The organism is Bradyrhizobium liaoningense, from assembly GCF_018130785.1.
Classification (GTDB): domain Bacteria; phylum Pseudomonadota; class Alphaproteobacteria; order Rhizobiales; family Xanthobacteraceae; genus Bradyrhizobium; species Bradyrhizobium liaoningense_A.
The window spans coordinates 1-55,561 of record NZ_JAFCJT010000007.1 but is presented as its reverse complement, the minus strand read 5'-3'; the positions used below and the strand labels follow the sequence as shown (position 1 = coordinate 55,561).

The following is a 55,561-nucleotide window of genomic DNA, read 5'->3' as shown; positions in this document are numbered from 1 at the left end:
GTTGACGTGGTTGGTGATCGGCCCGGTATCGATCGTCTTGATCACGTTGAACGGAGGCCTTGCGTTGAACACCTGTGTCCGGCCGACGTCCTTCAGTGTGAACCACACCTGGTTTCCATCCGGCGTCGCCGCGATGTTCGGGCAGAATGGGCTCTCCTGCTTCACCGTGGCGATGATCTTGTGCTCGGCCACCGCGACGACGTCGGTCTCGGGATTGAACGACGAGCAGATGTAGCCGTATTTGCCGTCGGGTGAGAAGATCTGCATGCCCGGCCCGTTCGGGGTCGTGATCCGGGTCTTCTCCTTGAAGCTGATCGGATCGATGACGGAGATGTAGTTCTCGCCGCGAACGGTGACCCACACTTCCTTGCCGTCCGGCGTGAAGAACGCCTCGTGCGGCGATCGTCCGACATAAGTGATATGCTTGACCGCATTGGTCGCGGTGTCGATGAAGCTCACCGAATTCGAGCCGATCGACACCACGGCGAGCGTCTTGTGATCGGGCGAGAAGCCCATACCATGAACGAGCACCTGGCCCTTGTAAAGCGGGCTGAAATTGCCGGGTTGCGGGTCGCCCAGCCGGATCACACCAAGCAGCTTGTTGTCGGCGGGATCGGTGACCGAGACCGTGTTCGAGAACTGCTCTGCTGCGTAAACACGGTCGTGGTGGCTCACCGGAATATCGGGGGCGGACAGCGCGCCCGGCGCCTGCCCCGCCCACGCAACCGAACCCGTCGCAAGCATCGTGGCCGCCAGGAAAATCGTCTTCATCATAGTGCTTCGTGACGTGGTCATCTGCGACTCCTACTTCTTCATTCCCGTGGACATATCCATCTGCATGCCCGGATGATGATGAACGGTTGTGTTGGGAGCTGAGGGCGGTTGGGTCGGGGCGGGCGCGGTGTCTGTCGCCGGTTCGCCGATCGCGAGCTTCATGGCCGCGATCTCCTGCATCTGGTCGACGATGATTTCCTGGGCGATGCGCCGCAACTGCTCGTTCTTGCCGTAACGCAACTCGATCACCGCCATGTCGATCGCGCCCTGATGATGCGGGTTCATCATCGCGACGAAGTCGCGATCGATGTCGCCGGTCGGCTTGGCCGCCATGTCGTTCATCATCTTGGTCATCGCCGCCTCGTTTTCTTCCAGGAACGCACGCTCCTCCGTGCTCACCGGGGCCGGCGCGGCGGCCGGATGGGATTCATGCGCGAACACGAGCGGCGGGAGTGCGAACGCAACCAGAATGCGCGCGGCAAGGAACGCCGTGCCGAGGCCGGGCCTGGGCCATCGGCATCGGCTTGCGAGCACCGCTACGGCGCGGCGAAACTGTGAGGGGGGCATCCTGAACTCCCATGCAGGTGGTTGCACGGGGGTATGACGCATGGCCGCACGTTCTATTCCGGGCGGTCAATCACATAAACGTCAGCAGGCAAAACGAGGCGGTCTATCCCCGCCCGTCCACGGTCGGCCGCCAGACCAGCAGCCTGCGCTCGACGAGCGTCACCCCGAAGTCGATCAGGATGACGAAGGCCGACAACACGAACATGCCGGCGAACACGCCGGCGACGTCGAAGATGCCTTCGGCCTGCTGGATCAGATAGCCGAGCCCCGCCGCCGATCCCAGATATTCGCCGACGACCGCGCCGACCACGGCGAAGCCGACCGAGGTGTGCAGCGAGGAGAACATCCACGACAGCGCCGACGGCCAATAGACGTGCTGCATCAGCTGCCGCTCGCTCATGCCGAGCATGCGGCCATTGTCGAGCACGGTGCGGCTGACCTCCTTGACGCCCTGATAGACGTTGAAGAACACGATGAAGAACACCAGTGTCACGCCAAGCGCGACCTTGGACCAGATGCCGAGCCCCAGCCACAGCGCGAAGATCGGCGCAAGCACGACACGGGGCAGCGCGTTGACCATTTTGACGTAAGGATCAAACACTGCCGCCACCAGCGGCTGCCGCGCGAACCAGAACCCGACCAGGACGCCGCCGAGCGATCCGATCACGAAGGCCAGCAGCGACTCCACGAGGGTGATCCAGAGATGCTTCCATATCACGCCGGATGAGAACCACTTCACGATCTGGCTGAACACGTCGACCGGATTGGAGAAGAAGAACGGCGGCAACAGGATTTTTCCGAACACCGGCACGGTCGACAGCACCTGCCACAGCACGATGCAGACAACGGCGACCAGCACTTGGAGTGAGAGTAGCGTCAGGCGCGACATCAGATCGCCTCCGCCGCTTGCGTGGATTGCACGTAGCCCTTCATCACCTCGTCCTTGAGCACGCTCCAGATCTCGCGGTGGAGCGCATGGAACTCCTTGTCCAGCCGGACCTCGAAAATGTCGCGCGGGCGCGGCAAGCTCACGCGCCAGTCGCCGATGATGCGCGAGGACGGCCCCGCCGACATGATCACGACGCGGTCGGCGAGCGCGATCGCCTCTTCGAGGTCGTGCGTGACGAACAGCACGGCCTTGCGGTCGGCATTCCAGAGGTCGAGCAGCAGATTGCCCATGACCTGGCGGGTCTGCGCATCGAGCGGCCCGAACGGCTCGTCCATCAGGAGAATCTTTGGGTCACGGATCAGCACCTGCGCCAGCGCCACGCGCTTGCGCTGGCCGCCGGAGAGCATGTGCGGATAGCGGTTGGCGAAAGCCCCGAGGCCGACGGAAGTCAGCCATTTTTGCGCGCGTTGCAGCGCCTCGGCGCGGGGCGTGCCCGCGATCTCGAGCCCGATCGCGACATTGTCGAGCGCGGTCTTCCAGGGGAACAGCGCATCGGCCTGGAACAGGTAGCCGGCGTCCCGGTTCAGCCCCGTGAGCGGCCGGTCGAATATCTTGATGCTGCCGGCGGCGGGCTTGAGCAGGCCGGCGGCGACGTTGAGCAGCGTCGATTTCCCGCAGCCGGTTGGCCCGACGATGGCGACGAACTCGCCCTGCGCGACCGCCAGATGCGCCTTCTCCACCGCCGTATAGACCCGGTCGTCCCCGAGCCGGAACGCGACCTTGGCATCTTCCAGCGCCACTGCCGTGGGCGTTATCATATGTTCCCTCCGAACCTCGGTCCGATGCCTTAGCCGCTCGCGCGGCCAAGTTCAATCAATCGGCCAAGCGTGCTACGCATGGGGTCCGTCGCCTCCTTCACCCTCCCCTGGAGGAGGAGGGTCGGTGCGCATGAAGCGAAGCGGAATGCGGACCGGGGTGGGGTGACGGTCCCTCCACGCCGAACACCGCCCCTGTTGAGAGATCACCCCACCCCGCCCGCGCTTCGCGCGAGCGACCCTCCCCCTCCAGGGGAGGATAAGGAAGAGTGAGCCGCGTCGAATGCCTTCCAAACCTGCCATCAGCTATTCCCACGTCAGCAAGAACTTCGGCTCACTCAAGGCCGTCGACGATGTGTCGCTCGATATCGCCGAGGGCGAATTTCTGGCCATCGTCGGCGGCTCCGGCTCCGGCAAGACCACGCTGCTGCGGCTCGCCAACCGGCTGATCGAGGCCGATGGCGGCACCATCACGGTCGAGGGCGAGGATGTGCAGACCGTCGATCCGGTCGCGCTGCGGCGCCGGATCGGTTACGTCTTCCAGAGCGGCGGGCTGTTCCCGCATCTGAGCGTCGCCGACAATATCGGGATCACGCCGAAACTACTGGGCGTGCCGGCGACGGATGTCACCGCGCGCGTCGACGAGTTGCTCGAGCTCGTGCAGCTCGACCGAACCGCGCATCGCGACCGGCTGCCGGAGGCGCTCTCGGGCGGCCAGCGCCAGCGCGTCGGGGTGGCGCGAGCGCTCGCGGCACGGCCTCGCATCGTGCTGATGGACGAGCCGTTCGGCGCGCTCGATCCCCTCACCCGCGATGCGCTCGGCGAGGATTTTCGCGAACTGCATCGCAAGCTCGGCCTGACCACGGTCATGATCACCCATGACATGACGGAGGCGATCCTGCTCGCCGACCGCATCGCGGTGATGCGCAGCGGACAGCTGCTGGCGCAAGGCACGCCCGCGGAACTCTCCACGAGCAGCGACAGCTATGTGCTGGAGCTGTTGCGCACGCCACGGCGCCAGGTCGAGCGGCTGAACACGCTGCTGCCGCAGAGCGGTGCGGCATGAGCTTCCCCAATGATCCGCGCTGGGGCGAGGCGCTGGCGCATCTGCCCGACTATCTCGGCAACCATGTGCGGGTCAGCCTCGCCGCGCTCGCGCTTGGCCTCGCCGTCAGCCTGCCGCTGGCGATCCTGACCCGCAACCGCCCGGCGCCGCGGGCCGTCCTGCTCGCGCTTGCCAGCATTGTGCAGACGGTACCGGGCCTCGCGCTGCTCGCGCTGTTCTATCCGCTGCTGCTCGCCGCCGCCTCGGTCACGCTCGCCTGGTTCGGCGTGTCCTTCTCCGCGTTCGGTTTCCTGCCGGCGATGCTGGCGCTCGCGCTCTATTCGATGCTGCCGGTGCTGCGCAACGGCATTACCGGCCTCAACGGCATCGATCCCGCGCTGATCGAGGCCGCGAAGGGCGTCGGCATGACGCCGCGTCAGTCGCTGACGATGATCGAGCTGCCGCTGGCACTCCCCGTGATGATGGCGGGCATCCGCACCGCCGCGGTGTGGGTGATCGGCACCGCGACGCTGTCGACGCCGATCGGCCAGACCAGCCTCGGCAACTACATCTTCGCCGGCCTTCAGACCCAGAACTGGGTGTTCGTGCTGTTCGGCTGCTTTGCCTCGGCCCTGCTCGCGCTCGCCGTCGATCAGCTGCTCGGCCTGATCGAGAGCGGCTTGCGCCACCGCAGCCGCCTGCGCACCGCGCTCGGAGGCATCGGGATCGCGGCGCTGGTCGCAGCAACGCTGGTACCGACGATGGGACGCTCGTCGCAGAGCTATGTCGTAGGCGCCAAGACATTCGCCGAGCAATATGTGCTGTCGGCCCTGCTGAGGGACCGCCTCCAGGCCACCGGCCTCTCCGCGACCGCCCGGTCGGGTCTCGGCTCCAGCGTCATCTTCGAGGCGCTGAAGGCGGGCGACATCGATCTCTATGTCGACTATTCCGGTACGCTCTGGGCCAACCAGCTGCATCGAACCGACATCAAGCCGCGTGCCGAGCTGCTCGCCGATCTGAAGACCGCGCTCGCCAAGGACAACATCACCCTGCTCGGCGATCTCGGCTTCGAGAACGCCTACGCGCTGGTGATGCCGAAGAAGCGCGCCGAGGCGCTTGGCATCCGCAGCATCGCCGATCTCGCCGCGCATGCATCGACGCTGTCGATTGCCGGCGACTACGAATTCTTCTCGCGCCCGGAATGGGCGGCGCTGCAAAAAGCCTACGGCCTTCAGTTCCGCGCCCAGCGCCAGATGCAGCCGGACTTCATGTATGCCGCGGTCGCCAGCGGCGAGGTCGACGTCATCGCCGGCTACACCAGTGACGGCCTGATCGCGAAATACGACCTCACAGCGCTCGACGATCCCAAACACGCGATTCCGCCCTATGACGCGATCCTGCTGCTGGCGCCGAAGCGCGCCGGGGACGGGACACTGCAGTCGGCCCTCAAGCCGCTGCTCGGCAAGATCGACATCGCCACGATGCGCGAGGCAAACCTGCGCGCCAGCGGTAATGACGCGAATTCATCGCCCGATGCGGTGGCGAAGTGGCTGTGGGCGAAGGTGGGCCGGCGCTAGGGTTCCTTCCCTGCGCCGCGGCCCTGCTACGCCTTCTCGGTCGCCCCTCCGGCATCGACCCAGTCCTTGAAGCCGCCGACGTTGTAGACCTGGCCGTAGCCCATGTCCTGCAGCAGCTTGCCGGCGAGGGCGGAGCGACCGCCGGAGGCGCAATAGAGGATCACGGTCTTGTCCTTGGCGAGGGACTTGTCGTGATAGGGCGAGTCCGGGTCGGCCCGAAACTCCAGCATGCCGCGGGAGATATTCAGCGCGCCCGGGATCTTGCCGCTCTTCTCGATCTCAGGCGCATCGCGCACGTCGAGCACGAGCGCGCCCTTCCCGATCATCTCCTTCGCCTGAGCCGGCGTGATCTTCGGCACGGCCGCGTTGGCGGCCTCGAGCATCTGTTTCACGGAAATTGCCAATGACTCCTCCTTTGGATTCGCGGTTGATCGAACGCCCCATTAGTCGGCATCGTGCTTCATCGCGTCCCTCGTTCGGAGGAGGACGCCGGGCCAAAATATCGCCGGATGCGGTGGCGAATGAATGGCCGCGATGGCTACAGCCCGCGGATCATGCCCGCATTGATCAGCAGCCGGTTGAGCCGCCGCGCTTCGGCGCCGTCCTTGCAGCCGTAGAAGATGCCCTTGCAGCGGAGCATGATCTGCTTCTGCTCGGCGAAGGACGGATCGAGCGGAATGCCGGCGGCTTCCTGAATCACCAGCGGGAGATAGGGGCCGTCGACCGTTTCCATCACGGCCTCGCTCTTCACCGGCTCGAAATTGACGGCGTCGATCGCGTAATAGGTCGCGTAGAGACGCGGATCGTAAGCATCGAGCTTCTTGCCGAGAGCGCCCTCGTCGAGCCCGGGCTCGAGGAGGTTCGGTGCAAACTCCGGCTGATGATCGCCGTAGCGCACGATCAGGAAGGGCTCGCCGGGAAAATTCTTCTTCAGGCCCGCGACAAACGCTCTGTACTGCTCGGCGCTCAACGCCTGCCGGCGCAGATATTCGTCGATGGACGCCGCATTACCCGGAGCGCGCCAGTTCGGCAGCAGATCGGGGCGGAAGCGCGTCTCCCAGGGGAAATGATTGGCGCCGAGATAGATGAAGGTGAACAGCGGCTTGTTCGGCGGCTGCTGGCCCATCAGCTGGAGCGCCTTGTCGTAGAAAAAAGAGTCCGGCTCGACGTCCTTGGCGCCGAGATCCTTGGAGTCGAGGAAGCGCTCCACGCCGGTCGTCATCTGGAAGCTGCGCGCGCCCATGAAGCCGCCATAGGCGGGATAGAGCGACATCGTGTCATAGCCGCAGCGGCGCAGCGCCAGCGGCAGGCCGCGCTCGACGCGGCCCGTCGCGATGCGCGTCACAAAATAGGCGAAGCGGCCGAACGAGCGCGAGGAGAGGCCGGCGAGCACGTTGTATTCGGTGAACCAGCTCGGCCCGCCATTGCTCTCGGCCAGGAACGTGCGCTGCTTGCCGTCCCAGGATTTGAAATGACTGCCGTAGCCCTGCGGCACCTTGATGCCCTGCGCGGCGCGAATGTCGAAGCTCGATTCATCATGGACCATGATGATGTTCGGCCGGCGCCCCGCGGGGTGGCAGGCATCCACCAGTGGCATGTTGAGCCGTTCGTTGGTCGAGGCCGCCGACTCCATGAAGCCGTATTGCGCGAAGTCGGAAACCGCGCTGACGCCGGAGCGGAAGAATTTCGAGAGATAGCCGTCGTCGTAATAGCCGCGCCAGGCCTCGTCCGGATGATAGAGCGAATAGCCGACCAGTGCGGCGACACAGGTGAGCATGGAGGCAAGTGCCGGCAGCCGACGGATGCGGAACGGATCGAGCCACCACAGCGCATACATCAGCGGCAGCGTGACGAGGCCGGCCAGGATCATCGACCAGCGCAGGTTCGGGAAAATCGTGAACAGGAAGGCGACGGTGTCGCGGTCGATCATCATCAGGTCGATGAAGTTGACCGTCATCTGCACGACGTCGTGCTTGAGCCGCGACAGCAGCACCAGCACCACGACCATGGTCAGCGAGAGCGCGCCCGACAGCGCCGGCCGGCGCAGCAGCGTGATCCAGAAGAAGTTGAGGATGCCCCAGGCGAGCGCGAAGGAGAGACGCGAACCGAAATCGGTCTCGGTCTCGTACATCAGCGCGAGTGCTGCCAGATGCGGCGCCGCGACCGCGAGCAGCCGCCAGATACCGAGCGCGGCGACGCTGGCCAGCACGGCGGTCGTGGCAGAAGGACCTGGATTCGGCGCGGACGCCATCGACGACACGCAACTTCTGGTCCGGCGCGGGGATGCCAGCCTCTGGCCCGCCAGCGGCGTCCGGCGCAGCCGGACGCCTGCACCATGTCACAAAACTGTAATTGAACGGTCACGGACAAGCAACGCAGGCCGCGCTCCGACCTTCGCTTAATGTTAGTAGGCGGCGAACAGCCGCACGGCAGGCGACGCTAGCGTTTGGCAATCCCTGCGATGAACAGATCGATCACCCCCTCTGCCATCCGCTCGATGTCGCCCTCCTCCACCCTCCAGCGCGGAAAGTGGCCGTCGAGGTTCATCCGGGCAAACCCGTAGACCAAAGCACGGCCGGCGATCTGGATGCGCTTGAGGTCGGCCGACCGCAGCAGGCCCTGCTCCGCAGCCTGAGCCAGCATCCGCTCGGTCAGCGCGACCAGCTCGGCATTGTCCCGCGTCAGTTCCGCCGAGCTGCCATGGGCGAAGTAGCGCCCCGTGGAGATGATCTCGAAATGTGCGGGGTTGCGCATCGCCCAGCGCAGATAGGCGAGCCCGAAGGCGCGGAAGCGGCCGAGCGGGTCGGCGGCCGGCACCTGGTCCAGCGCTACCTCGATCTCGGTACGAAAGCGCCGCTGCGCCTCCTCGGCCACCGCCGCCATCAGCGCGTCGCGGCTGGGGAAGTGCCGGAACGGCGCCCCCGGCGAAACCGCGGCCCGGCGTGCGGCCTCGCGCACCGAGACGTCGGCACCCTCTGCCGCCAGTTGCAGCGCAGCATCGATCAACACGCGGCGGAGGTCGCCGTGATGATAGGGCCGGGCCTCGGGGGTCTGGCGGCGCGTACGCGGCTTGGACGTCTGACCGAAGGGCATGAGACTTCCTAGCATCACTCGAACGTGAATGTAAGCAGCGATTACACCATTGTGGTGATGCCGCCCATAAATGAAATCGTCGATTACATAACGGAGGAAGTCATCGTGAGGGAACGTCAAGACTGGTTCGAGGGCTGGCGACTGCTCGCCATCCTCTCCCTGAGCCTGATCGCGCTCAGCCTGTGGATCACGTCGATGCGGCAGTTCGAGGTCGAGGGCGTGCGGATGGTGATCCGTTTCACGGCACGAAGCTCGTTGCTGCTGTTCTGCCTTGCCTTCAGTGCCGCGGCGCTGGCACGGCTGAGGCCTAACGCCTGGACCCGCTGGCAGCGCCGCAACCGGCGCTATCTCGGCCTGAGCTTTGCGACCTCCCACGCCGTCCATGCGGTTGCGATCGTCGCGTTCGCCAAGATGGATCCTGCCAACTTCGCGGAGGCCACCTCGGCCGCCTCCTACATCTTCGGCGGCATCGGCTACGCCTTCATCATTGCCCTGAGCGCGACCTCGTTCGAGCGCACCGCCGCGCTGCTCGGGCCGCGAGCCTGGCGCGTGCTGCACCTCACGGGCGGCTACTATCTCTGGTTCCAGTTCATGGTGTCGTTCGGCAAGCGCGTGCCGGCGATGCCGCTCTATGCCGCGTTCCTCATCCCACTGCTCGCCGTGATGGCGCTGCGATTGATCGCGATCCCCGCCCATCCCCGCCGGCGGGCAGCCGAAGCGGGCTGAGCGGCGGGCTCAGCCCTGCGGCAGCAGCCCAAGGCGCTTGGCGATGATGCGATCGACCACACGCTTGGGCAAGGTGGCCGTCATCAGGTGCCGCATCCGGTCCGGCGTGATCTGATAGCGAACCTTGGGCCGCACAGCCGCGAGCGCCTCGAAGACGACCTCGGCGATCCGCTCGGCCGGCAGCCCGGTCTCGCCGAGCTTCATCATGAACGCCATGACCTTGTTGAGCGCCGGCAGATAGGGCGAGTTCTGGTAGACCGAGAGATCGATCTGCTCGGCCTTGCTCCAGATCGGCGTCTTCACCGCACCGGGCGCGACGATGATGACGTCGATGCCGAACAGCATCAGCTCGCGGCGCAGGCTCTCCGACAGACCTTCGATGGCGTGCTTGGAGGTGCAGTAAGGCGCCGACAGTGGATTGCCGTTCTTGCCGGCGACGGAGCTGATCATCACGATCCGCCCCTTCGGTCCTTTCAGTGACGGGTCCGCACCGAGCAGTGGCCCGAAGGCTTGCGTCGCGATGACAGGGCCGATGACGTTGATATCCATCTGGCGGCGGAAATCGTCGGCCGACAATTCGAGCACGGGACCGGCAACCGCGATCCCGGCGTTGTTGACGAGACCAGCCAGCGTCTCGTCGCCCTGCGCCTCGCGGACCTGGCGGGCGGCGGCCAGTACGGCGGCCTCATCGGTGACGTCGAACAGGAGCGGGATGAAATTGGCGCCGAACTCGCCCTTGAGCCGGTCGGCGTCGGCCTGCTTGCGGACGCTTCCGAAGACGCGGTAGCCGCGCCCGATCAGAAATTTCGCAATGGCCCAGCCGATGCCGGTGGACGCGCCGGTGACGACGACAGATCGCATAGACCCCTCCCCCCTCAAGTTCCCGCGATCATGGAGAGAAGGATGTGTTAACGCAATGCCGCCCAACGTTCAAAGGGACGTCGCGGGTGTCGATTCTTAAGATGAAGCGGCGCGCGAACTTCGCGACATGAGATTGATTGCGCCCTGAAGATGCAGATGAAGATCCGAATCCTCGATCTTGAAGACGCTGGGCTTTTGGCGATCGCGAGTTTCTGGAAAAGTTCTGAAACGACGCGAGCCCAAGAATGTGGTTTAAGCGTCAGTTCTTCGTGCTCAGAGGGCACGTCAGCTCGCGAAGAATTTGAATGAAGCAGCAATGCTTCGCGCGAGATGAAAGGAGCGAGACCGCCGTTCGCGATCTCGCTCCGATGTAGTCGAGAAGCTTTAAGATTTGGTTTGGCGAGCGAAGCTTGTGCTTCGCGCGTCATTCCGGGGCACGACGAAGTCGCGAACCCGGAATGACGGCGCAGCCGTCAGTTCTTGCTCTTGTCGACCAGCGCGCCCTTCTTGATCCAGGGCATCATGTCGCGCAGCTTCGCGCCGACTTCCTCGATCGGATGCGCGGCGAGCTTGGCACGGGTCGCCTTGAACGAGGTCTGGTTGACCTTGTTCTCGAGCATCCAGTCGCGGGCGAACTTGCCGCCCTGGATGTCGGCGAGAACGCGCTTCATCTCAGCCTTGGTCTCGGCGGTGACGATGCGCGGGCCGGTGACGTATTCGCCGTACTCGGCCGTGTTGGAGATCGAGTAGTTCATGTTGGCGATGCCGCCTTCATAGATCAGGTCGACGATCAGCTTCACCTCGTGCAGGCACTCGAAATAGGCCATCTCCGGGGCGTAGCCGGCTTCGACCAGGGTCTCGTAGCCGCCCTTGATCAGCTCGACCAGGCCGCCGCAGAGCACGACCTGCTCGCCGAACAGGTCGGTCTCGCACTCTTCCTTGAAGGTGGTCTCGATGATGCCGGCGCGGCCGCCGCCGACAGCCGAAGCGTAGGACAGGCCGAGGTCATGGGCATTGCCCGAGACGTCCTTGGCGATCGCGATCAGGCAGGGCACGCCGCCGCCGCGCTGATATTCCGAGCGCACGGTGTGGCCGGGGCCCTTCGGTGCGATCATGAGCACGTCGAGGTCGGCGCGCGGGTCGAGCAAGTTGAAGTGGACGTTGAGGCCGTGCGCGAACACGAGGGCGGCGCCCTTCTTCATGTTGTCGTGCAGGTGCTCGCGGTAGATGTCGCCCTGGAGCTCGTCCGGGGTCAGCATCATGACGAGGTCGGCCCATTTGGCGGCCTCAGCGACTTCCATCACCTTGAAACCGGCGGCTTCCGCCTTCTTGACCGAGCCCGAGTCCTTGCGCAGCGCAATGGCGACTTCCTTGACGCCGGAGTCCTTGAGGTTGAGCGCATGGGCGTGGCCCTGGCTGCCATAGCCGACGATGGCGACCTTCTTGCCCTTGATCAGGTTCAGGTCGGCGTCGCGATCGTAATAAACACGCATAGTCGTTTCCTCGTTCAGGGCCAGAAGCGGCCGATAGTCAGTGTCCGAAGGGTGAAATTTGCGGATTTCGGGGGCTGTCTAGAGCATTTTCAGCCCGTAGGGAAACCCGTTTCTGCATGGAAATCCGCGACATCATGCATCCATGAAAACGGGGTAGAGAGAGGCGAGCAGCAGGAGCGCCATCACGATATTGAAGGCGCGGACGAGCCGCTCCGAGGTCAGTACCGGTCGTAGTGCAGTGCCGAACAGGGCCCAGACCACCGTCGAGACTGTGCCGACGAGCAGGCTGATCAGGGTCTGGATCGCGATGTTCAGGGGGAATTGGGCGATCGCCGTATAGGCGGTGATGGTGCCGATCACGATCACCCAGCCCTTGGCGTTGATCCACTGGAACATCGCCGCGCCCCAGAAGGTCATCGGGCCACGGCCGTCCTCCTCGCCCGGCTTGGCCGGCCCCGAGAAGGCGATCACCGCGGCGAGGTAAATCAAGTAGGCGGCGCCGGCATATTTCAGGATGGTCTGGAGGATCGGATAGGCCAGAAACACCGTGCCGAGCCCTAGGCCGACGGCGCCGACCATGAAGGCGAAGCCGATCGTGATGCCGGCGATATGCGGGATGGTGCGGCGGAAGCCGTAAGTCAGTCCCGACGACAGCAGCATGATGTTGTTCGGCCCCGGCGTGAAGAACATCACGAGGGCGAAGATGATGAAGGCATAGAGCAGCGACTGGGACATGCTCACCTCACACGGTCTTCGGCAGCGGCTGCGGGCGTCTCGCCAGCACCATCACCGCGATGCCGCCGATGACCGTCAGCATCCCGGCCAGCCGCAACGGGCCGAACTTCTCGCCAAACACGATGCTGGAAGCGGCCGAGCCGACGAACGGCACCAGCAGCGCGAACGGCACCACTTGAGCGGCTGGATAATCACGTAGCAGCCGGCCCCACAGCCAATAGGCGATGCTGGTCGAGATGGCGCCGATCGCCAGCAGGCAGCCGAGGCCAGTCGGCGACATATGGATCAGCGACTGGAAGGTCGGCGCCGGCCCGTTGACGACCAGCGCCAGCGCGAACAGCGGCACGGCGGCGGTGAGGCAGAGCCAGGCGAACAGGTCGAACATCGGCGCGCCACGGGCGCCGCGCAGCAGGAGATTGCCGACGGCAAAACAAATCGGGGCGATCATAAGCACCGCGAAGGCACCAACGCTGAAATCGTAACCGACGGTACCGCAGATCAAGAGCAGACCGACTGCGGCGACGACGATGCCAAGCGTCTGCACCGGCGTCGGCCGCTCGCCGAATGCGATCGCGGCAAAGCCGATGGTGAACAGCGCCTGGCTCTGCACGACGACGCTGGTGAGCCCCACCGGCACACCGTGCGCGATGCCATAGGCCTGGCTCAGGAACTGGCCGAGGAACAGCGTGAAGCTGATGGCGATCAGCAGCGACCAGGCGATCTTCGGCTTGGGAATGAACAGGCACGGCACCGCGGCAATGGTGAAGCGCATCGCCGTCATCAGCTCCGGCGAAAATTCGTCGAGTGCGATCCGGCTCGCCACGAAGGCAAGCCCCCAGATGACCGCCACCAGAATGGCGATGAGGATATCGGCCGGCTTCATTGTTGTTCTCGGTTCTGCTTGGTCGTGCAGCCCTGTTTGTTGTTCTGTTCTAGCCTTGCTCGCCGGCTTTCGCTTTCCGCAGTAGATAAGTGCCGTGCATGGGCGCGTGGTAGTCGACCGAGACCAGCGTGAAGCCGACATCGGTCAGCATCCGTTCCATCACCCAGCCGAAGGTGGAATATTCGTCGCGCATGTGCGTGACGACGCTTTCGCGCGAAAAATCGTGGTTCTTGATATGGAAGTCGGCCCATTGCTCGACGTCGCGCTCGATGGCGTCGGGCATCGAGGCGTAGACGATGTCGCGCAAATAGAAGCTCGCGCCCGGCTTCAGTGCACGGTAGATCCGCGACATCGCCACCGCCTTCCAGAAATCCGGCAGATGGTGCAGCGTGAACTCGCTGACGATCAGATCATAGGATTCCGGGCGGTAGGCGAAGCTGAGCAAGCCGGCCGACTGCGTGCGCACCGGCGCCTTGCGGTCGCGGGCGTAGATCTCGGCGAGCGCCAGCATCGCCGGCGAGATGTCGATGGCGTCCACCTCGGCACCCAGCAGCGCCGCTTCGGTGGCGAGCACGCCGTTGCCGCAGCCGATATCCGCGATGCGCCAGCCGCGCTGCACTCCGAGCATTTTCAGCGCGGCGCGCGCCCGCAGATCGGCATCGTCATGGGCGTCGTAGATCGAAGCCACTGCGGGCTCGATCCCCATCCGGTTGCGCTCGTTATAGTACCAGTCGCGCGCCAGCATAATTCACATCCCTTCAGGCCCGCGGCCGATCGCGGCAACGCCGGTACGCGACACCTCGACAAGGCCGAGCGGGCGCATCAGGTCGATAAACTGGTTGATCTTGTCCGTATTGCCCGTGATCTCGAACACAAAGCTCTCGGTGGTGGCGTCGATCACGCGGGCACGGAACGCATCCGCCAGCCGGAGCGCCTCGACGCGATGCTCGCCTTGCCCGCGCACCTTCACCATCGCAAGCTCGCGCTCGATCGAGCGCTTGGTCAGGGTCATGTCGACGACGCGATAGACCGGGATCATACGGTCGAGCTGGTGCTTGATCTGCTCGATCACCATCGGCGTGCCCGTGGTGACGATGGTGATGCGCGACAGATGCTTCTGGCTCTCGGTCTCCGAGACGGTGAGACTCTCGATGTTGTAGCCGCGCCCGGAGAACAGCCCGATGACGCGCGCGAGCACGCCCGGCTCGTTCTGCACGAGCACCGAGAGCGTATGCGTCTCGTTGGGATCGTGGCGGTCCTCGATGAAGTAGGCGGATGCGGGTTGGTTCATTGTCGTCCCCTCTATTCTTTCTTGTCATGCCCCGCGAAGGCGGGGCATCCAGTAATCGCCAGCGTCGAGATTTCCATATCTGCCGCGGCGTACTGGATCGTCCGGACAAGCCGGACGATGACAGCGGTGTATTTGGCGATCGCTCGCGTCATCACGCGACCACCCATTGCTTGAACAGATCGAAATCGATGTTGCCGCCGGACAGCACGAGACCGACGCGCTTGCCTGACAGCTTGGTCTTGTCCTGAAGCGCCGCGGCGAGCGCGGCGGCGCCGGCGCCTTCAGCGAGATTGTGCGTGTCGGTCCAGTAGGCGCGGATCGCGGCGGCGACCTCGTCGTCGGAAACCTGCACGATGCGCGCGGCACCCTTGCGGATCAGCGCGAACGCGTCTGCATCGGGAATGCGCGTCGCCATGCCGTCGGCCAGCGTGTTGCTGGTCTTCGTCGTCACGACCTTGCCGGCCGCGAACGACAGCGCGTAGGACGGCGCTTCGGTCGACTGCACGCCGACGATCTCGGTCTTCAGACCAAGCAGGTCGCGCGCCATGATGCAGCCGGAGATTCCAGAACCCTGCCCGATCGGCACATAGAGAACATCGAGATCCGGCGCCGCCCGGAACAGTTCGAGCGCATAGGTGGCGACGCCGAGCACGAGATCCGGATGAAACGACGGCACCATGTGCAGGCCGGTAAATTGGGCGCGCCGCTGCGCCTCTTCGGCAGCCGCCTGAAAGTCCTCGCCATGCTCGACCAGCTCGGCGCCAAACGCCTTCATCGCCCGGTTCTTCTCGACCGAATTGCCGCGGGGCACGTAGATCACCGCCGGCACGCCGTGGCGGCTCGCGGCAAAGGCCAGGCTCTGGCCGTGATTGCCGCGCGTCGCCGAGATGATGCCGGGAATGTTCGGCCGCTCGCGCTTCAGCCGTTCCAGATAGACGAGACCGCCGCGCACCTTGAAGGCGCCGATCGGCGTATGGTTCTCGTGCTTGACGATGACCTGCGTCCCAAGGCGCTCAGCGAGCAGCGGCCAGCCGCGTGCCGGCGTCGCCGGCACCGCCAGCCCCACGATCGCATGTGCGCGCTTGAGCTCCGTCAGGTCGAACATGGCCTCACACCAGCGCCTTGCCGCCGGCGAAAGCCTTTGCCGTCGCCTCGTCGTTCGCCTGCTCCGGCAACAGCATCTCGTTGTGCGCCTTGCCGGAGGGGATCATCGGGAAGCAGTTTTCGAGCGCCGCGACGCGGCAGTCGAACAGCACTGGGCGCTTGACCGAGATCATCTCCTGGATGGCGCCGTCGAGATCACCTGGCTTGTGCACCTGGATGCCGACGCCGCCATAGGCTTCCGCGAGCTTGACGAAATCCGGCAGCGCCTCCGAGTAGGAATGCGACAACCGGTTGCCGTGGAGCAGCTGCTGCCATTGCCGCACCATGCCCATGTACTGGTTGTTCAGGATGAAGATCTTGATCGGCAGCTCGTACTGCACCGCCGTCGACATCTCCTGCATCGTCATCTGCACCGAAGCATCGCCCGCGATGTCGATGACGAGGCTGTCCGGGTGGGCGACCTGCACGCCAACTGCGGCCGGCAGGCCGTAGCCCATGGTGCCGAGACCGCCCGACGTCATCCAGCGATGCGGCTCCTCGAAGCCGAAGAACTGCGCCGCCCACATCTGGTGCTGGCCGACTTCCGTCGTGATGTAGGTGTCCTTGCCGCGTGTCGCCTCGAACAGGCTCTGGATCGCGTGCTGCGGCAGGATCACGTCGTTGCTCTTCTTGTAATAGAGCGAGTTACGGGCGCGCCACTGCGCGATCTGCTGCCACCACGCCTTGATGTCGGGCTTCTTCGCTTCCGCCTTGAACACCTGGAGGATGTCGCCGAGGATGTTGCCGCAGTCGCCGATGATCGGCACGTCGACACGGATGTTCTTGTTGATCGAGGACGGATCGATGTCGATGTGGATCTTCTTCGAGCCCGGCGAGAACGCATCGACGCGACCGGTGATGCGATCGTCGAAGCGCGCGCCGACGCACAGCATGACGTCGCAATCATGCATGGTCATGTTGGCCTCGTAGGTGCCGTGCATGCCGAGCATGCCGAGCCAGTTCTTGCCCGACGCCGGGTACGCCCCCAGGCCCATCAGGGTGGAGGTGATCGGGAAACCGGTGACCTCGACCAGCTCGCGCAGGAGCTTGGTCGCCTCGGGACCGGAATTGATCACGCCGCCTCCGCTGTAGATCACCGGGCGCTTGGCGTTGGCGAGCAACGACACGGCCTTGCGGATCTGCGTCGCATCGCCCTTCACGCGCGGCGCGTAGGAGCGGTGCACGTCCGACTTGCGCGGCGGATGATAGGTGCCGGTCGCGAACTGCACGTCCTTGGGCACATCGACGAGCACCGGGCCGGGACGGCCGGAGGTCGCGACATAGAAGGCCTCGTGCAGCACCTTGGCGAGATCGTTGACGTCGCGCACCAGCCAGTTGTGCTTGGTGCAGGGCCGCGTGATGCCGACCGTGTCGCACTCCTGGAACGCGTCGTTGCCGATCAGATGCGTCGGCACCTGGCCAGAGATGCAGACCAGCGGGATCGAGTCCATCAGCGCGTCGGTCAGCGGCGTCACCATGTTGGTGGCGCCGGGTCCGGAGGTCACCAGCGCAACGCCCGGCTTGCCGGTCGAGCGCGCATAGCCCTCGGCGGCGTGGCCCGCGCCCTGTTCGTGGCGGACCAGGATGTGCTGGACCTCGCTCTGCTGGAAGATCTCGTCATAGATCGGAAGCACGGCGCCGCCGGGATAGCCGAAAATGTCGGTCACGCCATGATCGATGAGCGCCCGGACGATCATCGCGGCGCCGGTCATCTGGTTCGGATCGTGGCTCTTGTCGCTCATTGTCTTGCTCCGGATGCGCTGTTGTCAGCGGCTTCGTTCGTGTCGGGTTCGGGAAATAAAAAAGGCCCCGAAGAGGGACCCTGCACACCGCCTGTCATGTGGATGGCAGCTAGCCACCCCCGGCGGTGTGCCTGGGTACGACGGCGATAAGGAGTTTGGTAATAATGTTACGCATGGCAGGTGCCCGGCTTCCCAAAGGTTGCGCGAAACATAACGGTCAAAGCCCGGATGTCAAGGCAATGCGACCGTTCCCGCGCGATTTTGGCAGTGTAGCGGTGTTCCCGGGGTTCGGCGAGAGGTAAATTCGGGAACCCGGGTACAAAAGCACGTCAATCGGGGTCCCGAGCCGCATTCACGATGGCGGCGAGCCACCCCCTCGCTTCCTCCGGCTTGACCCATTCGAACTCGGGCAATTGGTGCCGGAACCAGGTGAACTGCCGCTTGGCGTAGTGGCGGGTGTCGGCGCGGCCGATCATGGCCGCCTCCTCCAGGCCGAGCTCACCGTGCAGATGACGGATCAGGGCCGGCACACCATGGGCTTTCATCGCCGGCAGCAGCGGATCGAGATGTCTGGCGGCGAGCCGCTCAACCTCTCTCAACGCGCCGGCGCCGAGCATGGCATCGAAACGGGCATCGATGCGGGCATAGAGCTCGTCGCGCGCGGGGGCGAGAAACACCGCGTGAAAACTGTCCTTGGGCAGCAGCGGCGGCTGGCCTTCGTGGTGCCAGTCGAGCAGCGAACGGCCCGTCGCTTCGACCACTTCGAGCGCGCGCGCGATCCGGGTGCGGTCGCGCAGGTTCAATCGTTCGGCAGCGCGCGGATCGCGGCGTGCAAGTTCCTCATGCAGCGCCTCGACGCCGTTCCGCTCCAGCCGCGCGCGCACGTCCTCACGTACTTCGGCGGGAATCGACGGGACAACGGAGAGGCCCGCCGTCAGCGCCTTGAAATAAAGCCCTGTGCCGCCGATGAAGATCGGCAGGCGGCCTTGGGCATTCGCCTCTTCCAGCGCCCTCGCCGCGTCAGCCACCCAGGCGCCGGCCGAGAAATTCACGGCCGCATCGACGTGGCCGTAGAGGCGGTGCGGCGCCCGTCCCTCCTCGCCATGTGTGGGGCGCGCGGTGATGATGCGGAGGTCACGATAGACCTGCATGGAATCGGCGTTGATGACGATTCCGCCCGTACTCAGGGCAAGCTCGAGCGCCAGCGCCGACTTGCCGCTGGCGGTCGGGCCTGCGATAAGCACGGCCTTGCCAACATGCCTTCTGCTGACTTGTCCCTCGTTCACGAAAACCTCAAATGTCCCTCGTCGCCACGCTGATCTGCAATCCCGACAATCCCGCGCTCGACAGCACCATCGTCGACGGTGCCCGCGCCGTGCTGCCCCAGGCAGCGCCGGCGCACTGGCTGTTCGACGGGGTTGCGGTCGACATCCCCTTCGGCGCGCAGGATAACCTCGAAGGCGACCGTCACGCCATCGAACAGCGGTTGCGCGAGCTTCGCGGCGACCTGCCCATCGACATCGTGGTGCAGCCAGTCGGCTTCCGGCGCAAGAAGCTTTTTCTCGCCGACATGGATTCCACCATGATCGGCCAGGAATGCATCGACGAGCTCGCCGATCTCGTCGGGATGAAGGCCCACGTGGCCGCCATCACCGAACGCGCGATGCGCGGCGAGATCGAGTTCGAGCCGGCGCTGCGCGAGCGCGTGGCGCTTCTGAAGGACCTACCTGCCAGCGTGGTCGACGAGGTGCTGGCCAAGCGCATCACGTTGACCCCGGGCGGCCGCAAACTGGTCGCGACCATGCGCGCCCACGGCGCCTATACCTGTCTCGTCTCCGGCGGCTTCACGCTGTTCACGAGCGCGGTCGCCGCCAAGATCGGCTTCCAGGAGAACCGCGCCAACGAGCTCGTCGTGCGCGACGGCAAGTTCACCGGCGAGGTGAAGGAGCCGATTTTGGGCCGCGCGGCAAAGCTCGCGACGCTGGTCGATCTGATGGAGTCGTTCGATCTCGACGACATCGACTCCGTCGTGGTCGGTGATGGCGCCAACGATCTCGCGATGATCCAGGCGGCTGGACTGGGGGTGGCCTATCACGCGAAGCCCGCAGTCGCGGCTGCAGCCGCCGCGCGGATCGACCATGGCGATCTCACCGCGCTGCTCTATGCGCAGGGGTACAGGCGGGACGAGTTCGTGGAGGGGTAGCCTCCTCCCCGCAGTCATCACCCGCGTAGGCGGGTGATCCAGTATCCGAGCGGCGGCAGTGTTTGAACCGAGAAGCCGCGGCGTACTGGATGCCCCGCTTTCGCGGGGCATGACAGTGAGTGCGGGGCTAAGATCGCCCCTTACTGCACGCTCAGTGCCACAAACCGCAGCTCGCCGTCGGCGTTGGAAACGAGCAGCAGCACGGACTTCTTGCCGTCCTTCTTGAGCTGGTCGACCCGCTTCTGGATGTCGGCGCCGCTGGAGACGGCCTCCTGCGCAACCTCGACGATGACGTCGCCGGCGGAGAGGCGCTTTTCGGCAGCGTCCGAATTGGCATCGACATTGGTGACGACCACGCCCTTGACGCTGTCCTTGATCTTGTAGCGCGTGCGCAAATCCTTGCTGAGCGCCGCAAGGTCGAGACCGAGCGCCTTCTGCGTCACCGTTTTCTCGGGCGCCGGCTCGTCGGTCTTCACCGCGGCCTGCACCTTGTCGGGATCCTGGAGACGGCCGAGCGTGACCTTCTTGGTCTCCTCCTGGCCCTTGCGGATGATGACGACATCGACTTCCTTGCCGACCGCCGTGTCGGCGACGACGCGGGAGAGATCCTTGGGGTCCTTGACGTCCTTGCCGTCGAACTTGACGACGACGTCGCCGGGCTCGATGCCCGCCGGCTTGGCCGGGCCCTTGTCGTCGACACCGGCGACCAGCGCGCCGCGCGCGGGCTTGATGTTGAGGCTCTCGGCGATCTCGTCGGTGACGCTCTGGATGCGCACGCCCAGCCAGCCGCGGCGCAGTTCGCCGAACTGGCGGAGCTGGTCGACCACGGCGACAACCGTCTTCGACGGCACGGCAAAGCCGATACCGATCGAGCCGCCGGAGGGGGAGATGATCAGCGTGTTGACGCCGATGACGTCGCCATCGAGGTTGAACAGCGGGCCGCCGGAATTGCCGCGGTTGATGGAGGCGTCGGTCTGGATATAGCTGTCATACGGCCCCGATGAGATGTCGCGGTTCTTGGCCGAGACGATACCCGCCGTCACTGTACCGCCGAGGCTGAAAGGATTGCCGATCGCGACCACCCAGTCGCCGAGGCGCAGCTTGTCGGAGTCGCCGAACTTTACGGCGACCAGCGGCTTCGGCGGCTTGAACTTCAGCACGGCGAGGTCGGTCTTCTTGTCGACGCCGACCAGCTCGGCCTTGATCTTGGTGCCGTCGTTGAGGATGACGTTGATCTCGTCGGCGTCTGCGATGACGTGGTTGTTGGTGACGACGACGCCCGCGGTGTCGATGATGAAGCCGGAGCCGAGCGAGTTGGTCTTGCGGGGCGGATTGTCACCGCGCTCGCCGCCCTTGCCGCCGCCGCCGGGGCCGCGGCGGTTCTTGAAGAAGTCGTCGAAGAACTCCTCGAAGGGCGAGCCGGGCGGCAATTGCGGCATGGTGTTACTGCCGCCGCCCTTGGCTTCGACGGTCTGCGAGGTCGAGATGTTGACGACCGCGTCGATCACCTTCTCGGCGACGTCGGCGATGCCGTCCGGTCCGCGTGCAAGGGCCGGCGTGCAGAACGCGCTGAATGCACTGACGGCGAGCGCGGCCAGCCCTAAGCGCAAGCGGGTCGGGGCAATGGTGGCAGCGGTCATTGGTATCTCCAGAGAAAAGGATCAGGCGCCAGGGATTCGCCTCCAAGGCTTCAGCTCCAAGACTGCGCTCGAACGTGGGGATGACGCAAGCGCGGAGCTTAACGGGCCTCAAAACCCGGATAATAAGGCGAAAAACAGTCTCTCGCCTTCACTTTGGCGTTGGCGTGACGCCTAAATCGGACGGCGCATAACCCAGATCAAGACCAGGCCGGCCACGGCCGAACCGATCCCGACGGCCCGCAGGATATTGTCCGGCGTGGCGATGGCGCTCTTCATGGCCTTGCGCATCCAGTTGGGACTTGCCGCGAACATCAAGCCTTCCAGCACGAACAGGATGCCTAAGCCGATGAGGAAGTCGGCGAACGCAATGGACCTCATCGGATTGGAACCTCCCGTGGTCGTGTTCTTGTCTGGACGAAGGGCGGCCAGACCGGCCGCCCTTGTCTAGCTTACGGCTTCGCCGGCGTCTCTGTCGCCGTCTTGCCGGACGGGCTACCAAAATACCGGAAGAAATCCGACTCCGGCCGCAGCAGGAAGCGGGTGTCGCTCGCCTTCAGACCGTTCTCATAGGCCGTCATCGACCGGTAGAAGGCGAAGAAGTCGGCATCCTTGCTGTAGGCTTCCGCAAACAGGCGGTTGCGCTCGGCATCGCCCGCGCCGCGGGTCTGCTCGGCCTGCGAATTGGCTTCCGCGACGATCACGGTCGCCTCGCGGTCGGCCTTGGAGCGGATCTCCTGTGCCTTCTGACCGCCCTGCGCGCGGAACTCGGCGGCTTCGCGCTCGCGCTCGGTCTTCATGCGCAGATAGACAGCCTGGCTGTTCTGCTCCGGCAGGTCGGCGCGCCGGATCCTGACGTCGACGACCTGGATACCGTAGCCGTCGGCTTCGCGATCGAGTTGGTCGCGGATGCGCAACATCAGCTTCTCGCGGTCGTCGCGCACCACGTTGATGAAGGTGACCTCGCCGAGCACGCGGCGCAGCGCCGCATTCAGGAGCGTGGTGAGCTGGATGTTGGCGGCCTGGATCGAGCCGACACTCTGATAGAAGCGCAGCGCGTCCTTGATGCGGTAGCGCGCGAAGGCGTCGACCACTAGCCGCTTCTGGTCGGATGCGATCGCTTCCTGCGACGGGTTCTCCAGATCGAGGATCCGCTTGTCGATGTTGATCACCGAATTCCACGGCGCCTTGAAATGCAGGCCGGGCGCGGTGACGACGTCGACGGGCCTGCCGAACTGCAGCACGATGGTTTGCTCGGTCTGCTGCACCGTGAACAGCGACATGTAGCCGACGATCACGACGAGCAGGAGGGCGAGCAGCGCGACGATACCTGTGACCGGAGACCTCATCGGGTGCCTCCGCTCGACTGCTGACCGCTGGTAGGCGGCCGCTTTGTCGTCAATTCGTTCAGCGGCAGATAGGGCACGACGCCCTGGCCCGAGGGACCGCCGTCATAGACGAGCTTGTCCGCCCCACCGAGCACCCGCTCCATCGTCTCCAGATAGATTCGTTCACGCGTCACGTCGGGCGCCTTCTTGTATTCCTCGTACACCTTCAGGAAGCGCGCGCTCTGGCCCTTGGCCTCGGCGATCGCCTGCTCCCTGTAGCCTTCGGCGGCCTGCAGGATCTGCGCCGAACGTCCGCGCGCCTGCGGCACCACCTGATTGGCGTAGGTCTGCGCTTCGTTCTGCAACTGCTCCAGATTGGCGCGCGCCGCCTGGACGTCGCGGAAGGCGTCGATCACCTGCGCCGGCGGATCGACCTTCTGCATCTGCACCTGGGTGACCTGAATGCCCGCCCCGTAGCTGTCCAGCGTCCTCTGGATGAGTTCCTGCACGCTCTGTTCGGTGACGTTGCGGGCGCCTGTCAGGATCGGCTGAATCTGCGAGCGGCCGATCACTTCGCGCATCGCGCTCTCGGCGACCGCCTTCACGGTGCCTTCGGGATTCTGGATGTTGAAGAGGAAGTCACCGACGCCGTCCGGCTTGATACGCCAGAGCACGGTGAAGTCGACGTCGACGATGTTCTCGTCGCCGGTCAGCATCAGACTCTCTTCCGGCACGTCACGAATGGAGCGGCCGCGCCGCGCCGGATCGTCGATCAGCGTCATCCCGATCGAGATCGTGTTGACGCGCAACGCCTTCGGCAGCAGCACGGTTTCGATCGGATAGGGCAGATGATAGTTCAGGCCCGGTTGCACCGTGCGGACATGCTTGCCGAAGCGCAGCACGACGCCGAGCTCTTCGGACTGCACCCGGAAGAAGCCCGACAGCAGCCAGAACGCGACGATGAGCAGGACGATCAGCGTGATGCCGATGCCGGAGAAATAGCCGCCCGGCATGATCTGCTGGAGGCGGTCCTGGCCGCGCCGCAGAAGGTCTTCCAGATCCGGCGGCCTTGGCCCGACCGGTTGCGGGCCGTTGCCCCATGGTCCCTTCGGACCCGAGCCCCATGGGCCACCGCCCTGATTCTTCCACGGCATTCGACGCTCTCCTCGGCAGGGTGAAATAGCCCCCGCCCGCTTTGTCCGGTCCGGCTTTATAGGGGACAGGCAAGTCCCTTACAACGCGGCCCGGGCCGTCTTTCGAGCTATGCTCGGGCACGAAAAAGTCAATGTAAACATTGGTGAATGCGGTTAATGGCCCGCCCGCCGACGATATGTCACATAGGAGTAGTCGGCGCTGTCGTTGGGTCCGGCAGGATGACGGATGCGCTCAACCTCATCCCACTTCGCCTTGTCGATGTCGAAATGCGTGTCGCCTTCGGGGCGCGCATGCACTTCGGTGATTTCGAGGCGATCGGCGCGATCGAGCCATTGCCGATAGATCTCGGCGCCGCCGATCACCGCGATCTCGGCGACCGAACGCCGCAGGGCATCGCCGCGCGCGACCGCGCCTGCATCGGCAGCCGATGTCGTGACGATGGCACCATTGGCACGATAATCCGCATCGCGCGTGATGACGATATTGGTACGGCCCGGAAGCGGCCGGCGCAGAGTTTCGAAGGTCTTGCGCCCCATGATCACGGGCTTTCCGATCGTCAGCGCCTTGAAGCGCGCCATGTCGGACTTCATTCGCCACGGCATTGCGTTGCCCGCGCCGATGACGCCGTTCTCCGCGATCGCAACGACGAAAACGATCTCCATCAGGCAGAGCTCCCGGCTAGCCGCGTCAGCGCAGGGCCGGTGACACGGCACAGCGTCCAGTCGTCCATCATGACGGCGCCGAGCGATTTGTAGAACGCGATCGACGGCGCGTTCCAGTCCAGCACCGCCCATTGCAGGCGCGACCAGCCGTTGTCGACGCACTCCCTGGCGAGATAGACCAGCAGCGCCTTGCCGAGGCCCCTGCCTCGATGCGACGGCCGCACGTAGAGGTCTTCGAGGTAGATGCCGTGGCGGCCGCTGAAGGTGGAGAAATTGGTGAACCAGACCGCGAAGCCGACCGCCTCGTCGTCCCACTCGGCAATCGCGCAGTAGAGCCGCGGGTTGTCGCCGAACAGCGCCTCCGAAATCATCGCCTCGGTCGCCTCGACCTCGTGCGAAAGCTTTTCGTACTCGGCGAGTTCACGAATGAAGGAAAGAACGAGCCCAGCCTCGTCCGGGCGCGCACGGTGGATGTTGAGCGACATCCGCGTCAGACCGCGACTTCCGCCTTGATGTGCGGATGCGGATCGTAGCCGACGAGCTCGAAATCCTCATAGCGGAAGGAGAAGATGTCCTTCACGTCGGGATTGATCCGCATCACCGGCAGTGCACGCGGCGCGCGCGTGAGCTGAAGCCGCGCCTGCTCCAGATGGTTGGAGTAGAGGTGAGTGTCGCCGAGGGAATGCACGAAATCGCCCGGCTTCAATCCCGTGACCTGCGCCACCATCATGGTGAGCAGCGCATAGGATGCGATGTTGAAGGGCACGCCGAGGAACACGTCGGCCGAGCGCTGATAGAGCTGGCACGACAATTTGCCGTTCGCGACATAGAACTGGAACAGCAGGTGGCAGGGCGGCAGCGCCATCTTCTCGACGTCGGCAGGATTCCAGGCGGTGACGATCAGCCGGCGCGAATCCGGGGTGCGCTTGATCATGTCGACGACATTGGCGATCTGGTCGATGCTGCGCCCGTCAGCCGTTGGCCAGGAGCGCCATTGATGGCCGTAGACCGGCCCGAGATCGCCATTGGCGTCAGCCCATTCGTCCCAGATGGTGACGCCGTTGTCGCGCAGATATTTGATGTTGGTGTCGCCCTTCAGGAACCACAGCAGCTCATGCACGATCGCCTTCAGCGGCAGCCGCTTGGTGGTCAGCATCGGGAAGCCGGCGGACAGGTTGAAGCGCATCTGATGGCCGAACACCGACAGCGTGCCGGTGCCGGTCCGGTCGGTCTTCTCGGCGCCGTCTGAAAGAATCCGCTCGAGCAGGTCCTGATACTGGTGCATGTGCCAATGAGCCTTTGGGGAGGCGGCGAACTTAACGGCCACCCCCGCGCCGCGACAGCGGCGATTCGCTGCCTCCACCGATTATACCCGGAAAACTGAGTGGTCCCGGCACAAACGACAAGGGGCGGAACTTACGTCCCGCCCCTCGCCTATCGACTTGAAAGTGCTGGTTAAGTTGCCGGCTTGAGCACCGGACTCCACTTCGCGATCTCGTTCTTGACGAGGGTCGCCAGCGCCTCCGGCGTTCGGTCCTTGGGACCCGGAATGACGCTGCCGAGCTCGAGCAAGCGCTTCTTCACGGTCTCGTCGTCGAGCGCCTTGATGGCGGCGGCATTCAGGCTCGCAATGATTGCGGGCGAAGTTCCCTTCGGCGCGAACATCGCGTTCCAGGCCTGGGCCTGGAACGCAGGCAGGCCGGCCTCCGCCGTCGTCGGCACGTTCGGCAGCGACGGATTGCGCTCGGCCGTCGCGATCGCATAGGCCTTGATGGTGCCGGCATTGATCTGCGGCACGGCATTGACGATCTGGTCGCACATGTAATCGACCTGTCCGGCCACCAGCGCGTTCATCGCGGGGCCCGTGCCGTTGAAGGGCACACCGACCGGCTTGACGTCGAGGATCGAGTGCAAGAGCTCGCAGGACACGTGCGAGACCGAGCCGACGCCGGCATGCGCGGCGTTGACCTTCTCGGCGTTCGCTTTCACGTAGGTGACAAACTCCTTGAGGTCTTTCGGCGGAAAGTCCTTGCGCGCCAGGATCAGAATCGGCGTGCCCGCGAGCAGCGCCACCGGCTCAAAATCCTTTTCCGGATGGTAGGCGAGCTTCGGATAGAGCGGCACGGAGGCGGCATGCGTGCCCATATGCCCGGTGATCAGCGTATAGCCGTCATTGGCTGCGCGGGCGGCGCGCGTGGTCGCGGTGGTGCCGCCGGCACCGACCACGTTCTCGATGATGATGCTCTGGCCCAGCGTCTGCGCCATGTGCGCGGTGACGATGCGCGAAATCACGTCAGTCGGGCCGCCGGCCGCGAACGGCACGATCATGGTGATGCTGCGCGTCGGATAGGTCTGCGCCTCTGCTGGTGCGGCAAAGGCGCACAACGATGCGAACGCCGCGGCACATGCGCCCGCAAGCGCGCGAATGGAAGTCATCTCGATCCCCTCGGACGTAAAGCAAAAATGCCGGCCACAGGGCCGGCATTTTCATTTCACGAAGCGGTCACACAAGTCGATTCGACTTCCGAATGCGGCGCGCCGACGCAGGCGCGGCGCGGTCAGTTCTCGGATTCGGTGAACACCTCGTCGCGCTTGGCGCGCAGGACGGGCAGGACCGTGAGGATCAGCAGAAACGCCGCGATCGCCAGCAGCACCGCCGACAACGGACGCGTCAGGAACACGCTCCAGTCGCCACGCGAGATCAGAAGCGCACGACGCAGGTTCTCTTCCATCAGCGGTCCGAGCACCATGCCGAGCAGCAGCGGCGCCGGCTCGAAATCGTGCTTGATCAGCCAGTAGCCGACCAGGCCGAAGACGCCCGCGAGGATGACGTCGACCGGTGCGTTGTTCACCGAGTAGATGCCGATCGCGCAGAAGATCACGATCGAGGGGAACATCAGCCGGTAAGGCACGCGCAGCAGCCGCACCCAGATTCCGACGAGCGGCAGGTTGATGATGATCAGCATCAGATTGCCGATCCACATCGAGGCGATCATGCCCCAGACCAGATCCGGCTGCTTCTGCATCACCTGCGGGCCCGGCACGATACCGTGGATGGTCATCGCGCCCACCATCAGCGCCATCACCGCGTTCGGCGGGATGCCGAGCGTCAGCAGCGGAATGAACGAGGTCTGCGCCGCGGCGTTGTTGGCGCTTTCCGGCCCCGCCACGCCCTCGATCGCGCCGCGGCCGAACCGCGACGGATTCTTGGCGAGCTTCTTTTCGAGCGTATAGGCGGCAAATGACGCGATCACCGCGCCGCCGCCGGGCAGGATGCCGAGGATCGAGCCGAGCACGGTGCCGCGGCCGATTGCCGGCGCAGAATCCATCAGATCCTTCCTGGTCGGCATCAAGCCGGTGATCTTCTGCTGCACGAGGTCGCGGTTCATCTCGGCGCCGGCGTCGAGGTTGCGGATGATCTCGGCGAAGCCGAACACACCCATCGCCACCGTCGCAAAGCCGAGACCGTCGGCAAGCTCCGGAATGTTGAAGGCCATGCGCGAGGCGCCGGTCTCGATGTCCGAGCCGACCATCGACAGCAGCAGGCCGAATACGATCATCGCGATCGCCTTCAGCACCGAGCCCTTGGCCAGCACGACCGCAAAGATCAGGCCTAGCACCATCAGGGAGAAATACTCGGCCGGACCGAACGCCAGCGCGAGTTTCGTGAGCGGCGCGCCGAGGACGGCGATCAAGATGGTCGCAACGCAGCCGGCGAAGAACGAGCCGATCGCGGCGATCGCCAGCGCCGGGCCGGCGCGGCCCTGCTTGGCCATCTGGTGGCCGTCGATGGCGGTGACGACCGATGTCGCCTCACCGGGTATGTTGACCAGGATCGACGTGGTCGAGCCGCCATACTGGGCGCCGTAATAGATGCCGGCGAGCATGATCAGCGCGCCGACCGGCGGCAGGCCGAAAGTGATCGGCAGCAGCATCGCGACCGTTGCGATGGTGCCGATGCCCGGCAACACGCCGACCAGCGTGCCCACGAGGGCGCCGATCAGGCACATCAGGAGGTTGATTGGAGAGAACGCGACGGCAAAACCGTGAGCGAGGTTGGCAAAGAGCTCCATTACACCCTCACTGAACCAGGAAACGCGGGAACATCGGCATCGGCAACCCGAGCACGTACGGGAACAGGATTGCGCAGCCGAGCGTCAGGCAGGCGCCGACGATGGCGGCCTCCAGCCAGCGCGTCTCGTGCGAGCCCAGCGCCGCAATCATGAAGCTCACGAAGGCCGTGACCACGAGGCCGAGCGGACGGATCGCCAGCGCGAAGAACAGGATCGCGACCATCACGAACAGCGGCCCGCGCCAGGAATAATGGGCCATCGCCGGCCCATCGGCCAAGAGGCCCGTCAAGGCGATGCCAGCCGACAAGGCCACCAGCAGTCCACCGAACATCCGCGGTGCCGTGCCGGCGCCGAAGGAGAAGCCGCGCATGCCCTGCAGATCGCTCGACGCCCACAGCGCGAACAGGGCGAGCGCCATCAGGATGACGCCGCCGACATAGTCCTGCGCCGACCGGATCGTCATGAACACCGTGAGGATCGCCACTGCGAACAGCGGATAGGAATAGATCAGCGCCAGCAGCACCTCGGATGACGCCTTCTTGGTGCCGCCACCGAACGATCCGAATATGGCACTGGGCGCGCCGACGAGCAGCGCCGTCACATGGCTGGTTACGACCGTCGCTGGGCCGCGCCCCGCACCCCAGCCGAAGATCGTCCCGATTGACCAGATGAATTCGAAAATCTGCGGCGCTATCGCCAGCAGGCAGAAGCCGAGCGCCACCGACGTATTTCGGGTGGCAGTCGCTGAGTGGCCCATCGTGTCGGCCATGCTTGTCTCCTCCGCGACTTCTAAGTCACGAGCACTGTTGTTCTAATCGGCTGGAATAGATCCCCCGCCCGGATCACTGCCTAGCGATTTTCATCACACAATGCCAGCAAAACCCAACAGGCCCCCGGCGAGCAAAAGCCAGAGTGGATTGATGCGCGAGATGGATGCGACCACCGCAACCACCGCGGTCAGAAGCAGCGCAGCAACGGTGCGGTCCGTCGACTGGGCCAGGATCAGGGCGCTGGCTGCCATCAATCCGATCGACAGCGGAACCAGTGCAGCCTGAATCAGGCCGGGCCATCGCGATTGGCTGGGCCGGTTCAGGAGCCGGCTGACATAATAGGCAAGCAGCGCCGTCGGCAGGCACATCGCCAGCGTCGCCGCCAGCGCTCCGGGAATGCCGGCGACGGCATAGCCGATTAACGTGACGATAAGCACGTTCGGACCTGGCGAGAGCTGCGCGATCGCATAGGCGTCGGCGAACTGCTTGTCGGTCATCCAGTGATGCACCTCGACCGCGATGCGGTGCATCTCGGGCACCGCCGCCGCAGCGCCGCCGACTGCGAACAGCGACATTAGACCAAAGGTGGAGATCAGCGCCCAGATCGGGTTCTCCGCGTTCATGCTGCTACCTTCCGTCGCATCAGGAAGGTCACGCCGATGCTGACGGGGATCGCGACCAGCAGCACCGCCTGGAGCGGCAGGCGAAGCACGCCGATCGCAACGAACACGCCGAGCATGAGGATCAGCACGACGACGTCCATCCGCTTGAGCAACGGCATCATCATGCGGAAGACCACCGCGATCAGCAGCCCGACCGCCGCGCAGGAGATGCCCGCGAGAATACGGCGCAGCACCTCGACGTCGCCGAACCGGGCGTAGATGATCGCGAGCACGGTCATAATCAGCGTCGGCGGCAGCAACAGCCCGGTAAAGGCGGCAACACCGCCGGCGATCCCGCGCAGCCGCGACCCGAACACCATCGACAGATTGACGATGTTGGGGCCGGGCAGGAAATGGCAGAGCGCAAAGGTCTCGTTGAACTCGTCCGCCGTCATCCAGCGGTGCTGATCGACGATGGCATGCCGGGCAAACACCAGGACCCCGCCGAAGCCGGCCAGCGACATCCGGGCGAAAGCCAGGAACAGCGCAACCAGGCCGGGCGGAGGGGCGTGGGCGGCGGGGATATCCGGCTCTTGAGCGGCCGGTGAAGAATCCGGGGACATGTCAGGAGCTTAGAACGCGGGCGGCAGCGCGGCCAAGATCATACGGAAGGCTGTCCGGAGCCTATCCAAAGGGAACCTTGCCGTGCCCCCTCGAAACACCTGTCATTTGAAACCTTTGCCCCCTATATTGGGGATGCCGGCTCGCCGGCTATGGAAATAAACGGTCGTCGCAATAAACCATTCGGACCCGGGGGCGGTACCCGGCGCCTCCACCAAAGCCCACCAGCGGGGTCACCCAGAGCGGGCTTTGGCGGGGGCGAAATAGGATCGACGAGGGCGTAAAGGGCGTGCTTTTTCCCGGTATTGTTCCGCCGTTATCGGGCTACTGCAATAGTTGCCAACGACAACTTTGCTCCGGTTGCTCAGGCTGCGTAACGCAGTTTGAAAGACCATCTTAAAGTCCTAACGGGTTAAGCTCCGTTAGGCGGGGTTCGGAGGCACCTGGCAACAGAAGCCTCCACTTACCTCTTATTTCCTTCCCGGCGGGGACTCCTGCTGACCCGTCAGGCGCGGTACTATCGCGGCTTGGCGAGTCGGGCCGGCAGGGTCCGGCTTCGGGAATGCGACAGGACCATCATGGCGACCGATCATATCCGATACGATGTGCTGGCCCGCGACGCGCTGCGCGGCGTGCTGCGGAAGGTGCTGACCGATGCCGCGTCCCATGGACTGCCGGGCGAGCACCATTTCTTCATCACCTTCGTATCGAAGGCCGAGGGCGTGAAGCTGTCGTCGCGGCTGCTGGCGCAATATCCGGAAGAGATGACGATCATCCTCCAGCACCAGTTCTGGGATCTGACCGTGCTCGAGGACCGGTTCGAGGTCGGCCTGTCCTTCGGCGGCATTCCGGAGCGGCTGATCGTGCCGTTCAGCGCGATCAAGAGCTTCCTCGATCCGTCCGTGAAGTTCGGCCTCCAGTTCGACACCTCCGATGTCGCCGAGGTCTCGCCGGAGACATTGCCGGCCGCTGCCGCACCGTCGGCCGTCGCGGTGCCCGCGCCTGCCAGTGAACCAGCGGAAAGCGCCGACGAGCCGACCGCTCCGAACCAGGGCGGCGCTGAAGTCGTGCGGCTCGATCGTTTCCGCAAGAAATGATCTAGGTTGGGCGCGAAACGGTCGCGCCGGGCCAAACTGCCTATATAGAAGAGCACATGAAGAGGCTGCGCGGCGTTTCGCGCGGCGGAATGGATGTGCTCATGGCCAAAACTGCCCGCTCGAAGACTGCCCACCCCGCCAGCCGCACCGAGACCGACAGTTTCGGTCCCATCGAGGTCCCTGCTGATCGCTATTGGGGGGCGCAGACCGAACGCTCGCGCCAGAATTTCCGCATCGGCATCGACCGCATGCCGATCTCGCTCGTGCATGCGCTCGGCATCGTCAAGCTCGCGGCCGCACAATCCAACCTCGAGCTCGGCCTGCTCGACCAGCGCCGGGCCAACGCCATCATCCGCGCCGCGCGCGAGGTGATCGAGGGCAAGCTGGACGATCATTTTCCGCTTGTCGTGTGGCAGACCGGCTCGGGCACCCAGAGCAACATGAACCTCAACGAGGTCATCGCCAACCGCGCCAATGAGCTGCTCGGCGGCGAGCTCGGCGCCAAGAAGCCGGTGCATCCCAACGATCACGTCAACATGAGCCAGTCGTCGAACGACTCGTTCCCGACCGCGATGCACATCGCGGCCGCAAGCCGCATCAATGCCGATCTCGTCCCTGCCCTCGGCGAGCTGCTGCGCGCGCTCCGCAAGAAGGAGAAGGAGTTCGCCAAGATCGTGAAGATCGGGCGCACGCATACGCAGGACGCCACGCCGCTGACGCTGGGCCAGGAATTTTCCGGCTATGCCGCCCAGGTCGAAAGCGGCATCGCCCGCCTCAAGGTCGCGGTGAAGGACCTTTATCCGCTTGCGCAGGGCGGCACCGCCGTCGGCACCGGCCTCAACTCGAAGCCGCGCTTCGCAAAATTGTTCGCAAAGCACGTTGCCGGGATTACGAAGCTGCCCTTCACCAGCGCCGCCAATAAATTCGAGGCGCTGGCCTCGAACGACGCTTATGTGCTGGCGCACGGCGCCATCAATTCCGTCGCGACAGGCCTGTTCAAGATCGCCAACGATATCCGCCTGCTCGGATCGGGCCCGCGCTCGGGCCTCGGCGAATTGGTCCTCCCGGAGAACGAGCCGGGCTCCTCGATCATGCCGGGCAAGGTCAACCCGACGCAGTGCGAGGCGATGACGATGGTGTGCTGCCAGGTGTTCGGCAATCACACCGCGATCACGGTCGCCGGCAGCCAGGGCCATTTCGAGCTCAACGTCTACAAGCCCGTGCTCGCCTACAACATGCTGCACTCGATCCGGCTGATGGCCGACGCCGCGCGCTCCTTCACCGAACATTGCGTCAGCGGCATCCGCGCCGACGAAAAGCGCATAAGTGAGCTGATGCAGCGCTCGCTGATGCTGGTGACCGCGCTCGCCCCGAAGATCGGCTACGACAACGCCGCCAAGGTGGCGAAGACCGCGCATGCCAACGGCACCACGCTGAAGGAGGAGGCGCTGCGGCTCGGCTTCGTCTCGGCCGACGAGTTCGACCGCCTGGTGCAGCCGGAGAAAATGACGCGGCCTGGATGAATTCCGAATTCCGATAGTCATCCGTAATCATACGGTGCCCTGGGGGCGCATAAATATAAGGCTTAAGGGCAGGGATTTGATTACCGTCAATGTTGTGGCGAGGCGGCGTGCTACGCGGGCCTCTCTGCCCTATGACGGGGCTAATTCATCGTTTGATGGCCCAAGGGGCCAATTGACGAGGACGAGCGAATGGCGATCAAGTCTCATGGGGCGCAACACGGCACCCAGTTTCTGAATGTTTCATCCTGCCAGAAGAGGAGCGGATGATGGAGACGCGGCATGGGGAACGTCATCAACCTGAATCGTTTCAGGAAGCGCGCCGAGCGGGAAGCCACGGCGAAGCAGGCGGACGTCAACCGGGCGAAGTTCGGTCGCACGAAGGCGGAGCGGTCGGCGGAGGAGACGCGCGCGGACAAGGCGAAGGCGCATCTGGACCAGCATCAGATCGATCGCGAGGATCAGCCATGAAGTCGCCCGTGGTGAAACGGTCGATCGTAGTTGCCGGCCACAAGACCAGCGTCAGCCTGGAAGAGGCGTTCTGGAACGGCATGAAGGAGATTTCGGGCCTACGCAACATGACGCTGTCCGAGCTGGTCGGCGAGATCGACGGCAACCGCCAGCAGGGCAATCTGTCCTCGGCGATCCGCCTGTTCGTCCTCGACTACTTCAAGAGCCGCGCCATGGCCGCCATCCAGCCGGAAAAGGTCCCGGCCCAGTAGCCGTTGGGCGCCCTCCTACGGCGCCTCCCGGTTCTGCACTTTAAAATCACTCTAAGGTGCAGTTTCAGCCGACCCGCGCGCTTGACCTCAATGCCCTGCGTTGAAAATACAGGGCATGACCGACACCAATGACACGCGTTCGCGGATGCCGCTGGGCCTGGCCCAGCGCGGCTATATCGGCGTCATCCAACACCTTTCCGCCGGAGATGCGGACTCGGCGCTCTCGGATATCGAGCTCGAGAGCCGGCTGATCGAGCTCGGCTTCGTCGAGGGCGCCCGGGTCGAGGTGCTGCACGAGGGGCTGGTCGGGCGCGACCCGATCGCCGTCCGTGTCGACAACATCACGATCGCGGTCCGCCGTCGTGAAGCCATGGCCATCATCGTCGCGTAGACAGCGACCGGACAATTGATCCCATGGAATTACCCCTGCTGCATCTCGCCTTGGTCGGCACGCCAAACAGCGGCAAGACGTCGCTGTTCAATGCGCTGACCGGCAGCCGACAGAAGGTCGCGAACTATCCGGGCGTCACAGTCGAGCGCAAGGAAGGCTTCTTTGTCACGCCCCTGGGACGCCAGGTCTCGGTGGTCGACCTGCCCGGCACCTACTCGCTGCGCGGCCGCAGCCCGGACGAGGAGATCACCCGCGACTTCGTGCTAGGCAAGGCGACCGGCGAGACCGTGCCCGACCTCGTGCTGTGCGTGGCCGACTCGACCAATCTCCGCCTGACCATCCGCCTGCTGCTGGAGCTGAAGCGCACCGGCCGGCCGATGATCCTGGTCCTCAACATGTTCGACATCGCGAGCCGCCGCGGCATCACTGTCGACGTGGGGCGGCTCGCCAAGGAGCTCGGCGTGCCCGTGGTCACCTCGATCGCGGTGCGCAAGAACGGCACGGCCGATCTGTTGGCTCTGACGGACGAGATCTCGGCAAAGCTCGCCGAAGAGCCACAGGAGAACAGCTGGCGCGCGCTCAGCGTCGCCGAGCTGCGCGCCACCCAGCGCGAGGCCGACCGCATCATCGCCGACTGCGTCAGCCTGCCAAGCCGGCCCGACACCTGGACTGCGCGGATCGATGCCGTGGTGCTGCATCCCGTCGGCGGTCTGATCGTGCTCGCGGCTATCCTGTTCGTGATGTTCCAGGCGGTGTTCGCCTGGGCGCAGCCGCTGATGGACCTGCTCAACAACGGCTTCGATGCGCTCGGCGAATTCGTGCACGCCACCCTGCCCGCCGGCCTGTTGCAGAGCTTCCTTCAGAACGGCGTGATCTCAGGCGTCGGCAGCGTCATCGTGTTCCTGCCGCAGATCATCATCATCTTCCTGTTCATCCTGCTGCTGGAAGATTTCGGCTACATGGCGCGCGCCGCGTTCCTGATGGACCGCATCATGGGCGGCGCCGGGCTGCACGGCCGCGCCTTCATTCCGCTGCTGTCGAGCTTTGCCTGCGCCATTCCCGGCATCATGGCGACGCGCGTGATCGACAACAAGCGCGACCGGCTGACCACGATCCTGATCGCGCCGCTGATGACCTGCTCGGCGCGCATTCCCGTGTATACGCTGATCATCTCGGCCTTCATTCCGGCCAGGGACGTCTGGGGCTTCATCAACCTCCAGGGCCTCGTGATGTTCGGCCTCTATGCGGCCGGCATCACCAGCGCGCTGCTGGTCTCGTTCCTGATCAAGTTCTTCATGCTGCGCGACTATGCGCCGGCGCCGTTCATGCTGGAGCTGCCGGACTACAAGATGCCGCGGCTGAAATCGATCGTGATCGGCGTCTACACGCGCGCCAAGATGTTCCTCTACCGCGCCGGCACCACGATCTTCTCGATGATGGTGCTGATCTGGTTTCTGGCCTCGTTCCCGCAGCCGCCCGCGGGCGCCACCGAGCCGGCGATCGACTTCAGCCTCGCGGCGATCATCGGCAAGGCGCTCGAGCCGCTGCTCGCCCCGGTCGGCTTCAACTGGCAGATCGCGGTCGCGCTGATCCCGGGCATGGCGGCGCGCGAGGTCGCGGTCGCAGCGCTCGGCACCGTCTACGCGATCGAAGGCGGCAAGGAAGCCGCCGAGCAGATCGGCCAGGTGCTGGCGACGAAATGGTCGCTCGCGACCGCCCTGTCGATGCTGGCCTGGTACATCTTCGCCCCGCAATGCGCCTCCACGCTCGCCGTGATCCGGCGCGAGACCGGAAGCTGGGGATGGATGGCGGCGACCTTCTTCTACATGCTGGTACTGGCCTATGCGGCGAGCCTCCTGACCTACAATGTCGCGGTCGCACTCGGGGCGGGATAAGGCCCCCTCAAACAAAAACTGCGAAAACAACCCCATGCACAGTAGACGGGGGTTGTGAAATCAATGACTTACGCGTGTGCGAAAATCGCCCGCGCGACGGGCTGCGTGCGAGTTGCACCGTCGGGCAAAACACTGGCACAGTGGCATCGTCGAAGAATTGTCGGACCTGAGACAACGATCCTAGCGCGGATACCACTGCCATCGAGGGTCACGCTGCTGCGCGAAGGCGTGGGTCGGATTGACACCGCAATAGGCCTGAATCCCTGAAGCGGTTGCCATGCACTGCTCATAGGTCGCGAATTGGCAATTGCCGGGGTATCCCCAAATCCGCCCCTGCAAGCAGTAACTATCAGCAACACCCGGGGCGACGTTGCCATGGCGGTACTGGCGTTCGGCCGCGGACGAGATCGACGACGCCGACACCACAATTGAGCTAACCGCTAGAATTGCGAAAAGCAGGCGAGTCATCTTCATCTCCTGATTTAAGTTCTGTCGGTTGCTGCGCGCCAACCTGCATTCTGGCTGCGAACATCAACACAATTGGGCGCGCGGTCCCGACCAAAGTCAACAGAGGCAGCCGCCGCAGTCAGTCGTGTTGCATCCATGCTCACCTCCATAAGCTGGTGAAATCCAGCCATCGAGCATGGAAAACGTGCCGATAATAACGTTGCGCTAGATGACGCTGGAAGCGACGGACATCCTCGCGTTTTCGGCTTCCAATGAAAAGGCCCCGGTCCATGCCGGGGCCTGAAGTTACTGGGAGGATACAAGCTCAGTAGCGAGCAGTGCCATAACCACCATAACCGCCGAAGCGATAGTTCAACCGAAGCGTGACCAGGTCCACGTCCTGGCTGACCCCGGTGCCGAGGAGGGTGCGCCCTCCGGGCGTGACCACGGCTGCGAAGGAGGTGTTGTCATTCCCCATCCAGAGATGGTCGTATTCAACACCGACGGTCCAGTTCGGTGAGAAGCCGTATTCCCAGCCGACACCCAAGGCGCCGCCCCAGCGCGTGTGACCTGCCGAGGCCAGGCCGACTCCGGTGATGTTGTTGAATACATCAAAGCGATTGCGAGTGACGGCCGCGCCACCCTTCACGTAGAGCAGTGACGCGTTCCATGCCCATCCGAGTTGGGCCGTGAAGAGGCCAATGCCATCGGTTTTCCCTGTGGTTGAAATCAGCGGATCAACCAGGCTCACGCGCGTGTTCTTGATCTCCGCCCAATCGCCCTGTGCTTCCAAGCCGAGCACAAACTGATTAGTTTGCCAGCGATATCCGATCTGGCCGCCGACGAGCCCCCCGGAGCGATCAGCGCAACCGCCTCCCACTGTTCCTGCGAGCGTGACGAAATCCACGCAATTATGGCTCTGCCCCCAACCTCCATTGGCGCCAATGTAGAATCCGCTCCAGTTATAGACCGCCACCATTGGTGCCGGCGGCGGTGCCTTGACGGCCATGTCAGCCGCCATGGCCGGAGCCACCATGCTCAGCGCCGCGAAGCCGATCGCAGCTATCGAGAGCCTTTTCATCATCGTATCCCCTTTGCTCGAATCTTCCCGTTCAAAAACGCGAGCACATATGCAGGTTGGCGTGCACGAGTGCCGCGAACATCCAGAAGTTTACGTGCAAGGGGATTTTCGGCTCGTACCAAAATGGCAACACCCAAGCGCCATCGCTGTGCACGGCAATGTGCTTAGTCGGTCTTCACAGCTCCGGGCGCTGCGGCGTTTTCCGGTCCTTCGGCAAGCCACGCGTTGATGCCGGACGCCGGAATGAGCCGCCTCGGAAGGTGGGGATTGATCGTGCCCGCAAAGACAGCGAGGCCCTCGTCGAGTTTCGCGCGCGCGAACAGCTTTGCGTCGTACTCCGTCACAAATGTCCTTGTCTCGCGAGGACTCCGCTGTCTCGGCAGGATGCCCCGCTTCTGCACTTCAAAGGTGACATACCAGATCGGGATCATCGCGCACACCAGCTTCTCACAAACCACACAGAGGCCGTTGTCGTGCGACCGTGATCGCGGCGCTTGATTCAGATCAAGTCGGCTGCTTGACGAGTTGATGCGGCGATCGAAACGTTGGGCAAAGCTGCTGCAGGAGGATCGGGCACGGCGGACAAATCGCTCCATCCGGCTGCGGGCTGCGCGCCGGTTGACCCGTCGGGCAAACGAGGAGCACGATGGCATCATCGGCTTCAACGACATCCAGTTCGCGACCACCTCCATTCTATGGGGCTGCGAGGGGCGGTACGATACCGTCTCCGGCCTGGATCGGCGTCGTGATGCAGGGCCGACCATCTCCATGTGCAAGGAACCCGGCGCCGGGCTGAGAGTTCCTCCCCAAAGGCCTTTCAGCTTAACCAAGCGCGCGCCTTGTTAACCGAGCGCCTTGGAAGTCGCGTAGGGGCGGTGGCGCCCTTTTCAAAGCGTCAGGGGGTTCAATGAGCAGTCCATCCGGCACTGTTGCAGACGGTGCGCCCCGAGAGGCGCCCAGAATATCGACCGGCAGCGCCGGCCTGGACGACATCCTGGGAGGCGGGTTCGACGCCAACCGGATGTATCTCTACGAGGGGCGGCCCGGCACGGGCAAGACCACCATCGCACTCCAGTTCCTGCTCAGAGGTGTGCGGGACGGAGAGCGCGTGCTCTACATTTCGCTGTCCGAAACCGAGCGCGAGTTGGACCTCGTGGCGCGGCGGCACGGCTGGTCGCTGGACGGCATCGACATCTTCGAACTGGTCCCACCGGAGACGACGCTCGATCCGGAGCGCGAGCTCACGGTGTTTCATCCCGCCGAAATGGAGCTGGGCGAGACGACCGGTCTGATCTTCAAGGAGGTCGAGCGGATCAATCCTACCCGCGTGGTGCTCGACAGCCTGTCCGAGCTGCGCCTGCTTGCCCAGAACCCGCTTCGCTACAGGCGGCAGGTGCTGGCGCTGAAGCATTTTTTCACCAACCGCAATTGCACGGTGGTCCTGCTCGACGATCTCTCGTCATCTCAGGACGATTTGCAGCTCCATTCCATTGCGCACGGCGTGGTGATGCTCGAACAGCTCGCGATCGAATACGGCGCCGAGCGACGCCGGCTCCGCGTGATCAAGATGCGCGGCATCCGGTTTCGCGGCGGCTTCCACGATTTCACGATCGAGCAAGGCGGCTTGCGGATATTTCCCCGCCTGGTGGCGGCCGAACATCACAAGGCCTTTATCGGCGAGTTCACCCCCAGCGGCAACGCCGAGCTCGACCAGCTCCTGGGAGGAGGTCTCGAGCGCGGCACCAACGCACTGCTCATCGGGGCCGCCGGCGTGGGCAAATCATCGGTTGCGCTCACCTATGCGATCGCGGCGGCCGAACGTGGCGAGCACGCGGTGTTCTTCGCGTTCGATGAAGGCCGCGGCACGATCGAAGCGCGCGCCCGGACACTCGGTCTGCATCTGCAAAAACACATCGATTCGGGGCATGTCCGGTTTCAGCAGATCGATCCCGCCGAGCTGTCGCCGGGTGAGTTCGCCGCAAACGTGCGAAAGAGCGTCGAGACCGACAATGCCCGCCTCGTCATCATCGACAGCCTGAACGGCTATCTGGCAGCGATGCCCGACGAGCGCTTTCTCATCCTGCAAATGCACGAACTCTTGAGCTATCTGGGGCAGCAGGGCGTGCTGACCATCCTGGTCCTCGCCCAGCATGGCCTCGTCGGTCCGATGGATACGCCGCTCGACATCAGCTATCTCAGCGATTCGGTGCTCATGCTGCGCTATTTCGAGGTCGGTGGAACGGTGCGGCGCGCTCTGTCCGTCGTCAAGAAGCGCAGCGGCCGACACGAGCATACTATCCGGGAATTCCGGCTCAGCAGCGCCGGCATCACGCTCGGTCCGCCCCTGAGGGAGTTCAACGGCATCTTTTCCGGCAATCCGCGTTATACTGGGGAATCTACGCCCGAAGGGTCGGTTGAATGAGCGTTGAGCGAGATCACCATGTTCTCGTCTTTGCTCCGATCGGGCGCGACGGACTTGCCTCCGTCGAGCTGTTCCGGAGTTCGCACCTGGAAGCGACCAGCTGCCGCAGTCTCCCCGAACTCGTCAGCGAGATGACGGCCGGCGTCGGCGCCATTTTCCTTGCCGAGGAAGCGCTGTTCGGGAAAGACACGTCGCCGCTGGCACAATGGATCGAGAGCCAGCCGCCCTGGTCAGATCTGCCCTTCGTTGTCCTGACCAGCCATCGCGAGCAGCCGGCCGTCCTCGCCTGGCGCCGCAGCATTGTCGCGCTTCTCCGCAACGTTTCGCTGCTCGAGCGGCCGGTTCAGCCAATGACGCTGACCAGCGCCATTCAATCGGCCCTGCGCGCACGGCGGCGGCAATATGAAATCCGGGCCCTGCTCGCGGCGCGCGAACAGGCGGCTCAGGAGCTCGAGACGCTGGTGGTCGAGCGCACGCGGGCCCTCGCGGAAGCCAATGAGCAGTTGCGCCTGGAAATGAACGAGCGCGCGCGGGTCGAGGAGACACTTCGGCAAGCCCAGAAGATCGAAGCCATCGGACAGCTGACCGGCGGGGTTGCGCACGACTTCAACAATCTGCTGATGGTGATCTCCGGCGGCCTCGACATGCTCGACCGCCAGACCGATCCGGCCCGTCGCCGCCGGCTCATGGACGGGATGGTCCAGGCCGCCCAGCGCGGGGCCAGCCTGACCAAGCAGCTTCTAGCGTTCTCCCGCCGGCAGACGCTCCGGCCCGAGCCCGTCGACGTCGCCTCGCAGATGGGCGGCATGCGCGAACTGCTCGATCGAAGCCTGAGAGGTGACGTCCATGTCGAGTTCGATTTTCCGGACACGCTCTGGCCGGTGGAGGTCGATCCCGGCGAGCTCGAGCTCGTGATCCTCAATCTCGCCGTCAACGCCCGCGACGCCATGCCCAATGGCGGCACGATTCTGGTGCGCGGGGAAAATCTGCCCGATCTGAATGACAAGCAGATCGCCGGAGACTACGTGCGCCTGTCCGTGGTCGATACCGGCGTCGGCATGGGCCCGGAGATCCTGTCACGCGTTTTCGAACCATTCTTCACGACCAAGGAGGTCGGAAAGGGCTCGGGGCTCGGGCTCGCCCAGGTCCATGGATTTGCGACGCAGTCACGGGGGACAGTCCGCATTCGATCGGAAGTCGGCCAGGGCACCAGCATCGAGCTCTACCTGCCGCGATCGCTCAGCCTTCCCGCCAGGGACCGAGACCTCATCGATCTCAAGATGGCGCGGCCGAAAAAGAGCAATCATGGCCGAATCCTTCTGGTCGAAGACGACGACGAGGTTGCCGCATTGGTGAGCGAGATGCTGGACCAGCTCGGTTACGAGGTCACGCGCGCTGCGAGCGGCGCGGCCGCGCTCGGCGCCCTGGCCGACGGCCGCGCCGTCGACCTCATCTTTTCCGATATCATGATGCCCGGCGGCATGAACGGGGTCGAGCTGGCGCGGGAGATCAGGAGAAGGCGAAGCGACATACCCGTGCTTCTGACCAGCGGATACTCCGAAGCCGCAGTTCACGACGCCGAACTGGCGGGTCTGCAGATTCTGCCGAAACCCTATCATATCGACGAGCTGGCCGCGGCGCTCAGCGCGGCGAAGTCAGAATCCGGGCTCGACACGGAGTCCAAGCGGTTCAGCCGGCGCTGACGTCGTGCGGTGTCGCATCGCGAAAGCGATCGACGAACGGCCTTCAAGGCGGCAATCTGTTTCCATGAATCGCTTCAGCACCGACAGGTTGACCGCCGAAAAGCTGTGCGAGGATCACCTCGCCGATCTCGTCGCGCTGCATCTCGATGCCCAGGTGTCCCGCTATCTCGGCGGCGTGCGCTCGGCCGAGGTGACGAAGACCTATCTCGCGACAAACATGGCCCATTGGGACCGGCACGGCTTCGGACTGTTTGTGCTGCACAAAGACGGATGCTTCGCCGGGCGGGCGGGGATCCGGCATATCCTCGTCGATGGCGTGGACGAGATCGAGATTGCCTACGCGTTCAAACGCGAATTCTGGGGTCGGGGCCTTGCGAGCGAGATCGCGACGGCGCTAACCGAGATCGGGCTGTCACAACTCGCGCTGCCGTCCCTCATCGGCCTTGTCTTTGTCGGACATGGCGCATCCCGCCGCGTGCTGGAGAAGTCGAGCTACATACTCGAGAAGAGCACGACGCATCACGGTGAAGCCGTCGTGATCTACCGCATCCGACGGTGAGAGGCTGAACGCTCAGCCGGTGCGGAGCCGGACAATTGATTGCGGCAACGAGGCGAGAAACAACACCACGCAAACACACAGCAGGACGATGTCCTTGAACAGGAACTCGCCGGCCAAATTCCACGCCATCGGATCGGTTGACAGGCTCCATGTGACGACGCCCGGCGTCGTGAAGAAGAACGACCACGTGACCGCAAAGGTCACCACGCCCATGAATGAACCCAGCGCCGACAAGACCGGACTGAAGCTGCCTGCCACGAGCAGCGCCGCAATCACGAATTCGGTGACACCGAGAAAGTAGGCCTCTCCCCTCAGGCCGAACACCGACAGCCAGGAGATGATCGGACTGTTGCTGATGAACTGGGCGATGCCCTGTGCGGATTGCAGCGTGAACTTCTGCATTCCAAACGATACGAAAATGATCACCATGACCCAGCGGAGAATGGCGAGCGGACGATAAGAGCCTCCACCATTCTCAGCGATGTTGAAACCTTGCATGTGACGATTTCTCCCCGGATTGCGCGTGCATCTGTTGGCGAACGAAAACGTTCGCTATGGGCTGTACGGAGGGGAGCGTCAGTCGTTACATGCGCGGTGGGGTTCCCTTGTTCACAGGTATGTGCGCTGGACCGCAGCACGATCGTCGGTGAGCCGGGCTTTGCCGCAGCAGCCTCACGGCTCCAGCGTGTAGGAGCGCCCGGGCTCGAGCACGTCTCGAGCACGTAGATGGTCAGGAAGCGGAGCGGTCGTTCCGGGTCGCAATTGCGAAACAGGGTGTGTGGAAGATCCGCCCGGTCCTGCAACGTCTCGCCCGCCCGGTATTGCCGTGGCTCGTCGCTGCCATAGGCGGATTCGGCGACACCTTCGACGATGTAGATCGCGCCCGCGACGGGATGCCGGTGAAGCGGCGCGACGCCGCCGGGCGGATAGGTAACCTCGACGACCAAGAGCTCCTGATGATTGCCCGGCAGGGGAAGACGTTCGAGAATCTTGAGCGTGACACCGGCAAACCCTGCTTGCGGGGCGCTTGCCTGACCGTCGATATCTTCGTCCATGGGGCACCTGTCTCGTCGAGGATTGAGCCGTCGCCGCCGCGCCTAATCGCGGCGAATGACGATGGGATGCTGCGCGCAAGGCAACAAAATGGCCGATCTCCGGTTCATTCGGTGCCGCAGATAGCGCCGCGACGAGGCAACATCAGCTCGTAGGGTGGGTAGAGCGGAGCGAAACCCATCACGCCTCGGCAGGCCTGGACTCAATGATGGGTTTCGCTGCGCTCTACAGGCCGCGAGCTACCGCTCGCCCGGCCACATCGCCATGGCCGCGTTCGCTACGCCTCTCAAGTCCTCAGGCGTGGCGCCGTCCTTGGCCTGGATCGCCATGCCCTGAAAGACACTCAGATAGAAACGGCTCAGCGCATCGACGTCGGTTGCGGCGGGCAGCTCGCCGCTGCCGACCGCGCCTTCGATCCGCGCACGCAGATTGCCGAGCATGTCGAGCCGGACCTTCCTGATCGCGCGGGCGATTGTGGCCGGCCATTCGTCGCTGACGGCGCCCAGCACGGCCATGCAGCCGGCCGGCGCCGTGCGGGATTTCGGCAGGGTCTCAGTCGCCCCGATCAGCAGGTTTTCGATGCCGGCCCGCGCGGTCTTTCCTTCCGCGAGCTTGTCCCACACCGGAGGCCCCTGGGTCAGGACGTAATGCTCGATCGCAGCGAGATAGAGCGCTTCCTTGCTTTCGAAGGCCGCATAGAGGCTCGGAGAGCGGACGCCCATGGCGTCGCAGAGGTCGTGCATCGAGGCCGCCTCGAAACCCTTGCGCCAAAACAGGAACATGGCGGCTTCGAGGGCTGCATCTCGGTCGAATTCCCTGGGTCGTCCGGCCATCGCTTCCTTTCTGTAATGATCAACACATAATTGACTTGACGCGACCGATCAAGACTCCACATATTCTGTGTCGATCGTTACAGAATTGGAGAGATCAGATGACGCTGGCAGGAAAACGGGCCCTGGTGACGGGCGCAAGCAGGGGTATCGGTGCAGCCATAGCAAAAGCGTTGGCTGCAGAAGGCGCTGACGTTGCAATCACTTACGAGAAGTCGGCAGACAGCGCCGCGAAGGTCGTGGACGCCATCAAGGCAGGCGGGCGCAAGGCCGTGGCGATCCAGGCCGACAGCGCCGATGTCGCCGCCGTTCAGGCTTCGATCGACAAAACCGTCAAGGAGTTGGGCGGGCTCGATATCCTGGTCAACAATGCCGGCATTCTGCGATTGGGCGGCCTCAACGACATCTCGCTCGCCGACATCGATGCGCTGCTGAACGTCAATGTCCGTTCGCCGCTGATCGCGAGCAAGGCCGCGCTGCGCCACCTTGGCAAAGGCGGCCGCATCATCACCATCGGCAGCTATTTCGCCGACCGCGTGCCTGCGCCGGTGCTCGGCGTGTACGCGGCGTCGAAGTCGGCGCTTGCAGCGTTCACGAAGGCGCTGGCGCGGGAGCTCGGCCCCAGGGACGTCACGGTCAACCTGGTGCAGCCGGGATCGATCGACACCGACATGAACCCGGCAAGCGGCCCGACCGCGGAGACGCTGAAACAGTTCATGGCACTGGGCCGGTATGGTGCGACCGATGACATCGCGAACGCCGTGGCATTCCTGGCGAGTGCGAAGGCAAAATACATCACCGGGTCGACGTTGACCGTCGACGGCGGCGCGAACGCGTAACCATTCGAGCACGAATGGTCGGGCCGAAAATTGGTCCGGCCATTACCTGCATTTCACTGCGATGATCGGAACAAAAGAAAACCGGCGGATAGCAGTTCCATTGCGGCTGCGATGAGGCTGGACCTGAACAGCCATTCAAGAAAGTTTCTTGCCCGTTCCTGCAACAGGCGATGGTGGCGGTCGTTGACCCGCGACGGACGCAAACCAAGGAGGAACAGATGAAGAAGCTGACTTACGCTCTCGCAGCGCTAGCGACGCTTGCAATCGGTACCCCCACCATCGCCAATGCGGCCGGCTTCGGCGTCTATGTCGGCGGCGACAGGGACTATTATGACGGCCCCCGCGCGCGCATCTACGAGCATGACCGCGGCTGGCACCGTGGCTGGTACCAACACGACCGCGACTACGACCGCGGCGTCGTGATCCGTCGTTATCATCATTGGGACGATTAGGGCGAGCCAGCACGATCGAACAAGGAGGCCCCGCTTCAGCGGGGCCTTTTTGTGTTTTGCGTTGGACGCAACGAAGAGGCCGCCCAGCGCGGCGGCCTCTTCGCCGACATCAGATCACTTTGCGCGGCCTATCAAATCGCTCGTTCAGCTACTTCGTGTACCCCTGGCTCGTACACCACCACATGGCGTCAGCCCCGGTCGAGCCATGCTCGATGACGTATTTTCGGCACGCTTCGTAGTTGACGGCATAACGCTTGGCACACGGGACCGGGGAAATGGTGCCGGCACTGAAGGAGCATTTGTATTGCGCGTTGGCTGTCGGCACTGAAAGGGTTGTGACAGCGAGCCCGACGACGAGGAACGCGAAGGTCTTCATGGCTATCTCTCCCGAATTCAGGAATAGCGAATGCTATCCCTGGTGGTATGATAGCATACTTTCGACCGCGCCAGGAGGTAGCGCGCTGCAACAGCCATCCCTTCCGACACACTCAGCCGCGCAGCGTGGATGAAGCGAAGCGTAATCCGGGTGTTCTTGCGCGGAAACGGCGGTCCCGGATTGCACTGCGCTTCGTCCGGGCCACGGCGTCCTACCTGAAATACCCCAGCACGAGATCGATATCCGAGCTGCCGGCCACCGTGCCGTTGAGCTCGGCGTCGATGACGCGGCGGCAGGCTTCGACGGCGGCGTGGTCGCCGAGATCGTTGGCGGCTTCCAGCACGAGCCACGCGGCGTCGACCGAGGCCTTGTCCGGAGCCGATCCGCCGATGTCGGCGCTGAGGACCTTGCTCTTGCGAATTGCGGTGCCGAATTGAGGCAACATGGCAAATACTCCCCTCTCGCTCAGTGCACCTGGAGCTCGGGCTGACGGCCCGTATCGGCACCCGCGCCGGTCTTGCGCGACTGGTAGAACTTCAGAACGCTGCGCGACGTCTCGATCTTGAGCTTGCCGAACTCGCGTTCGCTGTCCTGGAGCTCGCGCGCCGTGATCAGATGATCCTTGGCGCCGAGGAACAGCAGCGACATGGTCGTGTCCCACGAGAAGTCGAGCGCCTTGCACAGCACCAGGAGTATCTCGCGATTGCGGTCCATCATCGCGCGCTCGATCACGTCGACCGGAAGCGACGACAACAGCGACAGGCCGATCTGCACCTCGTCGAAACGGTGCTGGCGCGCATAGTTCGAGATCGAGTCCTGGTTGAGGTTGCCCTGGCGGTACTGCGTCGTCACCACGCGCTTGGCGACGAAGTAGCTGCGCGAGGACGGTCCGAACTTGGACTGAAGATCGCCGGTGACCTCGGTCACGGAGCTCTGGATCTGCGACATCATCTCGGGCCGCTCGCTCTCGAGGCGGCGGCGGACGTCCTCCGAGGCCTTCGCGATGAGCTGCTGGAAGATGTGGCGCGGCACGTCCTTGCGCAGGCCGAGCTGCTCGGCGAGGATCGAGTCGCCCTCGGCGCGCCGGACCATGTGCAGCAGGCCGGAGCCGGAGAAGCGCGCGCCCTCGTTTTTGGCGACGGAAGTCACGACCTCCTGGTCGCCGCGCTTGACCAGCACGTCGGTGACGGCTTCACCGATCGACTTGCGCTGGGCGATCGCGAGCAGATGCGCCTGGCCCTTGGTCATGGCGCTCTCGACCAGCATCTTCTCGTCGATACGATTGGAGTCGCGCAGCACGGGACCGGCGACGTCGATCTCGTCGTCGAGGGCGAGCTTCTCGATGACATTGAGCGGAGCGTGGTCGCAGGCCGACATCAGCTCGGAGAGCTGCGCTCGCGCGGCGACCTCGATCTCGTCGGCGAGCCGCCCGATGACCTCGCCGAACATGCTGATCTCGTCGTCGCTGTAGCGGCCTGTGATCAGGATGTCGGTCGCATGCCACAACGCCTTCGCCCGGCTCTCGTCGGTGCCACGCGCGATCGCGTCGTCCAGATCCTGTAGAAGCGATTTCGCCCCGTTCATCTCGTTCACCCCAGTTCTTGGCTAGCCGTCCCGCTTGTGCTTGCAGGGCGCCGAATTCCTCTGGGACCAACACTAGGGATCAAACGCGAGAATCCAGTAAAGTCGGCAGATCAGTTTTGCCGAGCAAAATTCGTTAAAATGCGCGGGAATGGGTTTACCGGCGCGCAGGGCTGCGCTTGCCGAACAGGCTTGTGCCACCTTGCTTCCCCGGCCATCCATGCCTTGCTGCACGAAGAACGTGGATGCCCGGGACATAGGCGAGCGAAGCGACGCCGTCCTTCGGACGGCTACGCCCGGGCATGACCAGTGCTGCGTTCACGGATTCGACGGCGTCAGCACCAGCGGCGGCTTCGGCTTGGGCTTGGCGGGCGGCGGGCCTGGCGCCGGCCTCACCTCGATCGGCGGCGGCAGCGGCGCGATCTGTTGACTCGCGAGCGGCGGGCTTGTGAGTGGAGGGCTTGGCACCGCGGGAGCTGCCTGCGGCGCCTTCGGCGTCGCCGCGGCCTTGGGTTCGACCTTGGTCTTGTGCGGCGCGCGGCGCGGATCGCGGCCGGGCATCGGCACGTCGGTCAGCGACGGCTCGGGCACCGGATCGGGCGAGACCAGCGTCGGCAGCGCCGCGGTCGCCGGCGGCGGCTCGCCGCGCTCGATCGCGTCCAGCCGGCGCGTCTCGCGATCGATCGTACGCACCGCGAGCCATGACGACAGCGGCCCGAGATCGACGGTGCGGGTGAGCTTGTCGGGAGGACCTGCCGCGAACAGCTGGATCTCCGGCGGCGCGCCCGACAGTCCGGTCATGATCGGCGTCAGGCTGGCGCGGATGTCGGCCTGGTCGGCGGGAATGTCGTAGCCGCCGGAGACGATGGCCCGCGCGTTCTTTGCTTCCAGCGGTGTCGCGCCGACGCGCAGGCGGCCGTCGCGGATCGTGAACGGGATCTGTGCCGAGGCGACCGCGATCTGACCTGCCGACAGCGCGGGCTCGACGAGCTGCCGCAGCCTGTTGTCGTCGGCAACCTGGCCGCCGTCGCTGGCGCGGATGGCGATCTCGAAGGCGCGCGGATTGAGGCCGCTGATTTCCGCGGCCTCGAGCGTCACCGTGCCATTGCCGGCGAGCGCACCGGTCAACGCCGCAACGCTGCGGCCCTGGCTGGTCAGCGCCATCTGCACCGAGGCGCGTCCCTTGGGCAACGCGAGATCGCGGTAGCGCAGCGTCGCCGCATCGACATTTCGGAGCTCGATACGCGCGTTCAGCGCAACGCCATTGGCGCCATTGCGCGCGTCGAAGCTCGCCGACATCTCACCGCCGCCGACACCCCCCTTGAGCGCGTCGAGTGCGAGCGACTGGCCGTCGCTGCGGATCGTGCCGCCGACGGGGCGCAGCTCGATGCCGTCAGGCAAGGTGCCGCGCAATGCCTGGAAGGCGATGCGGCCGCGCCAGCCACTGATGAGCCCCGCACTCAGCGGCTCGCCGGCATCATGTCCGGCGGCGCCGATGGCCATCGCGAGCGCGGGCGCGAGATCGAGCGAGTCGAGGCCGACTTCGCCATCGACGCTCTTGTCCTGATCGAGCGTCACCGAAAGATGGCCGCGCAGATGCGAGCCGGCCGCGCTGCTGTCGAGATCGTCGAAGGTCAGGCGGTTGCCGGAGAGGCCGACGCGGGAGGACAGGTTGACGCTCTGCACCGATTTGTCGGCAGGGCTGGTCCCGAACAGCGGCGCCAGATTGGCGTTGCGCACGCGCAGGTTCGCACTGCCTTTCGATGCCGGGCGGTCGAAACTGCCCTGTATGTCCGCGTCCAGGCCTCCCGAGAGCTTCGCGCTGAATTGCAGCGGTTTCTGCCAGACGCCGCTCGCAGTCCCTTCGAACTTGGTCGACACATCGCCGGCTGCAACGACGCCGTCGAGCCCAAGCAAGGCGGTCAGAGTGCTCCCGCGCTCTGCCGAGAGTTGCGCGCGCACATTCATCTCGGTGCGAGAAAGCGCGACGAGATCCATGCCGCGAAGATCGGCAAGCGACGGAGCCGCGCCGGCTTCGATCTGCCCTTTCACCCGCGGCGTCGCGAAATTGATTTGGGCGCTTGCAGAGCGACCACCCGTTACAGCCTTGCTGGAGAGGAGGTCGAAGGACAGGTCCGCACTTGCCGGACCGGAGCCGAGATCGATCGCGGAGAGACGTGCGGTCAGAGCCGGAGCAAGTGGCGCGGCAACGGACAGCATTTGCGCAAGCGATGGCGCGGTAGAATGAAGCACCAGCCTGCCCTGCAGATTGGCCCGATCAAGATTGCCGCCGCCGTCAATCGAGAGTCCTCCCGGCCGACCGAACTTCAGACGATCGAGAACGATGCTCGCCGGATCATAGTTGAGCCGGGTCTCGAACGCTTGCAGCTCCTGTCCGGCCGACATCGCGCGGCCGACATCGAGCGCAAGCTTGGCTTCCTCCGGCCATTCCCCCTGCGGCCCCGCGAGCGCGCGCACGAAGCTTGCGGCGGCATCGAGGTCGAGACGATCGGCCTTGAGCTCGGCCTCGATCCGCGAGCCCTTGCTCGCGCCGGTCTGGACGAAGGCGATGCGGCCCTCCACCGCGCCGCCCTCGATCTCGGCCTTCAGCCTGTCGACGGCGAGATGGTTGGCGGCGATGGTCACGTCGCCGGCGAGGCGCAGCGGCCGCGTGCTGCGGCGGTTGACCTCGCTGCGGCCCTGGAGCCAGGCCACCAGCGTATCGGGATCGGACGACTCCACGGCGAGACGGCCGCTGAAGCTGTCGGCGCCGGGCGTCGCACCGTTCAGCGAGAGCTGCGTCATGCCGGGCGCGCGCAGCTCGAGCCGCCGGAAGGTCCAGGACCTTCCGTCGGTCGCAAGCTCGGCCGTGATGTTCTGGAGCGGACGTCCGCCCAGCATGATCTGGTCGGAGTTGAACTCGATCTGCGCCGGCATCGGCGCCTGCGGGATCGCCGCAAGGCCTGCGCGCAGCGCCGACAGAACGCGCTGCGGCTCGGCATCGTCCTTGCCCGTCAGCTTGTCGGCATCGACCTGGCGCGCCGACAGCACCGCGCGCAGCAGCGGCGAAGCGCCGAACCTGACATCGCCGACACCGCCGAACTTGAGCGCATTGTCTTCGACGCCAAAGCTCGCGTCGATCTGATCGAATTTGGCGCCGGCCGGATCGGCCTTGAGCTTTGTCGTGAGCTTCCAGGGCGTCGGCCCCGCCTCGCCCGGCTTCTTCGGCGGCGGCACGGCAAGGATCAGCGCGCCGTCGAATTTCGGCAGACGGTTGTCGAAGGCGAGCACGCCTTCGAGATCGGCCAGAATGGCGCGCTCGCCGGGATCGATATTGAGATGGAGACGGGTGGCGCTGCCGTCGGCGCTCGGGCCGGAAGAGACACGGAACGGGTAGCGCACCCTGTTGGCCGTGAAGCTGCCGTCGCCCCGCACCGAACCAGCCAGCGAGCGGACATCGCCGGAGAAGACGATGTCGTTCAGCTCCAGGGTCGAGCGGCTGGCGGCATCATGCAGGGCGATGCGGCCGGTGAGGTTCAGCCGCTCGATGGCGAGCGAGGCGAGGTTAAACGTGCCGCTGGCGGTGGACGGCAGATCGACCCGCCCGCGCGCATCGAGGCCGAGATCGACCGCCATGCCGTTGACGGTCAGCTCGGTGGCGCGCCATTCGCCGCGCATCAGCGAGCTCAGGCTGAACTCGACGTCGAGCTTGTCGGCGCGCAGGCGGCCGAGATCGTTGTTGCCGCCGAAGGTGACCGAGCGCAGCCGCAAGGTCGGCGCCGGCAGCAGCCGCGCATCCAGCTCGCCCGCCACCCGCACCGGCACGCCGATGATGGCGCCCGCCTCCGCCTCGAACTGGGGCCTGAACTGGTTCCAGTCGATGAAGTAGGGCCCGATCAGCGCAGCGAGAAGCGCAATGATGAAGGCAATCGCCAGTCCGAGCAGCGTCGTCTGCACGGGTCTCCCCTCGGCCAAACCGGCCCGGGCCAAACCTGAGGGCCTCAGGCGCGCCGGAACAGCCCCTTATATAAGGGGAAGTGTGGCGAAGTCACAGCGACTGTTGCGCGCGGAGGTTAACGCGTCCCCCGCCTTCACCAGCTCGCCGGCAGGCGCCTGAGGCCGCGCAGCACGAAGGTCGGGCGCCATTCCGGGTTCTCGACGTCGTCGATGCGCAGATCGGGCAGCCGCCGCAACAGCGTCGCGATGGCGATTTCGGCCTCGATGCGCGCCAATTGGGCGCCCAGGCAGAAATGGATGCCGCCGCCGAACGACAGCGGCTTGACATTGGGCCGGGTGACATCGAGCCGGTCGGGCCGGTCAGGATAGACCGCCGGATCGCGGTTGGCGGAGCCGAGCAGGCAGAGCACGGTCTCGCCCTTGGGGATCTTCTTGCCGCCGAGATCGTCGATGTCCTCCAGCGCAACGCGGCCGGTCATCTGCACCGAGGAATCGTAGCGCAGGAACTCCTCGATGGCGTTGACCATCAGCTCCGGCTTCGCCTTGAGCAGCGCGAGCTGGTCCGGATTGCGATGCAGCGCCAGCAGGCCATTGCCGATCAGATTGACCGTGGTCTCGTGGCCGGCGCCGAACAGCAGGATGATGTTGGCGGTGAGCTCCTCATTGGTGAGCTTGTTGCCGTCTTCCTCGGCCTGCACCAGTTGGGTGGTGAGGTCGTCGCCGGGGTTCTTGCGACGCAGCTCGAACAGCTGCTGGAAGTACATCTGCGCCATCATGTTGCCGGCGTTGCCCTTGGCGATCTCCTCCGGCGTGAGCGGCACGGGATCGAGCAGCCGGCCGCCGTCGCGCGAGCTCTTGTAGAACGTCTCACGGTGTTCCTCGGGGATGCCGAGCATGTCGCAGATGATGGTGACAGGCAGGCGGAACGCGAAATCCTCGATCAGGTCCATGTGGCCGCGATCGATCACGGCATCGATGGCCTGGTCGACGATCTCCTGGATCCGCGGCCGCATGTCCTCGACGCGGCGGGCAGTGAACGCCTTCACCACGAGGCCGCGCAGGCGGGTGTGGTCCGGCGGATCGGCCTGCAGCATCCAGTGGCTCATGCTGCGGAACACCGGCTCGTCCATGATAGCGGGGCTGTAGCGGCGCTTGGAACGCTCGACGAAATCCTTGCCGAAGCGCTTGTCGCGCATCACGAGGCTGACGTCGGCATGGCGGCTGGTGACGAACTGGCCGAACGGCGTGACGTGGATCGGATCGATCGCGCGCAGCCGCTCATAATGCGGATAGGGGTCGCGGATGAAGTCCGGCGACAGCGGGTTGAACAGCGGTCCGCCTGCGGGTTGCACTTGCTCGTTCATGGTGACCTCAAATCGGTTGCCGCATGACACGAATACGCCGGCAGCCCCTTGCGTGCGCGACGTAACCATCCCTGGAATTTATCAACTCGATACATTGTTGTATCGAGTTGCATTCTGCCCTAACCTGCGCCGATGTCAAGGGTGAGAACCAGGCCGACCAGGGACGATACGCGCGACAAGCTGTTCGAGGCGGCCGCGCGCGTGTTCGAGGCGGACGGCATCGGCGGCGCCAGCATCGAGGCGATCGCGGCCGCGGCGGGTTTCACCCGCGGCGCGTTCTATTCGAATTTCAAGAGCAAGGACGAATTGATCATCGCCATGCTCGAGGACCATGTCGAGCAGTCGATCCGGCGCAACCTGGACATCCTCGCGCAGCACGACAATCTCGACGATTTCATCGCGGCGCTGAAGGCGATGGATCGCAGCCGGCAAGACCCGCTCGGCCGCTCGCCCCTCCTCCACATGGAGATGATCCTGTTCGTCGCGCGCGCCGAGAAGCGGCGCCCCGAGCTCGCAAAACGCCTGCGCGCCCGGCGCAAGCTGGTCGCCGACATCGTCGAGGCGACGCTGAAGGGCAACGGCAGGAACGACAATCTGAACCCGCCGTGGATGGCCTCCGTCGTGCTGGCACTGGAAGACGGCTTTCGCCTGCACCGGCTGATCGATCCGGAGACGACGCCGGCCGACAGCTTCTTGCGCGCGATCACGGATTTGAGGCGCAGGACGGGATTGTCGTCGAACTAGGGCGTGTACAAATCCGCGATGTCTGCTTCACCCCCAAGGAGCGGACATCTAGCGGACATGCCGGGTCGACCGCTTCGGGCCAACAACGGAAGTCATCCAATCATCACTCTTGCGGTGAGGACCACGGATGCGGTGGCGACCTTTTCAAAAAATACGATAGTAGAACCCGCTCACCTTCTTTAAAGACACAGACATACGAGGTGGGAGTCTTTGGCTTGTCTTCGTCTAGACGCAGCAGAAGAACATGATTTACGTCGTTGCGATCCCGAAACCAAAAGTCGCTCGCGCCCAGCTTTCGGTTTATTTCTGATTGGCCAAAATGAACGTCGTTGTAGCGAACGTAAAAGGAGGCCTTTATGATTTTGCCGGTGCTATATTGCTGATCGCCAAAATTATCTTCTACAAAGAAGCTCACTTCAGACGGATAACCGGGACCGACACGCGCAGCCACCCAAGAAATTTCCCCAACAAACCGCGCTTTGAGCCGCGAGCAGGTCTTTGTGCCCGAAGGCAATTCAAACTCTTCGCTCTCTGGCTCGGCTGGTGACCACCAGTGGGTGTAAACCGTTTGCCCGGTTTTTGGTTGAAAGGAATCCAGAGAGTCGTTCATCGCAGAGACCCTTTCAGACGGCGCGGTTAGGCAAAGAAAGACAAACAAGGCCACCCCGTACGTACGATGAGTTGAGCCCTGCGCGAAACCCGTCACCTTCGCTGCTCTGCTAAAAATCATCGATCACGTTCCCTGTTCCTTGCTCTCCACCTCTGCCACCGACTGCACTGGGGTCGCGGCGTCGGCTTTGCGCTTGGCCAGTTGCCAAAACTATGGGGCCGAATCGTAACATGGAACACAATAGAGTTTCGGAAGAATGGTCCGCTTTGGGTCAAAAGCAGCGGTAGACGCCAAGTTGGATCGGCGTCCGGTTTGCCCCTGACAGCCGACATGACACGCACTCAATCGACCTTCGGCTGAGGGCCCGATTTTGTTGCAAAAGTCAGTTGAGACGAACTGGCAAGCGTGATTCCGTTGTGTTGGCGCGAATCGCGACGAGGTCGATCCATGATGGGCCGTCTGAAGAGTGACCAAGGGCAACTGTTCTACGAGTTTCATCTCAGCGACGTGGTTCCCGAAGATCATCTGGTGCGGAAGATCGACACCGCTCTCGATCTGTCTTGGCTTCGCAGCGAACTAGCTCCTCATTATTCGTCCATGGGTCGCCCGTCGATCGATCCGGAGCTGATGATCCGGATGCTGATCGTGGGGTATGTCTTCGCGATCCGCTCGGAGCGGCTGCTCTGCCGTGAAGTGCAGGTGAACCTCGCCTATCGGTGGTTCTGCAAGCTCGGTATCGAGGATGCTATCCCGGATCATTCGGCCTTCTCGCGGGCCCGCAATGAGCGCTTCCGCGAGGGAGATGTCGTTCGTGGCGTATTCGAACATGTCGTCGAGGCGTGCATCGTGGCCGGTCTGGTTGGTGGCGAAGGTTTTGCGGTGGACGCGAGCCTGATCCAGGCAGATGCCAACAAGCAGCGCTCGATCGCGGGTCAGGATTGGCGTAGGGATCGCGATCCGGCGAGGTCAAGCCGCGCGGTGAAGGAGTATCTGGCAACCCTCGACGATACGGCGTGGGGTGCGGCCAGTGACGTTGTCCCGAAGTTCATCTCGCTGTCCGATCCCGCGGCCCAGTGGACCGGAGCTCACAAGGGACCAGCATTCTTCGCTTACTCCGACAATTATCTCATCGACGTGAAGTTCGGCGTCATCGTTGATGTTGAGGCGTCCCGCTCCATTCGCCAGGCCGAGGTCGGAGCGGCGAGGACAATGATCGAACGAACAGAGGAGCGC

58 protein-coding genes and 1 other RNA gene (1 of these 59 cut by a window edge) are annotated in these 55,561 nt (G+C 64.3%); 18 read left to right on the top strand and 41 right to left on the bottom strand.

Annotation, left to right across the window (positions count from 1 at the left end):
- The 4 genes from JQ627_RS17685 to JQ627_RS17670 form a co-directional block, all read right to left on the bottom strand.
- On the bottom strand, positions 1-795 hold the 5' portion of the coding sequence (locus JQ627_RS17685; RefSeq protein WP_212485433.1) for a YncE family protein. It extends 675 nt beyond the left edge of the window; only the first 795 of its 1,470 coding nucleotides appear in the window; the start codon lies at positions 793-795; its stop codon lies beyond the left edge, outside the window.
- Positions 796-804: 9 nt separating this feature from the next.
- A complete protein-coding gene (locus tag JQ627_RS17680; RefSeq protein ID WP_212485432.1) occupies positions 805-1,341 on the bottom strand; it encodes a DUF305 domain-containing protein in 537 nt (178 codons plus the stop codon).
- Between the two features lie 103 nt (positions 1,342-1,444).
- The gene (locus JQ627_RS17675; RefSeq protein WP_212485431.1) at positions 1,445-2,230 is read right to left on the bottom strand and encodes an ABC transporter permease; all 786 of its coding nucleotides are present in this window, start codon (positions 2,228-2,230) and stop codon (positions 1,445-1,447) included.
- Positions 2,230-3,048 (bottom strand): ABC transporter ATP-binding protein, encoded by an 819-nt coding sequence (locus tag JQ627_RS17670; RefSeq protein ID WP_212485430.1) that lies wholly within the window; start codon positions 3,046-3,048, stop codon positions 2,230-2,232. The genes JQ627_RS17675 and JQ627_RS17670 overlap by 1 nt, the downstream gene beginning before the upstream one ends.
- 280 nt (positions 3,049-3,328) lie before the next feature.
- Between JQ627_RS17670 and JQ627_RS17665 the strand changes: the two genes are divergently transcribed.
- Entirely contained in the window at positions 3,329-4,111 is a 783-nt protein-coding gene (locus JQ627_RS17665; protein WP_212485429.1) for an ABC transporter ATP-binding protein, read from the top strand.
- Positions 4,108-5,667 carry a glycine betaine ABC transporter substrate-binding protein gene (locus JQ627_RS17660; RefSeq protein ID WP_212485428.1) on the top strand — a complete coding sequence of 520 codons (1,560 nt, stop codon included), beginning with the start codon at positions 4,108-4,110 and terminating at the stop codon, positions 5,665-5,667. Before JQ627_RS17665 ends, JQ627_RS17660 begins: the two co-directional genes overlap by 4 nt.
- 26 nt (positions 5,668-5,693) lie before the next feature.
- Here JQ627_RS17660 and JQ627_RS17655 read toward each other — a convergent pair whose 3' ends face one another.
- The 3 genes from JQ627_RS17655 to JQ627_RS17645 all read right to left on the bottom strand — a co-directional run bounded on the left by JQ627_RS17655 (position 5,694) and on the right by JQ627_RS17645 (position 8,760).
- Positions 5,694-6,071 (bottom strand): rhodanese-like domain-containing protein, encoded by a 378-nt coding sequence (locus JQ627_RS17655; RefSeq protein ID WP_212485427.1) that lies wholly within the window; start codon positions 6,069-6,071, stop codon positions 5,694-5,696.
- A gap of 134 nt (positions 6,072-6,205) precedes the next feature.
- Positions 6,206-7,918, bottom strand: coding sequence for a sulfatase-like hydrolase/transferase (locus JQ627_RS17650; protein ID WP_212485426.1), 1,713 nt, complete (start codon positions 7,916-7,918; stop codon positions 6,206-6,208).
- A gap of 188 nt (positions 7,919-8,106) precedes the next feature.
- Complete coding sequence (locus JQ627_RS17645) at positions 8,107-8,760, bottom strand: TetR/AcrR family transcriptional regulator (protein WP_249143153.1); 654 nt, start codon at positions 8,758-8,760, stop codon at positions 8,107-8,109.
- A 105-nt stretch (positions 8,761-8,865) separates the two neighbouring features.
- On the opposite strand from JQ627_RS17645, the gene JQ627_RS17640 reads away from it, so the two are divergent.
- Positions 8,866-9,486, top strand: a complete 621-nt coding sequence (locus JQ627_RS17640) for a hypothetical protein (RefSeq protein WP_212485425.1) — start codon at positions 8,866-8,868, stop codon at positions 9,484-9,486.
- 9 nt (positions 9,487-9,495) lie between these two features.
- On the opposite strand, the gene JQ627_RS17635 is transcribed toward JQ627_RS17640, so the two are convergent.
- The 10 genes from JQ627_RS17635 to miaA form a co-directional block, all read right to left on the bottom strand.
- A complete protein-coding gene (locus JQ627_RS17635) occupies positions 9,496-10,347 on the bottom strand; it encodes an SDR family oxidoreductase (RefSeq protein WP_212485424.1) in 852 nt (283 codons plus the stop codon).
- A 473-nt stretch (positions 10,348-10,820) separates the two neighbouring features.
- A complete protein-coding gene (gene ilvC / locus JQ627_RS17630; protein WP_014493068.1) occupies positions 10,821-11,840 on the bottom strand; it encodes a ketol-acid reductoisomerase in 1,020 nt (339 codons plus the stop codon).
- Between the two features lie 132 nt (positions 11,841-11,972).
- Positions 11,973-12,575: a LysE family translocator gene (locus tag JQ627_RS17625; protein ID WP_212485423.1), complete on the bottom strand. Its 603-nt coding sequence runs from the start codon at positions 12,573-12,575 to the stop codon at positions 11,973-11,975.
- Between the two features lie 7 nt (positions 12,576-12,582).
- The gene (locus JQ627_RS17620) at positions 12,583-13,458 is read right to left on the bottom strand and encodes an EamA family transporter (protein WP_212485422.1); all 876 of its coding nucleotides are present in this window, start codon (positions 13,456-13,458) and stop codon (positions 12,583-12,585) included.
- 49 nt (positions 13,459-13,507) lie between these two features.
- A complete protein-coding gene (locus JQ627_RS17615; RefSeq protein ID WP_212485421.1) occupies positions 13,508-14,203 on the bottom strand; it encodes a class I SAM-dependent methyltransferase in 696 nt (231 codons plus the stop codon).
- Between the two features lie 3 nt (positions 14,204-14,206).
- Positions 14,207-14,749 carry an acetolactate synthase small subunit gene (ilvN, locus tag JQ627_RS17610; protein ID WP_014493064.1) on the bottom strand — a complete coding sequence of 181 codons (543 nt, stop codon included), beginning with the start codon at positions 14,747-14,749 and terminating at the stop codon, positions 14,207-14,209.
- An 11-nt stretch (positions 14,750-14,760) separates the two neighbouring features.
- Positions 14,761-14,901 carry a hypothetical protein gene (locus JQ627_RS17605; protein ID WP_212485420.1) on the bottom strand — a complete coding sequence of 47 codons (141 nt, stop codon included), beginning with the start codon at positions 14,899-14,901 and terminating at the stop codon, positions 14,761-14,763.
- Complete coding sequence (locus JQ627_RS17600; protein ID WP_212485419.1) at positions 14,901-15,854, bottom strand: threonine dehydratase; 954 nt, start codon at positions 15,852-15,854, stop codon at positions 14,901-14,903. The genes JQ627_RS17605 and JQ627_RS17600 overlap by 1 nt, the downstream gene beginning before the upstream one ends.
- A gap of 4 nt (positions 15,855-15,858) precedes the next feature.
- Positions 15,859-17,634, bottom strand: a complete 1,776-nt coding sequence (locus tag JQ627_RS17595; RefSeq protein ID WP_212485418.1) for an acetolactate synthase 3 large subunit — start codon at positions 17,632-17,634, stop codon at positions 15,859-15,861.
- Between the two features lie 329 nt (positions 17,635-17,963).
- The gene (gene miaA / locus JQ627_RS17590; RefSeq protein ID WP_212485417.1) at positions 17,964-18,920 is read right to left on the bottom strand and encodes a tRNA (adenosine(37)-N6)-dimethylallyltransferase MiaA; all 957 of its coding nucleotides are present in this window, start codon (positions 18,918-18,920) and stop codon (positions 17,964-17,966) included.
- Between the two features lie 11 nt (positions 18,921-18,931).
- Between miaA and serB the strand changes: the two genes are divergently transcribed.
- A complete protein-coding gene (gene serB / locus JQ627_RS17585; protein WP_212485416.1) occupies positions 18,932-19,837 on the top strand; it encodes a phosphoserine phosphatase SerB in 906 nt (301 codons plus the stop codon).
- A 140-nt stretch (positions 19,838-19,977) separates the two neighbouring features.
- Here serB and JQ627_RS17580 read toward each other — a convergent pair whose 3' ends face one another.
- From JQ627_RS17580 to JQ627_RS17525, 12 genes are all read right to left on the bottom strand, one after another.
- Positions 19,978-21,477 carry a Do family serine endopeptidase gene (locus JQ627_RS17580; RefSeq protein WP_212485415.1) on the bottom strand — a complete coding sequence of 500 codons (1,500 nt, stop codon included), beginning with the start codon at positions 21,475-21,477 and terminating at the stop codon, positions 19,978-19,980.
- A gap of 171 nt (positions 21,478-21,648) precedes the next feature.
- Complete coding sequence (locus JQ627_RS17575) at positions 21,649-21,855, bottom strand: DUF2065 domain-containing protein (protein WP_025038031.1); 207 nt, start codon at positions 21,853-21,855, stop codon at positions 21,649-21,651.
- 71 nt (positions 21,856-21,926) lie between these two features.
- Positions 21,927-22,823, bottom strand: coding sequence for a protease modulator HflC (hflC, locus tag JQ627_RS17570; protein WP_212485414.1), 897 nt, complete (start codon positions 22,821-22,823; stop codon positions 21,927-21,929).
- The gene (gene hflK / locus JQ627_RS17565) at positions 22,820-23,956 is read right to left on the bottom strand and encodes an FtsH protease activity modulator HflK (protein ID WP_212485413.1); all 1,137 of its coding nucleotides are present in this window, start codon (positions 23,954-23,956) and stop codon (positions 22,820-22,822) included. Before hflK ends, hflC begins: the two co-directional genes overlap by 4 nt.
- Before the next feature lie 153 nt (positions 23,957-24,109).
- Complete coding sequence (locus JQ627_RS17560; protein ID WP_212485412.1) at positions 24,110-24,619, bottom strand: dihydrofolate reductase; 510 nt, start codon at positions 24,617-24,619, stop codon at positions 24,110-24,112.
- The gene (locus JQ627_RS17555) at positions 24,619-25,104 is read right to left on the bottom strand and encodes a GNAT family N-acetyltransferase (protein ID WP_212485411.1); all 486 of its coding nucleotides are present in this window, start codon (positions 25,102-25,104) and stop codon (positions 24,619-24,621) included. Before JQ627_RS17555 ends, JQ627_RS17560 begins: the two co-directional genes overlap by 1 nt.
- Positions 25,105-25,109: 5 nt before the next feature.
- Entirely contained in the window at positions 25,110-25,904 is a 795-nt protein-coding gene (locus JQ627_RS17550; protein WP_212485410.1) for a thymidylate synthase, read from the bottom strand.
- A 170-nt stretch (positions 25,905-26,074) separates the two neighbouring features.
- On the bottom strand, positions 26,075-27,055 hold the full coding sequence (locus JQ627_RS17545) for a tripartite tricarboxylate transporter substrate binding protein BugD (protein WP_212485409.1): 981 nt from the start codon (positions 27,053-27,055) through the stop codon (positions 26,075-26,077).
- Positions 27,056-27,177: 122 nt separating this feature from the next.
- Positions 27,178-28,692, bottom strand: a complete 1,515-nt coding sequence (locus tag JQ627_RS17540; RefSeq protein WP_212485408.1) for a tripartite tricarboxylate transporter permease — start codon at positions 28,690-28,692, stop codon at positions 27,178-27,180.
- Positions 28,693-28,699: 7 nt separating this feature from the next.
- Positions 28,700-29,461: a tripartite tricarboxylate transporter TctB family protein gene (locus JQ627_RS17535; RefSeq protein ID WP_212485407.1), complete on the bottom strand. Its 762-nt coding sequence runs from the start codon at positions 29,459-29,461 to the stop codon at positions 28,700-28,702.
- 93 nt (positions 29,462-29,554) lie between these two features.
- Positions 29,555-30,085 (bottom strand): chromate transporter, encoded by a 531-nt coding sequence (locus JQ627_RS17530; protein WP_212485406.1) that lies wholly within the window; start codon positions 30,083-30,085, stop codon positions 29,555-29,557.
- Positions 30,082-30,687: a chromate transporter gene (locus JQ627_RS17525; protein ID WP_212485405.1), complete on the bottom strand. Its 606-nt coding sequence runs from the start codon at positions 30,685-30,687 to the stop codon at positions 30,082-30,084. Before JQ627_RS17525 ends, JQ627_RS17530 begins: the two co-directional genes overlap by 4 nt.
- A gap of 96 nt (positions 30,688-30,783) precedes the next feature.
- Here JQ627_RS17525 and ssrA point away from each other — a divergent pair.
- The 7 genes from ssrA to JQ627_RS17490 all read left to right on the top strand — a co-directional run bounded on the left by ssrA (position 30,784) and on the right by JQ627_RS17490 (position 36,310).
- Positions 30,784-31,149, top strand: a transfer-messenger RNA (tmRNA) gene (gene ssrA, locus JQ627_RS17520).
- A gap of 114 nt (positions 31,150-31,263) precedes the next feature.
- On the top strand, positions 31,264-31,782 hold the full coding sequence (locus JQ627_RS17515; protein WP_212485404.1) for an SspB family protein: 519 nt from the start codon (positions 31,264-31,266) through the stop codon (positions 31,780-31,782).
- An 89-nt stretch (positions 31,783-31,871) separates the two neighbouring features.
- The gene (gene fumC, locus JQ627_RS17510) at positions 31,872-33,305 is read left to right on the top strand and encodes a class II fumarate hydratase (RefSeq protein ID WP_212485593.1); all 1,434 of its coding nucleotides are present in this window, start codon (positions 31,872-31,874) and stop codon (positions 33,303-33,305) included.
- Positions 33,306-33,584: 279 nt separating this feature from the next.
- Complete coding sequence (locus JQ627_RS17505; protein ID WP_212485403.1) at positions 33,585-33,773, top strand: DUF4169 family protein; 189 nt, start codon at positions 33,585-33,587, stop codon at positions 33,771-33,773.
- On the top strand, positions 33,770-34,024 hold the full coding sequence (locus JQ627_RS17500) for a ribbon-helix-helix domain-containing protein (RefSeq protein WP_014493044.1): 255 nt from the start codon (positions 33,770-33,772) through the stop codon (positions 34,022-34,024). Before JQ627_RS17505 ends, JQ627_RS17500 begins: the two co-directional genes overlap by 4 nt.
- Before the next feature lie 115 nt (positions 34,025-34,139).
- Complete coding sequence (locus JQ627_RS17495; protein ID WP_212485402.1) at positions 34,140-34,415, top strand: FeoA family protein; 276 nt, start codon at positions 34,140-34,142, stop codon at positions 34,413-34,415.
- A gap of 23 nt (positions 34,416-34,438) precedes the next feature.
- Positions 34,439-36,310 carry a ferrous iron transporter B gene (locus JQ627_RS17490; protein WP_212485401.1) on the top strand — a complete coding sequence of 624 codons (1,872 nt, stop codon included), beginning with the start codon at positions 34,439-34,441 and terminating at the stop codon, positions 36,308-36,310.
- Positions 36,311-36,490: 180 nt separating this feature from the next.
- Here JQ627_RS17490 and JQ627_RS17485 read toward each other — a convergent pair whose 3' ends face one another.
- The 3 genes from JQ627_RS17485 to JQ627_RS39780 form a co-directional block, all read right to left on the bottom strand.
- Positions 36,491-36,778 carry a DUF3551 domain-containing protein gene (locus JQ627_RS17485; protein WP_212485400.1) on the bottom strand — a complete coding sequence of 96 codons (288 nt, stop codon included), beginning with the start codon at positions 36,776-36,778 and terminating at the stop codon, positions 36,491-36,493.
- A 304-nt stretch (positions 36,779-37,082) separates the two neighbouring features.
- Entirely contained in the window at positions 37,083-37,838 is a 756-nt protein-coding gene (locus tag JQ627_RS17480) for an outer membrane protein (RefSeq protein WP_212485592.1), read from the bottom strand.
- Between the two features lie 164 nt (positions 37,839-38,002).
- Positions 38,003-38,530, bottom strand: a complete 528-nt coding sequence (locus JQ627_RS39780; protein ID WP_409363810.1) for a hypothetical protein — start codon at positions 38,528-38,530, stop codon at positions 38,003-38,005.
- A gap of 215 nt (positions 38,531-38,745) precedes the next feature.
- Between JQ627_RS39780 and JQ627_RS17470 the strand changes: the two genes are divergently transcribed.
- The 3 genes from JQ627_RS17470 (at position 38,746) to JQ627_RS17460 (ending at position 42,522) form a co-directional block, all read left to right on the top strand.
- A complete protein-coding gene (locus tag JQ627_RS17470) occupies positions 38,746-40,260 on the top strand; it encodes an ATPase domain-containing protein (RefSeq protein WP_212485399.1) in 1,515 nt (504 codons plus the stop codon).
- Positions 40,257-41,963, top strand: coding sequence for a response regulator (locus JQ627_RS17465; protein WP_212485398.1), 1,707 nt, complete (start codon positions 40,257-40,259; stop codon positions 41,961-41,963). Before JQ627_RS17470 ends, JQ627_RS17465 begins: the two co-directional genes overlap by 4 nt.
- A gap of 64 nt (positions 41,964-42,027) precedes the next feature.
- Positions 42,028-42,522, top strand: coding sequence for a GNAT family N-acetyltransferase (locus JQ627_RS17460; RefSeq protein WP_212485397.1), 495 nt, complete (start codon positions 42,028-42,030; stop codon positions 42,520-42,522).
- A 12-nt stretch (positions 42,523-42,534) separates the two neighbouring features.
- Here JQ627_RS17460 and JQ627_RS17455 read toward each other — a convergent pair whose 3' ends face one another.
- The 3 genes from JQ627_RS17455 to JQ627_RS17445 all read right to left on the bottom strand — a co-directional run bounded on the left by JQ627_RS17455 (position 42,535) and on the right by JQ627_RS17445 (position 44,408).
- Positions 42,535-43,020 (bottom strand): YkgB family protein, encoded by a 486-nt coding sequence (locus tag JQ627_RS17455; protein WP_212485396.1) that lies wholly within the window; start codon positions 43,018-43,020, stop codon positions 42,535-42,537.
- Complete coding sequence (locus JQ627_RS39055) at positions 42,945-43,577, bottom strand: cupin domain-containing protein (protein WP_249143152.1); 633 nt, start codon at positions 43,575-43,577, stop codon at positions 42,945-42,947. The genes JQ627_RS17455 and JQ627_RS39055 overlap by 76 nt, the downstream gene beginning before the upstream one ends.
- Positions 43,578-43,814: 237 nt before the next feature.
- Positions 43,815-44,408, bottom strand: a complete 594-nt coding sequence (locus JQ627_RS17445) for a TetR/AcrR family transcriptional regulator (protein WP_212485395.1) — start codon at positions 44,406-44,408, stop codon at positions 43,815-43,817.
- Positions 44,409-44,506: 98 nt separating this feature from the next.
- Here JQ627_RS17445 and JQ627_RS17440 point away from each other — a divergent pair, with 98 nt between their 5' ends.
- Both JQ627_RS17440 and JQ627_RS17435 read left to right on the top strand, forming a co-directional pair.
- Entirely contained in the window at positions 44,507-45,244 is a 738-nt protein-coding gene (locus JQ627_RS17440; RefSeq protein ID WP_212485590.1) for a 3-oxoacyl-ACP reductase family protein, read from the top strand.
- Between the two features lie 218 nt (positions 45,245-45,462).
- A complete protein-coding gene (locus tag JQ627_RS17435; protein WP_212485394.1) occupies positions 45,463-45,696 on the top strand; it encodes a hypothetical protein in 234 nt (77 codons plus the stop codon).
- 148 nt (positions 45,697-45,844) lie between these two features.
- Here JQ627_RS17435 and JQ627_RS17430 read toward each other — a convergent pair whose 3' ends face one another.
- The 5 genes from JQ627_RS17430 to JQ627_RS17410 form a co-directional block, all read right to left on the bottom strand.
- Positions 45,845-46,072, bottom strand: a complete 228-nt coding sequence (locus JQ627_RS17430; protein WP_212485393.1) for a hypothetical protein — start codon at positions 46,070-46,072, stop codon at positions 45,845-45,847.
- A 211-nt stretch (positions 46,073-46,283) separates the two neighbouring features.
- The gene (locus JQ627_RS17425; protein ID WP_212485392.1) at positions 46,284-46,517 is read right to left on the bottom strand and encodes a hypothetical protein; all 234 of its coding nucleotides are present in this window, start codon (positions 46,515-46,517) and stop codon (positions 46,284-46,286) included.
- 20 nt (positions 46,518-46,537) lie between these two features.
- Positions 46,538-47,656 carry a DUF2336 domain-containing protein gene (locus tag JQ627_RS17420; protein WP_212485391.1) on the bottom strand — a complete coding sequence of 373 codons (1,119 nt, stop codon included), beginning with the start codon at positions 47,654-47,656 and terminating at the stop codon, positions 46,538-46,540.
- A gap of 315 nt (positions 47,657-47,971) precedes the next feature.
- Positions 47,972-51,610: an AsmA-like C-terminal region-containing protein gene (locus JQ627_RS17415; protein ID WP_212485390.1), complete on the bottom strand. Its 3,639-nt coding sequence runs from the start codon at positions 51,608-51,610 to the stop codon at positions 47,972-47,974.
- A 134-nt stretch (positions 51,611-51,744) separates the two neighbouring features.
- Complete coding sequence (locus JQ627_RS17410) at positions 51,745-52,974, bottom strand: cytochrome P450 (RefSeq protein WP_212485389.1); 1,230 nt, start codon at positions 52,972-52,974, stop codon at positions 51,745-51,747.
- Positions 52,975-53,106: 132 nt separating this feature from the next.
- Here JQ627_RS17410 and JQ627_RS17405 point away from each other — a divergent pair, with 132 nt between their 5' ends.
- Positions 53,107-53,718: a TetR/AcrR family transcriptional regulator gene (locus JQ627_RS17405; protein WP_212485388.1), complete on the top strand. Its 612-nt coding sequence runs from the start codon at positions 53,107-53,109 to the stop codon at positions 53,716-53,718.
- Positions 53,719-53,821: 103 nt separating this feature from the next.
- On the opposite strand, the gene JQ627_RS17400 is transcribed toward JQ627_RS17405, so the two are convergent.
- Positions 53,822-54,328: a hypothetical protein gene (locus JQ627_RS17400; RefSeq protein WP_212485387.1), complete on the bottom strand. Its 507-nt coding sequence runs from the start codon at positions 54,326-54,328 to the stop codon at positions 53,822-53,824.
- Between the two features lie 447 nt (positions 54,329-54,775).
- Between JQ627_RS17400 and JQ627_RS17395 the strand changes: the two genes are divergently transcribed.
- Positions 54,776-55,561: transposase (locus tag JQ627_RS17395; RefSeq protein ID WP_212485386.1), on the top strand; the 786-nt coding region annotated here is incomplete at its 3' end.

Bases quoted from the DNA above. Each gene is read 5' to 3' on its own strand.
- JQ627_RS17680 (WP_212485432.1), bottom strand. From the start codon at position 1,341: ATGCCCCCCTCACAGTTTCGCCGCGCCGTAGCGGTGCTCGCAAGCCGA.
- JQ627_RS17675 (WP_212485431.1), bottom strand. From the start codon at position 2,230: ATGTCGCGCCTGACGCTACTCTCACTCCAAGTGCTGGTCGCCGTTGTC.
- JQ627_RS17670 (WP_212485430.1), bottom strand. From the start codon at position 3,048: ATGATAACGCCCACGGCAGTGGCGCTGGAAGATGCCAAGGTCGCGTTC.
- JQ627_RS17665 (WP_212485429.1), top strand. From the start codon at position 3,329: ATGCCTTCCAAACCTGCCATCAGCTATTCCCACGTCAGCAAGAACTTC.
- JQ627_RS17660 (WP_212485428.1), top strand. From the start codon at position 4,108: ATGAGCTTCCCCAATGATCCGCGCTGGGGCGAGGCGCTGGCGCATCTG.
- JQ627_RS17650 (WP_212485426.1), bottom strand. From the start codon at position 7,918: ATGGCGTCCGCGCCGAATCCAGGTCCTTCTGCCACGACCGCCGTGCTG.
- JQ627_RS17645 (WP_249143153.1), bottom strand. From the start codon at position 8,760: ATGCCCTTCGGTCAGACGTCCAAGCCGCGTACGCGCCGCCAGACCCCC.
- JQ627_RS17635 (WP_212485424.1), bottom strand. From the start codon at position 10,347: ATGCGATCTGTCGTCGTCACCGGCGCGTCCACCGGCATCGGCTGGGCC.
- ilvC (WP_014493068.1), bottom strand. From the start codon at position 11,840: ATGCGTGTTTATTACGATCGCGACGCCGACCTGAACCTGATCAAGGGC.
- JQ627_RS17625 (WP_212485423.1), bottom strand. From the start codon at position 12,575: ATGTCCCAGTCGCTGCTCTATGCCTTCATCATCTTCGCCCTCGTGATG.
- JQ627_RS17620 (WP_212485422.1), bottom strand. From the start codon at position 13,458: ATGAAGCCGGCCGATATCCTCATCGCCATTCTGGTGGCGGTCATCTGG.
- JQ627_RS17615 (WP_212485421.1), bottom strand. From the start codon at position 14,203: ATGCTGGCGCGCGACTGGTACTATAACGAGCGCAACCGGATGGGGATC.
- ilvN (WP_014493064.1), bottom strand. From the start codon at position 14,749: ATGAACCAACCCGCATCCGCCTACTTCATCGAGGACCGCCACGATCCC.
- JQ627_RS17605 (WP_212485420.1), bottom strand. From the start codon at position 14,901: ATGACGCGAGCGATCGCCAAATACACCGCTGTCATCGTCCGGCTTGTC.
- JQ627_RS17600 (WP_212485419.1), bottom strand. From the start codon at position 15,854: ATGTTCGACCTGACGGAGCTCAAGCGCGCACATGCGATCGTGGGGCTG.
- JQ627_RS17595 (WP_212485418.1), bottom strand. From the start codon at position 17,634: ATGAGCGACAAGAGCCACGATCCGAACCAGATGACCGGCGCCGCGATG.
- serB (WP_212485416.1), top strand. From the start codon at position 18,932: ATGTCCCTCGTCGCCACGCTGATCTGCAATCCCGACAATCCCGCGCTC.
- JQ627_RS17580 (WP_212485415.1), bottom strand. From the start codon at position 21,477: ATGACCGCTGCCACCATTGCCCCGACCCGCTTGCGCTTAGGGCTGGCC.
- JQ627_RS17575 (WP_025038031.1), bottom strand. From the start codon at position 21,855: ATGAGGTCCATTGCGTTCGCCGACTTCCTCATCGGCTTAGGCATCCTG.
- hflC (WP_212485414.1), bottom strand. From the start codon at position 22,823: ATGAGGTCTCCGGTCACAGGTATCGTCGCGCTGCTCGCCCTCCTGCTC.
- hflK (WP_212485413.1), bottom strand. From the start codon at position 23,956: ATGCCGTGGAAGAATCAGGGCGGTGGCCCATGGGGCTCGGGTCCGAAG.
- JQ627_RS17560 (WP_212485412.1), bottom strand. From the start codon at position 24,619: ATGGAGATCGTTTTCGTCGTTGCGATCGCGGAGAACGGCGTCATCGGC.
- JQ627_RS17555 (WP_212485411.1), bottom strand. From the start codon at position 25,104: ATGTCGCTCAACATCCACCGTGCGCGCCCGGACGAGGCTGGGCTCGTT.
- JQ627_RS17550 (WP_212485410.1), bottom strand. From the start codon at position 25,904: ATGCACCAGTATCAGGACCTGCTCGAGCGGATTCTTTCAGACGGCGCC.
- JQ627_RS17545 (WP_212485409.1), bottom strand. From the start codon at position 27,055: ATGACTTCCATTCGCGCGCTTGCGGGCGCATGTGCCGCGGCGTTCGCA.
- JQ627_RS17540 (WP_212485408.1), bottom strand. From the start codon at position 28,692: ATGGAGCTCTTTGCCAACCTCGCTCACGGTTTTGCCGTCGCGTTCTCT.
- JQ627_RS17535 (WP_212485407.1), bottom strand. From the start codon at position 29,461: ATGGCCGACACGATGGGCCACTCAGCGACTGCCACCCGAAATACGTCG.
- JQ627_RS17530 (WP_212485406.1), bottom strand. From the start codon at position 30,085: ATGAACGCGGAGAACCCGATCTGGGCGCTGATCTCCACCTTTGGTCTA.
- JQ627_RS17525 (WP_212485405.1), bottom strand. From the start codon at position 30,687: ATGTCCCCGGATTCTTCACCGGCCGCTCAAGAGCCGGATATCCCCGCC.
- JQ627_RS17515 (WP_212485404.1), top strand. From the start codon at position 31,264: ATGGCGACCGATCATATCCGATACGATGTGCTGGCCCGCGACGCGCTG.
- fumC (WP_212485593.1), top strand. From the start codon at position 31,872: ATGGATGTGCTCATGGCCAAAACTGCCCGCTCGAAGACTGCCCACCCC.
- JQ627_RS17505 (WP_212485403.1), top strand. From the start codon at position 33,585: ATGGGGAACGTCATCAACCTGAATCGTTTCAGGAAGCGCGCCGAGCGG.
- JQ627_RS17500 (WP_014493044.1), top strand. From the start codon at position 33,770: ATGAAGTCGCCCGTGGTGAAACGGTCGATCGTAGTTGCCGGCCACAAG.
- JQ627_RS17495 (WP_212485402.1), top strand. From the start codon at position 34,140: ATGACCGACACCAATGACACGCGTTCGCGGATGCCGCTGGGCCTGGCC.
- JQ627_RS17490 (WP_212485401.1), top strand. From the start codon at position 34,439: ATGGAATTACCCCTGCTGCATCTCGCCTTGGTCGGCACGCCAAACAGC.
- JQ627_RS17485 (WP_212485400.1), bottom strand. From the start codon at position 36,778: ATGACTCGCCTGCTTTTCGCAATTCTAGCGGTTAGCTCAATTGTGGTG.
- JQ627_RS17480 (WP_212485592.1), bottom strand. From the start codon at position 37,838: ATGAAAAGGCTCTCGATAGCTGCGATCGGCTTCGCGGCGCTGAGCATG.
- JQ627_RS39780 (WP_409363810.1), bottom strand. From the start codon at position 38,530: ATGGAGGTGGTCGCGAACTGGATGTCGTTGAAGCCGATGATGCCATCG.
- JQ627_RS17470 (WP_212485399.1), top strand. From the start codon at position 38,746: ATGAGCAGTCCATCCGGCACTGTTGCAGACGGTGCGCCCCGAGAGGCG.
- JQ627_RS17465 (WP_212485398.1), top strand. From the start codon at position 40,257: ATGAGCGTTGAGCGAGATCACCATGTTCTCGTCTTTGCTCCGATCGGG.
- JQ627_RS17460 (WP_212485397.1), top strand. From the start codon at position 42,028: ATGAATCGCTTCAGCACCGACAGGTTGACCGCCGAAAAGCTGTGCGAG.
- JQ627_RS17455 (WP_212485396.1), bottom strand. From the start codon at position 43,020: ATGCAAGGTTTCAACATCGCTGAGAATGGTGGAGGCTCTTATCGTCCG.
- JQ627_RS39055 (WP_249143152.1), bottom strand. From the start codon at position 43,577: ATGGACGAAGATATCGACGGTCAGGCAAGCGCCCCGCAAGCAGGGTTT.
- JQ627_RS17445 (WP_212485395.1), bottom strand. From the start codon at position 44,408: ATGGCCGGACGACCCAGGGAATTCGACCGAGATGCAGCCCTCGAAGCC.
- JQ627_RS17440 (WP_212485590.1), top strand. From the start codon at position 44,507: ATGACGCTGGCAGGAAAACGGGCCCTGGTGACGGGCGCAAGCAGGGGT.
- JQ627_RS17435 (WP_212485394.1), top strand. From the start codon at position 45,463: ATGAAGAAGCTGACTTACGCTCTCGCAGCGCTAGCGACGCTTGCAATC.
- JQ627_RS17430 (WP_212485393.1), bottom strand. From the start codon at position 46,072: ATGAAGACCTTCGCGTTCCTCGTCGTCGGGCTCGCTGTCACAACCCTT.
- JQ627_RS17425 (WP_212485392.1), bottom strand. From the start codon at position 46,517: ATGTTGCCTCAATTCGGCACCGCAATTCGCAAGAGCAAGGTCCTCAGC.
- JQ627_RS17420 (WP_212485391.1), bottom strand. From the start codon at position 47,656: ATGAACGGGGCGAAATCGCTTCTACAGGATCTGGACGACGCGATCGCG.
- JQ627_RS17410 (WP_212485389.1), bottom strand. From the start codon at position 52,974: ATGAACGAGCAAGTGCAACCCGCAGGCGGACCGCTGTTCAACCCGCTG.
- JQ627_RS17405 (WP_212485388.1), top strand. From the start codon at position 53,107: ATGTCAAGGGTGAGAACCAGGCCGACCAGGGACGATACGCGCGACAAG.
- JQ627_RS17400 (WP_212485387.1), bottom strand. From the start codon at position 54,328: ATGAACGACTCTCTGGATTCCTTTCAACCAAAAACCGGGCAAACGGTT.